Raw genomic sequence first — 57671 nt, 5'->3', positions numbered from 1 at the left:
AGCAGCCTTGGCCGAAGACCTGGCCAAACTGCTTCCCGCCTGCCAGAAGCCTCTGCGCGAACAGCTGGAAGCTTCACTTCCCAACATCATTGCCGGATAAATACTGGGCAGCCACTGGCAAAAGCCAGCCACCCTCTGTATAATTTTGCAACTTTATATTTTCCCATTTCGCGGACACATCGCCAGCCCAGTGTCCGCCGAGATGGTTATCGCTAACCGACCCTGTATAGCTGGCATACAGGCTGGAAAGCTGCCACACACCTAACCGGCAGCGACAATATAGGATACTTTCATGAGCGAAAGCTTTGCTGATCTGTTTGAAGAATCCCTGCAAGACATTGCCATGACCCCCGGCACCCTCGTTATGGGTGAAGTTGTCGACATCGACAGCGACTGGGTTACAGTCAACGCTGGTCTGAAATCCGAAGCCGTTATCCCCCGTTCACAGTTCCTGAACGACAACAACGAGCTGGAAATTCAGGTTGGTGATTCCGTCAAGGTTGCACTGGAAGCGGTTGAAGACGGCTTCGGTGAAACCCGTCTGTCCCGTGAAAAAGCCAAGCGTGCTGAAGCCTGGGAAGTTCTGCAGAAGAAATTCGACGCAGAAGAGACTGTTAAAGGCTACATCTCAGGCAAGGTCAAGGGCGGCTTCACTGTCAGCATCAACAACATTCAGGGCTTCCTGCCGGGCTCCCTGGTTGATGTTCGCCCGGTGCGTGATGTTGACCACCTGGAAGGCAAAGAGCTTGACTTCAAACTGATCAAGCTGGATCCGAAGCGCAACAACATCGTTGTTTCTCGTCGTGCTGTTCTGCAGGAAGCCAACAGCGCTCAGCGCGAAGAGCTTCTGGCCACCCTGGAAGAGGGTCAGATCGCCAAGGGTTACGTCAAGAACCTCACCAACTACGGTGCGTTCATCGATCTGGGTGGTGTTGACGGCCTGCTGCACATCACTGACATGGCGTGGAAGCGCATCTCTCACCCGAGCGAAATGCTGAACCCGGGCGATGAGATCTCTGTCAAGATCATCAAGTTCGACAAGGAAACCAACCGTATCTCCCTCGGCCTGAAACAGCTGAGCGAAGATCCGTGGGATGACATCAAGGATCGTTACCCGGCCGGAACCAAGGTTGCTGCACGCGTCACCAACCTGACCGACTACGGCTGCTTCGCCTCCATCGAAGATGGTGTTGAAGGCCTGGTACACGTATCTGAAATGTCCTGGACCAACAAAAACATCCACCCGTCCAAGATCGTTAACATCGGCGACGAAGTGGAAGTGATGATCCTGGACGTTGACGAAGAGCGTCGTCGTATCTCCCTGGGTATCAAGCAGTGCACCATCAACCCGTGGATCTCCTTCTCCGAGCAGCACGCTGCCGGCGACAAGGTCAGCGGCACCATTAAGACCATCACTGACTTCGGTATCTTCGTAGGTCTGGATAACGATCTTGACGGTCTGGTTCACATGTCCGACATCTCTTGGGAAGCCGATCCTGAAACTGCACTGCGTCAGTTCAAGAAAGGTGACGAAGTTGAAGCCGTCATCCTGTCTATCGACGCCGAGAAAGAGCGCATCTCTCTGGGCATCAAGCAGCTGGAAAGCGATCCGTTCGCTGAATACCTGGCCGCTAACGACAAGGGAACCATCGTAACCGGTACCGTGAAGAGCGTTGAGCCGAAAGCTGCTGTTATCGAGCTGGCTGAAGGCATCGAAGGCACTCTGAAAGTATCCGAGATCGCTGCTGAGCGCATCGACGATGCCACTACGGCACTCAAGGTAGGCGAAACTGTTGAAGCCAAGATCACAGCTGTTGACCGTCGCAACCGCGTCATCAACCTGTCGATCCGCGCCAAAGATCAGGCTGAAGAGAAAGCAGCCATCAGTGCAGTTCGCAACCAGGAAGTTGAAGTTCCGGGGCCGACCACTATCGGTGATCTGATCAAGCAGCAGATGGCCAACCAGAACAACTGATTTTCCTCTTCAGTTGCAACACTAAGGGGCGCCCATGGCGCCCCTTTTTTTGTCTGTACCTTTCAGATCAAACAGCTCGGGTCACTGCCCTGAGCCACAAGCCCCGCGGCTCAGTAATCCTCATCCAGTACAAAGTCGATCAGCTGATCATCACTGATCTCGTTATCACGCACTTCATACACGCTCAATACCGATGAGTTGGCATGAATCACTGACTTGCGCTCACCCGTCAGCAACGGGTGCCAGTCCGGCAACTCCTGGCCTTCATGAATCAGCCGATAACTGCAACTGGGTGGCAGCCAGTCAAAACTCTCCACATCCTCGGGCTTGAGCTTGATGCAGCTGGGCACTAACTGACAGCGCTTTTCATACTCTGTGCAATGGCAGTCGTTCAGATCCAACAGATGACATACGACGGTGGTGTAAAAGACCTCCCGAGTATCCTCATCCTCCACCTTATGCAGACAGCACAACGCACACCCATCACAAAGGGACTCCCACTCTTGAGGGGTCATCTCCTTCAGGCCCTTGCGGCGCCAGAACACTTCCTGCGCCATACTCAGCGCACCCCGGTCTCGGGCCGGTTCTTGAACAGATCCAGCATATACTCCTCCTTCTGAGGCGGCATCTGCAGGTAGTACCCTCGACTGTCCAGATCATCCAGAAGCTTTGCCGTACTTTCGACCCGAGCCAGCTTGCGGTTTGGCGTCATCGGCATATCCATGACGTGCACAGGCTGACCAAACATCTCCAGCAAAGCTTCGGGGACACGCTCCAGCTGCTCGCGCTTGTCAACGTAAAGATACATCTCATCCTTGCGCGGACTCTTGAAGATACTCAAAATTATCATCATCAACTCGTTTCAAACTGTTCGATTCGATTCAACAGGGCATCGCCCACCAGTGGCTTGCGCCAGCCGGAAAGACTGGGTGGCAGGTGATAATGCCCCTCGGCATCACGTGAGCGTATGAGCGCATCAAGGTCTCGCTTGCGCAACAGTATTTCAGGCAAGAGATCATTCGCGTCTGCCGCCTGACGGCCAATTGACCGTAATTGCTTGAGCCGTTTGTTCCAGACATAGTGCAACGGGCGATCGATCTCGGCCGGCGGGTTTTGGCGGGCCGATTCAGGAGCGGCCGCGATTATTGCCATAATCGCCTGTCCGTACTCACGCATGATACGACCACGCTTGATAATGGCATCCAGATGCTGCTCGTTCTGAGGCATCCGTTCAGCGATTTCCAGCAGCATTTCGTTACGCAGCAGACGATTGCGAGACATATCGCGCTCACGGCAGGTTTGTTCCCGCCATGCACTGAGATCACGCAGCAAGGCACGTCGCACATCATCCAGATGCCATACCTGACTGAAGCGCTGAAAGTATGCTTGCGGGTCTGCTTCATCAGCCGCCATTACACTTGCACCAATGCTTTCGCACTCTTCCATTACCCAGCTCAGACGCCCTCGCGCCTCAAGCTGCTCGTGCTGCATCAGAGCCAGAACTGGCAAATAGGCCACATCCAGTGCCGCATAATGTTCCTGTTCAGCCGTAAGTGGACGCTGCAGCCAATCGGAGGTGGTCTCGCCCTTGCCCAGTTCAACCTCAAGCGCATACGCTACCAAGCGCTGCAGGCCCATACTGAACCCCCAGCCCGCAAAGGCGGCGCCCACCTGAGTATCATAGAGCGGCTGCGGCAGTACGCCGTAGCTATGGCGAAACAGCTCCATATCCTCATTACCGGCATGCAGAACCTTGAGCACATCTGGCGCACGCAGCACTTCTGCCAGCGGTGACATGTCCTCAACCTGAAGCGGGTCAATCAGATAACAGCCCTGGTCATCCGCTATCTGGATCAGGCCCGGTATGGGATAGAAGGTTTCGGTACGCATGAATTCGGTATCAAGCGCGATCAACGGCAACTGCAGCCACTGCTGGCAGTAATGCATCAGTGTTGCGGTATCGTTGATCCAGATCGGGCTGGCCGCAGCCTGTTGCAGCCGATGCCAGTCATAACGCTGCATCAATTCAGTCATCCTGACTCCGTTTCAGGGAGCGCCGCCCGGCGAAAGCATGGGCCAGCGTACCGCCGTCGACGAACTCAAGCTCGCCCCCGACCGGGACGCCATGGGCGATGCGGGTGATATTCACATTCAAGTCCTGCAGCTGTTCAGCAATGTAGTGAGCCGTTGCCTCCCCTTCTACCGTGGGGTTGGTTGCCAGTATCAGCTCACGCACCTCTCCGCTTTCTACCCGTTCAAACAGCTGATCAAGCCCCAGATCTTCCGGGCCAACCCCGTCAATGGGGGACAGATGCCCCTTAAGGACAAAATACACTCCGTTGAACCCACCCGTTTGCTCTACAGCGATCAGGTCCACCGGTGACTCCAGTACGCAAATCAGCTGATGGTCACGGCTGTCATCCTCGCAGACAGGGCATAGCGTCTCTTCGGACAGGTTGCGACAACGTTGACATTCACCAACCTTTTCAGCCGCCTGCAGAAGGGATTCAGATAAGGTTCGCGCACCCTCCCGATCACGCTCAAGCAGATGCAGTGCCATGCGCTGTGCCGATTTTGGCCCAACACCGGGCAGTGCGCGCAGTGACGTTATCAGATTTTGCAGTAAGGGACTGAAGCTCATGATCAGAACGGCATTTTGAAGCCCGGTGGCATACCCATGCCACTGGTGATTTTGGACATCTTGTCCTGAGTATTCTGTTCAACCTTGCGTACGGCGTCATTAACGGCCGCGGCGATCAGGTCTTCAAGAATCTCTTTCTCTTCTTCCATCAGACTCTCATCAATCTGGACCGCCTTCACATCATGGCGACCGTTCATGGTGATGCGGACCAGACCGGCACCGGACTCACCCTGAACCTCAGCGCGTGCAATTTCTTCCTGCGCCTTCTGCATGTCTTCTTGCATTTTCTGGGCCTGTTTCATCAGGTTTCCCATGCCACCTTTCATCATGTTCAGACTCCTCTTTTAATATCAGTGTTCCGGGTCCAACGGGCGGACCGATTCGGTTTCGATCCGCGCGCCAAATTGTTCGATCAATGTTTGTACCAACGGGTCGGCTTCAATTGCCTGCACCGCTTCTGCCTGACGTTCGGCACGCAGGCGCTCGATACGCTGAGCCGGGGTTTCGACTGTTTGCACCGCCTGCGTAAACTCAATCTGAACCTGTTCGCCCCGAACCGCTCTGATCGCGGTTCGGATACGCTCTCGGCGATCCTCGTTAAGCAGTGCATCCTGCTCGGGCGTGTAGTGGAACAACATGCGACTGGCGTCGCCCAACTCCAGCGACAGATTACGCGCCAGGCTTTCCACCATGCCACTAAGTCCCAGCTGCGGCAGCAGATCACACCAGTCACCATTGCCTGCTACGGGACCAGAGGCAGCCAGCACGGGCAAGGCCTCAGGCATCGGAGTCGGTGGTTCTGGAGTTGGAGTCCGCACCGGAGCCATCGGTTCCGCTTGTGCGGTACTTATCGAGGCAGGCTCCGGCCGGGCATCCACCTCAGCCGGGTCAGACTTTTTTGGCGAATTCTCGGCCAGATCCGGCGGCAAGTCATCCCAAGGAGGAATGTCCTCTGGCATCGGTGCAGACGGCGGCTCAGCGGGTGCCTGCGCGTTTGGCTGCTGGCTAGGCTCAGCAGCGGCCTTCGGCGCAACATGTTCGGTGACTGCAGGCGCAGCTGCCACGGCAGCGGCAGATTCCGACACAGGATCAGTCCCCTTCGCCTCAGTCGGGCTCAGCCCCTGCAGCGGCTCGCTGCCGGCCGGTCGGAACGCCAGCATACGCAGCAGCGTCATTTCGAGCCCTTCTCGTGGCTCAGGTACCAAAGGCATATCCTTGCGCCCCATCAGAGCAACCTGATAATACAGCTGAACCTCTTCCGGGCGCAGCAGGCGTGCCAGCTCCAGTACCTGCTCACGATCACCCAGGCTATTATCCACCGCGGCCGGCATCACCTGCGCCAGTGCAATGCGATGCAGCAGGCTGACCATATCCCCCAGCACCGTCAGGTAATCAGGCGAAAATTCTGACAGTTCACGCACTGCCTCCAGCACCTGTGCCGGCTGCTGCCGCGCAATCTGCTCAAGCATCCGGTACACCAGACGTTGGTCAATGGTGCCCAGCATGGTGCGCACATCTGCTTCGCGTACGCTGCCGGCACCAAAGGCAATCGCCTGATCTGTCAGGCTGAGCGCATCACGCATGGAACCATCAGCCGAACGTGCCAGCAGCCAGAGCGCTGCACTTTCAGACTCAATGCCCTCTTCTCCCAGCACAAAACCAAGGTGGTTTTGAATACGCTCGGCAGTGAGGTTTTTAAGATTGAACTGGAGGCAACGCGACAGCACCGTCATCGGCAGCTTTTGTGGATCAGTAGTCGCCAGCAGAAACTTCACATGCGGCGGCGGCTCTTCCAGCGTTTTCAACAGCGCATTGAACGAGCTGTTGGACAGCATGTGCACCTCGTCGATCAAGTACACCTTGAACCGACCATGTGTTGGTGAGTACTGCACGTTTTCGAGCAGTTCGCGCGTATCTTCAACTTTGGTGCGCGAGGCCGCGTCCACCTCAATCAGATCAACGAACCGACCCTCGGCAATCTCGACACAAGCACTGCATACGCCGCAAGGCTCGGAGGAGATGCCCTGTTCGCAGTTGAGCGATTTGGCAAACAGGCGCGCGATGGAGGTTTTGCCCACCCCACGAGTACCGGTAAACAGGTAGGCGTGGTGTAGCCGGTCATCATCCAGCGCATTGACCAGCGCTTTCAGAACATGTTCCTGGCCAACCATTTCCTTGAAACGTCTGGGGCGCCATTTTCGTGCCAGAACCTGATAGCTCATGCTGCCTCATTCATCCGGTCGGTTCATTCATGTATGGCTGCCGATATTACCACGCTTTACTGTTCAACGCCCCACTGCCAATGTGGCTTGGCTGGGGGTAGATGACAGCCATTTATACGTTGCACCATGCTTGAATCAGGTTAAAACTATACTCATTAATCAATTTACAGATGGAATCACCAGGCAATGGCACAACAACAGAAGGTCAAGAAGATTGACCGAATCGACCGCAATATCCTGACGATACTGCAGCAAGAGGGGCGCATTTCATACACCGAGCTTGCGGATCGGGTTGGACTGTCCACAACGCCCTGCATGGAACGTGTCAAACGGCTCGAGCGGGACGGTTTCATTACGGGTTACCACGCCAGCGTCAATCCACAAATGCTGAACTACAATCTGCTGGTATTTGTCGAGATTGCCCTTTCCTACCAGTCACCTGATGCATTTGAGCGCTTCAACCGGGCGGTCAGTACGTTGCCCTATATCCTGGAGTGTCACCTGGTATCCGGCGATGCCGATTATCTGCTCAAGGCACGTCTGCATGACATGTCACAGTACCGCGAATTGTTGGGTGACATGCTGTTGACCCTGCCCGGCGTAAAAAACTCCAAATCCTATATCGTGATGGAGGAAGTGAAAGAGCAGACACAGCTTCCGGTTGATATAAGCAGTTAATTACTCTGTCATCAGCGGGTAATACAGAACAAAAAACCTTGTTGAGCCTAAAAAAGGCTCTAATATATCCCATGAAACGCATCCAACAATAACAATACCATCGGAGCGCAACATGACCCGACTCTATCGGCTTGATGCCGGCCCTCACCCTCCATGTCTGAATGACCATTCATATCGTCATCGCCTGAACCTTTACAGTGCACTGGGCACAACTGTAGCGCACACATTGTTGCTGCAGCCGAGATGTGAATGGACAACCTCCTTCTGAATCAGAAAGTATTTCTGTTTTAGTAACAGAAAACAGGTTTTTCTCACAAAACAATACGAAAAATGCCTGACTTGACCCAGCCTTCACTTTAAGTGGCATGGGATCTGCTATAGCTTTGGGTACTTTCATGGCCCGAAACAATGCAATATGGCTCGGCAGTGAATTCAGGACTCAAACCTTGAAGTCGGTACCGACCACTTCAGGTTTACAACACGGAGACATCTTACGATGGCTGCAATCGAATCGTTTATTTCGGCAATTAACGGGGTCGTCTGGGGCCCCATGATGCTGGTGCTTATCCTCGGGGTAGGCCTGTTTCTTTCAATCGGCTTGAAACTGATGCCTATCCTCAGGATCGGCACCGGTTTCCGGCTGCTCTGGGGCGGGCGGACGGCCAGCGCCGGTGACGAAAAGGAAGGCGAAATTCCACCCTTTCAGGCACTGATGACCGCCATGTCCGCCACAGTGGGCACTGGTAATATCGCCGGGGTTGCCACGGCAATCTTTCTGGGCGGACCAGGCGCCCTGTTTTGGATGTGGATAACAGCCCTGATCGGCATGGCAACCAAGTATTCCGAGGCAGTTCTGGCGGTCAAGTACCGTGAAACCGATGAAAAGGGCCAGCATGTCGGCGGCCCCATGTATTACATCAAGAATGGTCTGGGCAAAAAATGGGCATGGATGGGCGTAGCCTTTGCCATTTTTGGCGCCGCGGCCGGTTTCGGTATCGGCAATACCGTGCAGTCCAACTCGGTCGCCGATGTACTGCATGCCAACTTCAGCATTCCCACCTGGATCAGCGGACTGGTGATGATGATTCTGGTGGGTGCCGTCATATTGGGTGGTATCAAGCGTATCGGCCATGTAGCCGGAGCACTGGTACCTTTCATGGCGCTCTCCTATCTGATCGCCGGACTGATCGTACTGGCAATCAATGCCCACCTTCTACCACAGGCACTGGATCTGATCTTCACCCACGCCTTTTCCCCTGTTGCCGCGCAGGGCGGTTTTGCCGGGGCAGCCGTATGGGCCGCCATCCGCTTTGGTGTCGCCCGAGGCGTGTTCTCCAATGAAGCAGGCCTGGGCTCAGCCCCCATCGCACACGCAGCTGCCCAGACCAACGACCCGGTGCGCCAGGGCATGATCGCCATGTTGGGCACCTTCCTCGACACGCTGGTGATCTGCACCATCACCGGTCTGGTGATCGTCAGCTCCGGCGCCTGGACCGGCGGCGAATCCGGGGCAGCCCTGACCAGCCAGGCATTTGCAACAGCCCTGCCCGGCATGGGTAACTACCTGGTCGCCATTGCGTTGGCCATCTTCGCCTTTACCACCATTATCGGCTGGTCATTCTACGGTGAGCGCTGCGTAGAGTTTCTGTTCGGCATCAAGGCGATCACCCCCTACCGCATCCTCTGGATTCTGGCGATTCCACTGGGCGCAACACTGAGCCTGGACTTCGTCTGGCTGGTTGCCGATACCCTTAACGCCATGATGGCGATCCCCAACCTGGTTGCACTGGCTCTTCTGAGCCCGGTGGTGTTCAAGTTGACACGAGAGTACTTCAACCGCAACTGATCCAGCTCTGAACGAAAACGGGAGCCATTGCGGCTCCTTTTTTTGTTCAGTTTCAGCCCGCAGCAACAGGATTTCTGTCAACTCGCAGAAATGATGTCAGGATCTAACCGGAAATGGAGTTTTTCATCCACACTTCAGCTGAGGAATGACAGAATAATCCGATACTTCAAACGGAGCCATGCATGAGCATACCGAACAAACTGGGTGGCCTGATCCGACAAAGCGGTCTGACTGACTGGCCCGAACAGCTGAAGATGAGCGTCGAGCGCGGCATGGAACAACGTGTCCGCCTGGCCGTCACGGGATTGAGCCGCAGCGGCAAAACCGTCTTCATAAGCGCCCTGGCTCGCCACCTGCTGCAAAGTGAGCAGGGGCGCTCACTGCCGTTTTTTGCTGCGGCTTCCGAAGGCAGAATTGTCGCTACCCGTGACTTGAGCACGGAATCCCCCAGCCCATTTCCGCTGCAACAATGCTTGGCGGGGCTTCAGGCCTCTCCACCGCACTGGCCGAATTCGACCGAAGCACTGTCGGAGATCCGGCTGGCATTGCGTTATCGCCGCAAACCGGGGCTGGGGCGCGCATTGGGCGAGCACTCCACACTGTATCTGGACTTGATCGATTACCCCGGCGAATGGCTGCTCGATCTGCCTATGCTGACACTCAGTTTCGAGCAGTGGTGCAAACAGCAGCAGGCCCTGTTTGCCTCTCTCCCACGCACAGAAGTGGCTGCTGACTGGATCGCTCAGCAGAGCGGGATCGACTGGCTGGCTCCCGCTCCGGAGGGCCTGCGGCAACGACTGACTGAACGTTACCGATCCCTGTTGCAGCAACTGCGTGAGCCCCCATACAACCTGAGCCTGCTGCAGCCCGGGCGTCTGCTCATGCCGGCTGAACTGGCAGGCAGTCCATTGCTTGACCTGTTTCCGATTATCCAGAACTGGCCCGAAGCACCCGAAAACGCGGATACAAACAGCCTGTTTACACAACTGCAACAGGCCTACAACGATTATTGTGAACAGGTCGTCCGTCCTTTCTACCGGAACCACTTTCGACACTTTGATCGTCAGATCGTACTGGTGGACTGCCTGAAAACACTCAACAGCGGCGAATCCTGTTTCAATGACATGCAGCTGGCCCTAACCACCCTGCTGCACAGTTTTCAGTATGGCCGCAACAGCCTGTTTCGACGCCTGTTTCGCCCGCGCATCAACCGCGTCCTGTTCGCCGCCACCAAGGCCGACCATGTTACGGCTAATCAGCACCACAACCTGGACCAGTTCCTGCGCCTGATGATTGAAGCCGCTCAGCGCGAGATCCGGTTTGAACAGGTCGACACGCGATGCCTTGCCCTGTCATCCCTGCGTGCCACTGAAGCTGCGCAGGCACGACTTGATGGCCAACACCTCTCATGTCTGCGCGGTCACCGAAAAGACACGGGCGAAGAAATTGCCCTTTTCCCCGGCGAAGTGCCCACTGAGCTGCCTCGCGCCAAAGACTGGAACAGTGACCGCTTCCGCTTTGTCGACTTTGCACCACGTCCATTACCTGCAGGCACTTTGAGGCCCGAGCACCATATCCGCCTTGACCAGGCGATCGAATACCTGTTGGGAGACCTGTTCTGATGCGTGATACACCTAAATGGCAACGCCCTATCGAGCTACCGCCCGAGGCGATGGCAGCCGATCCAGCCGAACATCCCCTGCACCAGCCAGCCCGAGATATCCCGCTGGACAAGGCCCAGACTGTTGAAGATGACACCTCTTTGGAGCTACCTCCCTCGCCGCCTCAGAGCAATGTACGCAGTAGAGGTTGGTTAGTGCCCCTGTTGGGAACGTTGGTCGTTTTGGCCATCAGTGCCGAGTTGTACCGACTGATCAGCTGGAGCATATCCATTCACCCCCTGCTGGGCGGTGCCTTCAGCCTACTGACGCTGCTACTGATGCTTGTGGTCGGTATCGAAATCAGGCGAGGCCTCAGTGGCAGCCGCCAATTGCGACAGGTACAAGGTCTGCAGCAACAGGCTGAAGCCCTGTTGCAACAGACCAGTCATGGCGACAGCACAGCACTGCTGCATCAACTGGAGCAGCGCTACCACCACACAGCACTGAAGAACGAGTTACAAAGTGCCATCACACAGCTCGACAGCAGCTACAACGACCGGGAGATTATTCAGTACCTGAGCCGACACGCCCTGAATCAAGCCGACCGCACCGCCCAGCGCTGCGTTCAACGCTACAGTGTGGAATCGGGTGTCATGGTCGCACTGAGCCCCTGGGCCAGTTTCGATATGCTGCTGGTCGCCTGGCGCAACCTGCGCATGATTCGTGAAATCGCCACGGTGTATGGCATCGCGCCGGGGCTACTGACCCAAGGCAAATTACTGAAGCAGGTTCTGCAAAACCTGGCATTTGCCGGCGCCAGTGAAGTGGCAATGGATGCAGGCTCTGCGCTGTTGGGCAGCTCATTGACATCAAGCCTGTCAGCAAGGGCCGGTCAGGGCATCGGCGCGGGCCTTTTCACGGCCCGCACGGGGCTAACGGCCATCAAACTGTGCCGCCCCCTGCCCGAGCAGGATCAACCCAAAGGGCTGTTGCAACAAATATCCAAGGGAATTGTGCATAAACTGAGTGGTCGAACGAACTGAATGCAAGCTTAATTTCATTAATATGTCCGTACCATCTCCTGTGTAAACACGCTAAAGTATGGCGTAAAACGCTTGAGCACACGGATAAGTCAATGGCATTAATCACATTTTCTTCAAACGATTACGCCGAACATGAGCGCCTTGAAGTCTCAAAAGATGTCTATGCCGCGATGGCAAATATCGATGTTGATGTTGCAAAGGACCAAATACCTTCAATTGAAACCCGTATCCGGTTACTGCCGGGTGTGACCATCGCGCTGGTAAAAACATCTTCCCTGATTGTGCACCGGCGCAAGCAAGAGCTACAGGATGGAAACGACGACTTTTCTCTGTTGATCAACCCGGCGAACCATTCTCACTGGATATCCGATCTACCCCGTGTGGGCGAGTTAAAAGGTGGCCCCGGTACAGGTTGCTTTGCATTCAATGACCGACCGGGGAAAATCATTTTCCCTTCCACAACGACACATATGCTCAACCTCAGCTTTTCCCGATCATTGCTGGGCCAGCTGGTATTCGACCTGGAAAGCGCCAAAAACCCTTCCCATCTTATCCAAGAACCCTTAATGCACTTGGTCAGACGCGCACTCGAACTCACGCGAAGCGATGTTACCCTGGCGGACAATCCCGTTATTGAAACCAATCACCTGCTTGATCTCGCCACCCTCGCAACCGGTGCACGGGGTGATTGCGCCATACAAGCGAGCCAAAGAGGCCTTGCTCTTGCACGCCTGAGAGCGATCAAAGCCGATATACGGGCGCACGCATGGCGTGGTGACCTCAACCTTGGCTGGATAGCCAGGCGCCATGGCATATCGCCCAGTTATGTGCGTGCCATGTTTGAACGCAACGGACAAAGTTTTTCGGACTATCTGCTTGAACAACGGCTGCAACGCGTATTTGCCCGATTGAACAACCCCGCCTACTACAGCTGTAGCATCGCCAACATTGCCTACGATGCAGGCTTCAACAACCTGTCCTGGTTTTACCGCGCATTCAAACGATTTTATGAACACAATCCGTCTGATATCAGAGCCAGTGAGATCTGATACAGCAGCCAAGACCCCGTAAATGCTGCCGTTGTGGCCGCCATATTCGAGTGTTGTAACGCTCAGTGGACGCTGATTGCCCCCACTTTTTGTTAGTTTTCGCCCAGAACAAAGCGGAGACAACAACATGCCAGCACCCGAGTACAGAACCCTGACGACCCAAAGCCGACTTTTCAGCCACAAAGCTCTCTCACTGGCGCGTTGGCTTACCCTGCTGGGCACCTGCACCGCTCCACTGCTGGCACAGGCGCAGAACTGCCCCACGGGCGTTAACACGGACGATCAATACATTCTGGGCGATGCCGATGGCGTCGCCAGCGCCATGCACTGGCCCACCGGGCTGGTGTGGAAGCGCTGCCTCGAGGGCCAGACGTTCGAGAGCGGCCAATGTACCGGCAGCAGGCCGGCGAAAACCTGGAACACCTTGGCAGAAACGGACCGGCGTCTGCCCAAATCCTTCACGAATCAAACCAGCTGGGGCATCGGGGCTGGTTTCAGCCAGAACCTGCTGGAGAGCGGCGGTTGGCGCATGGCGTACAAAAATGAATTGGTGAAGATCACCGAGGGGTGTGGTAACAACCCCAAGGTCAACCGCACAGTGTTTCCCATTACGTCGTTTGCGTATGTCTGGTCGGGTTCTGTCGCGGGTTCGTACAACGCGTTGAACCTGCGCATCTCCGATGGCACCGTCGTAACTATCACGAGTTCCAGCGTAGGAACCGACGTTCATCTTGTACGCGGCGGACAGCCTTTCGATTCTTTGACCGCTCCCGCCGCGCAGGATGCTGCGCCCGGCAACACCACAACCTTCCCGACCTTCCCCCTCTCGGCCAGCCTGCCTTCCGGCCAGGCCTGGGGCGGTGCGCGCATCAGTGGCGATGGCAACCCCGAATTCCAGCTCAATGGCACCGGCGACTGGGTACAGGAAGCCATCGTTAAAAGCGGCGATCAAATCACTGTGCGCCTCACGGCCCCAGTCACGGTGGGCGACAGCCATACGGCCACCTTCACCCTGCGCAGCGGCCAGACCACCGGTACCAACGACAATGCCAGCAATGGCGGCAATGAAGCCACGACCATGCAGGAAACCAGCGCCAGTTTTACCGCGCTTGCCCGGCGCACCGATCTATCGCTGCAACTGCCCGCAGGCCCGCACAGCGGCGAAGCGCTGGATCTGGCCGTTGCAGGCAGCGAATGGCACCTGGACTCAGCGCAGAGCCTGACAGCGGCCAGTCTCGGAGCTGCCTTGCCGGCTGGCGTGACCCTGCCGCACGGAGCACTGAGCCTGCGTCTGACCGATGGCACGCCGGGCAGCAATGCCACGGTTGTGCTGACCTACCCGGAAAACCTGCCCGCCGGCACGCGCTACTACAAATACGGCCCAACGGCAGACAACCCAACTGACCACTGGTATGCCTACCCCGGCGCGGTGATCAGCGGCAACACCATCACCCTGACCCTGACCGATGGCGGCGCAGGCGACAGCGATCTGAGTGTCAACGGCATCATTGATGATCCGGGTGGCCCGGCATGGATAAGCGCACCCGGCAATGTCACAGCCATACCCACACTGCCACAGTGGGCCATGCTGTTGTTGGCCGGGATTATGGGCATGCTGGCCCTGAGCAAAGTACAGCGAGTGCGCAGTACCTGAGGGTCATTGCCGTTTACCCCAAATCAGTCCGCGAGCGCTGCACTTTTGAACATGTGTAGCGCTCAGTGGACGCTTGTTTTTACGGCTTTTGTTAATTTTCGCCCAGAACAAAGCGGAGACAACAACATGCCAGCACCCGAGTACAGAACCCTGACGATGCAAAGCCGACTTTTCAGCCACAAAGCTCTCTCACTTGCGCGTTGGCTTACCCTGCTGGGCACCTGCACCGCTCCCCTGCTGGCACAGGCGGAGAGCTGCCCCTCGGGCGATAACACGGACGATCAATACATACTGGGCGAGGCCGATGGTGTCGCCAGCGCCATGCACTGGCCCACCGGGCTGGTGTGGAAGCGCTGCCTCGAGGGGCAGACGTGGAACACGGGCACGCAGACCTGCGAGGGCACGGCGGAAACGCGGCGTTGGAACGAGTGGATGGATGAATACATGCCACGTTCGTTTGCAGGGCAGGATGCGTGGTGGGAGACGGTCGAGTCTTATACGCCCAATCCGTCCGCTGGTCCGCAGAATGTAGATCGGGTGCGTGACGGCCACTGGCGCATGGCGTACAGGTACGAGTTGGGGAAGATCACCGAGGGGTGTGATAACAACCCCAAGGTCAACCGCATGGTGTTTCCCGATACCCCGTCTTCGCATTTCTGGTCGGGTTCGCCCCTCGCCGGTAATTCGGGCAGCGTGTGGATCGTGAACTTCAACTTTGGCAGCACCTACCTCAGTTACCGCAGCGACGACCACCACGCTCGCCTTGTGCGCGGCGGACAGTCTTTTGCCGCTTTGACGTCCCCCAGCGCGCAGACCGTCAGCGCCGGTGACTCCGCCACCTTCCCCGCTTTCACCCTTGCGCCCAGCGTGCCCGCTGGCGAGGCCTGGGGCGGTGCGCGCATCAGCGGTGATGGCAACCCCGAATTCCAGCTCAACGGCACCGGCGGCTGGGTGCAGGAAGCCATTGTCAAAAGCGGCGACCAGATCGCCGTGCGTTTCAACGCCCCGGACTCCGGTAGCCGTACCGTTACCTTCACCCTGCGTAGCGGCCAGACCACCGGCACCAGCGACAATGCAAGCAATGTCGGCAATGAAACCACGACCATGCAGGAAACCAGTGCCAGCTTTACCGCGCTTGCCCGGCGCACCGATCTATCGCTGCAACTGCCCGCAGGCCCGCACAGCGGAGATACGCTTGATCTGACGGTAACAGGCAGCGAGTGGCACCTGGACTCAGCGCAGAGCCTGACTGCTGCCAGCCTGGCTACCGCATTGCCACCGAGGATGACCCTGCCGCACGGTGCCGTAAGTTTCCGTCTGACCGATGGCACGCCGGGCAGCAATACCACGGTTGTACTGACCTACCCGGAAGACCTGCCCGCCGGCACGCGCTATTACAAATACGGCCCAACGGCAGACAACCCAACTGACCACTGGTATGCCTACCCCGGCGCGGTAATCAGTGGCAACACCATCACCCTGACCCTGACCGATGGCGGCGCAGGCGACAGCGACCTGAGCGTCAACGGCATCATCGATGATCCGGGCGGCCCGGCATGGATAACACAGGACGTCGCTCCAATCCCCACACTGCCACAGTGGGCCATGATGTTGCTGGCCGGGATTATGGGCATGCTGGCATTAAATAGAGTGCGGGTGCGCAATACCTGAGGGTCATTGCCGCTTCATCCCCAGTCACTCCGTGAGCGCTGCACTTTTGAACATGTGTAGCGCTCAGTGGACGCTTGGTTTTACGGCTTTTGTTACCTTGCTGCCATTGCGTGAGATGGAATCTAAAATGAAAAATATCTTCCCTTCTTTTTCTATGCATCAGATCAGCGAGCGGCTGTTGCATATTATGGGGCTCAGTATTGGATACTGCAGCCTGCTACTGTTGCTGGTAATCAATACGGCCAATGCAGCGCCCTTCGCCTATCTGAAAGCAGGGAGCTATGTTTCTGTGGTTGATGTGGAAACCATGACCGAGATTCAACGGATCGATGTTGGTCGAAGTTTAGGTCACATAGATATTCGCCCAGGGGGGAATTATGTATATGGCGTCATCGGGGCCAAGGGTAGCAATAGCCGCGAGATTACCGTCATCGATACCCATGACTATTCAGTCAAACCGGCGATTACAGTACCAGTACACGACTCGGTGGATGCTTTTTTGCTGCAGGTAACATCCAGCCCGGATGGCACAAGAGTTTATGCCGTTGATAATGAAAATTACCTCTATTTTATCGATGCACAGACTCATGACATACTTCATACCGTACAAGTAGAGGAGCCTGAGTACTTACTGGGTGATATTTCTGAAATTGACGTTCTGGCTGACAACAGTGCCGTTATGGTGTCGCTCCAAGACGGCTTTAGTTTTTATGACACTCAAAGTTACACCAGCATCGGCGGTGGAAACTTTCCCTTTCATAGTCCGGCCAGTGTCAAGAGCATTCGCGCCAACCCAATGCCCAGCAAAGATATAACCGGAAGACTGATCACGCATCAGTACCTCTCATGCGGTGTAGATACTATTTCTGGTGATTCCACTTGTGTTGTGAGCTCAGATGAACGGTCTGAAGACGGCAGATACGATGTTCATACTGTCCTCATGCCCCACGCTGAATTGCCTTCGGGTGTATTTAACAATTCATATGCAAAAATCGCCAATTCTTACGATGGAAGAAATACCTTTGTAAACGCACGGCTGGGCAATAGCGGTAATTATTCTGCCGCCATTCATGTCGTTCAAAGCGGCCACCCTGTGTACCGCGGGACCATTGAATTTCCAACCAACGATGCAATCTCTGTAGGTCTTGACGCACACCCGAGCAAGGACCAATTGTTTGTTTATACAAATAATTGGGACCTGTATAAAGTATCCTACCAATGGGCTGAAGGTTGGCCCTCCACGCAAGAAAGCATGCATATCAGCAATGGGGGCTACGCCTCAGGTCATTTTATCGGTGGCCCCATGCCATTGATTGCCTCGATAAAACCCGGGAATACAACACTTCCCCATTTGCCAGTCAATACTGTTAGTCAAAAGGTATTTAGCTTCCACAACCATCTGAACCTCAAGCCCGTCAGCTTGCAGTGCACACTTGATAATGGGCAGGCGTTTTCCCTCAGCGGTGGTGATGTCAATTTCAGCCTGCAACCGGATGAAACGATCGAAGTTACAGTGAATTTCTCTGCCGCTGTAGCTGGGCAATACACCGATACATTACGCTGCAGCGACAGCAATAACGGTGAGTTCATTTATTCCCTGGAGGGCAATTATGTCGCCCCCGTCACCGCGACACCTGCCAGCGGATCAACCGTTGTGCTGCCAACCCAGTGGCCTGCGACTGGTGCCACTTATCAGACCATCAACTTCCAGAACCCGAATCTGACGCCGGCCAATGTGTCTTGCAGCATCAGCGGCAGTACCGGCGTGTTTTCCGCTGCCGACAGCCTGACCGTACCCGCCAGCGGCAATGCCAACCTGAGGGTAAACCTTGATTCAGCCAATGCCGGCACCTTTAATGGCACCCTGAGCTGCTCCAGCGATGTTGGCGGCGCATTTGTCTATGACCTCTCGGGCGAGACCATCACGCCCCTGGTGGCTCAGCCCATTGTGCCGGGCCCTGTCAATGGGGCTCTTGCCATGGGTTACATCTATCCGCTGCAATCCGAGTTGCACAGGACCCTGTCATTCGAGAATGCAAACGCCAGCCCACTAGAATTCAGTTGCCAACTGACATCAGACGACAGTGGTTTTATGCTTGGGCCTGTTCCAGGCCAGGTTGCAGCCGGTGGCATGGTCGATGTCACGCTCACCTATCGCTCCGACGCGCCGACCCTCGACTCCCTTGCTCGGCTGGACTGTGAGGACGAGACAGGGCAGCAGTGGTCCCATAACTTTCGCGCCAATGCGCTGATGCCGATCAACGTCACACCGGCAAAGAACAGCGACGTCATACTGCCACTACAGCGCGTGGGTACTGCACCAACGTCAGCCACGTTTACGCTCAGCAATTCCGAAAATGTGGTCGATGGATTTTATTTTGCCTGCACAACCCACTTGTTAACCCCGCCTTTTGTCGGCTATACACAAACATTGGAAATGCTGCCTCTTGGGGCTGAGAAAAGCTTCGATGTCGAGTTTGACAGCGCCACTGCGGGGGACTACACCACCACTCTCGAGTGTTGGATACTGCACGAAGGCATCGGCTATGAGAGAACCGAAATAATTGAATACACCCTCAAGGCTTCGGCGTTCTACGCACTAACGTCATCGCCCCGCAGCGGCAGCACAATCAACCTGCCGGATGTCAGTATCGACCCAGAGGCCACTTCTGCCGCGGCCGGTGAAGAGTTGACGCGGGCAACAAACGCCACCATCAGCTTCCAGAATCACGTACCGGCTGATGAATCACTGAGCTGCAGTTTGAATGATGGCAGTGTCTTTTCGATCAATGCCATGCCAATGACAATCCCTGCCAACAGCAGTGCCACGCTGACCGTAACCTTCAACCCGGTCACGCCAGGCGAATATACCGACACGCTCAGCTGTTCCGGTGCAAGTGGCGACCTGTTCACCTTCACACTCAAGGCTAAGGGCATAGAGGCACCTCCGCGACGCACCGAGATGCAGCTGCCACTGTCCGAGGGACCACACAGCGGCAAAATGCTGAACCTGTCTGTCACAGACAGCGAATGGAACCTGGATGCAGCGCAGAGCCTGACAGCTGCCAGCGTGGGAGCCGCCTTGCCGCAGGGTGTAATCCTGCCCCACGGCGCCGTAAGCCTGCGCCTGACCAATGGCACTGCTGGCAACAGCTCCACGATAGTACTGAGCTACCCATTCGAGCTACCTGCCGGCACACGCTACTACAAATACGGCCCAACGGCAGACAACCCAACTGACCACTGGTATGCCTACCCCGGCGCCGTGATCAGTGGCAACACCATCACCCTGACCCTGACCGATGGCGGCGCAGGCGACAGCGACCTGAGTGTCAACGGCATCATCGATGATCCGGGCGGCCCGGCATGGATAAGCGCACCCGGCAATGTCACAGCCATCCCCACACTGCCGCAGTGGGCCATGATGCTGCTGGCCGGGATTATGGGAATGCTGGCCTTGAGCAGAATGCGGGTGCGCAGTACCTGAGGATCATTGCCGTTTACCCCAAAGCAGTCCGCGAGCGCTGCACTTTTGAACATGTGTAGCGCTCAGTGGAGGACAATGTTCTCCGCCTTTGCTAGGGTTTTGCCCAGATCAAAGCGGAGACAACACCATGCCAGCCCCCGAGCACCGAACCCTGACGACCCAAAGCCAACTTTTTAGCGACAGGGCTCTCTCGCTCGCGCGTTGGCTTACCCTGCTGAGCACCTGCACCGCGCCACTGCTGGCACAGGCGCAGAACTGCCCCACAGGCGATAATACGGACGATCAATACATTCTGGGAGAGGCCGATAGCGTCGCCAGCGCCATGCACTGGCCCACCGGCCTGGTGTGGAAGCGCTGCATCGAAGGTCAGACGTTTGGTAGCGGTCAATGTTCTGGTTCGGCGTCCCTCAAAAACTGGAACAACTGGGCGACCGACTATCTGCCAAAGCCCTTTGCCAATCAGATCAACTGGGGTATCGATGCGGGGTATAGCCAGAGCCTGCTGGAAAGCGGCGCATGGCGCATGGCTTACAGGGACGAGTTGCGGAAGATCACCGAAAACTGCGGCGACAACCCCAAGGTCAACCGCACTGTATTTCCCAATGACCCGTCTTCGGGCGTTTGGTCGGGCTCTCCCAATGCCGGCAATTCGGGCATCGCGTGGGGCGTTACCTTCCACGTTGGCGGCATCATCAACGGCTTCCGCAGCACCATTGACGTCGTCCGCCTTGTGCGCGGCGGACAGTCTTTTGCAACTTTGATGTCCCCCAGTGCACTGACAGTCAGCGCCGGAGACTCCGTCACCTTCCCAGTTTTCACCCTTGCGTCCAGTGTACCCACTAGCGAGGCTTGGGGCGGTGCACGAATCAGTGGCGACGGCAATCCCGAATTCCAGCTCAACGGCACCGGCGGCTGGGTGCAGGAAGCCATTGTCAAAAGCGGCGACCAGATCGCCGTGCGTTTCAACGCCCCGGACTCCGGTAGCCGTACCGTTACCTTCACCCTGCGCAGCGGCCAGACCACCGGCACCAGCGACAATGCAAGCAATGGCGGCAATGAAGACACCGCCCTGCAGGAAACCAGCGCCAGCTTTACCGCGAACGTCCCCGCGGCGGGTGTTTGCGGCACGGCGGATGAGGTGGCTACAGTGCCCGCACCCAGCGTCAATCTGTGCAGCGCTGGTACAGCCAGCGCGGTGGATGGCAGCGCAACCGACTTCACCTGGACTTGCCTGGGTCAGTACGGCGGTGCCGATTCCGGGCAATGCAGTGCCCCGCGCCAATATGAGGTGACGCCGTCAGCCGGAGCCAATGGCAGCATCGCACCTTCCAGCGTGCAGTTGGTCACTGCGGGGCAAACGGCAAGTTTCACGGTCACGCCAGCAGCCAACTACAGCCCCGCCATCAGCGGTACCTGCCCGGCAGGTAGCTGGAGTGGCAGCAGTTACACCACAGGCAGCATCATGGCGTCCTGCACGGTGGCAGCAGGCTTTGAAGCACGTACGACAATGACGTTGCCCCTGACCGAAGGCCCGCATACCGGAGATACGTTGGACATAACTTCATCCGGCAGCGAATGGCACATTGATGCAGCACAAAGCCTGACTGCTGCCAGCCTGGCTACCGCCTTGCCATCAAGCGTGACACTGCCACACGGCGCAGTAAGCCTGCGTCTGACCGATGGCGCACCGGGCAGTACCGCCACCGTGACCCTGACCTATCCCGAAGCGCTGCCTGCAGGTACCCGCTACTACAAATACGGCCCAACGGCAGACAACCCAACTGACCACTGGTATGCCTACCCCGGCGCGGTGATCAATGGCAACACCATCACACTGACCCTGACCGATGGCGGCGCAGGCGACAGCGACCTGAGTGTCAACGGCATCATCGATGATCCGGGCGGCCCGGCATTGATAAGCGGAGGTTGCGGCATTGCGGACGGGGTGGCTACAGTGCCCGCACCCAGCGCCAACCTCTGTAGCACCGGTACGGCCAGCGCCGTGGATGGCAGCACAACCGCCTTCACCTGGATCTGCCTGGGTCATGGTGGTGCCGATTCCGGGCAATGCAGTGCCCCGCGCCAATATGAGGTGACGCCATCGGCCGGAGCCAATGGCAGCATCGCACCGTCCAGCGTGCAGTTGGTCACTGCTGGGCAGACGGCAAATTTCGCGGTCACGCCAGCAGCCAACTACAGCTCCGCCATCAGCGGTACCTGCCCGGCCGGAAGCTGGAGTGGCAACAGTTACACTACCGGCAGCATCATGGCGTCCTGCACGGTCACAGCAAACTTTGCCGCACGTACGGCAATGGCCTTACCCCTTGCCGAAGGCCCGCATAGCGGAGATACGCTGGATCTGGCTGTTGCAGGCAGCGAGTGGCACCTGGACTCAGCGCAGAGCCTGACAGCGGCCAGCCTCGGAGCTGCCTTGCCGGCTGGCGTGACCCTGCCGCACGGAACACTGAGCCTGCGTCTGACCGATGGCACGCCGGGCAGCAATGCCACGGTTGTGCTGACCTACCCGGAAAACCTGCCCGCCGGCACGCGCTACTACAAATACGGCCCAACGGCAGACAACCCAACTGACCACTGGTATGCCTACCCCGGCGCCATGATCAGTGGCAACACCATCACCCTGACCCTGACCGATGGCGGCGCAGGCGACAGCGACCTGAGTGTCAACGGCATCATCGATGATCCGGGCGGCCCGGCATGGATAAGCGCACCCGGCAATGTCACAGCCATCCCCACACTGCCGCAGTGGGCCATGATGTTGCTGGCGGGGATCATGGGCATGCTGGCATTGAACAGAATGCGGGTGCGCAATACCTGAGGAGCACTACCGTTTACCCCAAATCAGTCCGTGAGCGCTGCACTTTTGAACATGTGTAGCGCTCAGTGGACGCTGATTGCCCCCACTTTTTGTTAGTTTTCGCCCAGAACAAAGCGGAGACAACAACATGCCAGCCCCCGAGTACAGAACCCTGACGACCAAGAGCCGATTTTTTCGCCACAGGACTCTCTCACTGGCGCGTTGGCTGACCCTGCTGGGCACCTGCACCGCTCCACTGCTGGCACAGGCGCAGAACTGCCCCACAGGCGTTAACACGGACGATCAATACATTCTGGGTGAAGCCGATGGCACCGCCAGTGCCATGCACTGGGCCACCGGCCTGGTGTGGAAGCGCTGCATCGAAGGACAAGCATTCAGCAATTCGCAGTGCTCAAGCGCAGATACAGGCAGGACCTGGAATCGTTGGGCTGACGATTATTTACCTACTCCGTTTTTCAATCAAACCACCTGGGGCATTAATGCAGCGTATAGCCAAAACCTGCTGGAAAACGGCGGCTGGCGTATGGCGTACAAAAATGAACTACTTGATATCACAGAAAATTGCGTTGACAGCCCGAAAATAAACCAAACTGTGTTTCCTGGTACGCCACCATCATACTATTGGTCAGGTTCCCCTTATGCTGAGAAGCCGAGCGATGCCTGGACCGTGCACTACGGCACTAGTGATGCTGATTATTTTAGTCGCAATTTGGGTAGTCGAATTAGGCTGGTGCGCGGCGGACAGCCTTTCAATCCTTTGTCCAGCCCTGCCATACAGGATGTCACGCCAAGCAACATCGTAACCTTCCCGTCATTCCAACTTTCGGCTAGCCTGCCCGCCGGCCAGGCCTGGGGCGGTGCACGCATCAGTGGTGATGGCAACCCCGAATTCCAACTCAACGGCACCGGCGGCTGGGTGCAGGAAGCCATTGTCAAAAGCGGCGACCAGATCACCGTGCGTTTCAACGCCCCGGACTCCGGTAGCCGTACCGTTACCTTCACCCTGCGCAGCGGCCAGACCACCGGCACCAGCGACAATGCAAGCAATGCCGGCGATGAAGCCACAGCCCTGCAGGAAACCAGTGCCAGCTTTAGCGTGAACGTCGCCCCCGTAGCGGGTGTTTGCGGCACGGCGGATGGGGTGGCCACACTGGCTGCACCCAGTGCCAATCTGTGTAGCACCGGTACGGCCAGCGCCGTGGATGGCAGCACAACCGCCTTCACCTGGATCTGCCTGGGGCATGGTGGTGCCGATTCCGGGCAATGCAGCGCCCCGCGTCAATATGAGGTGACGCCATCAGCCGGGGCCAATGGCAGCATCGCACCGTCCAGCGTGCAGTTGGTTACTACAGGGCAGACGGCAAGTTTTACGGTCACACCAGCAGCCAACTACAGCTCTGCCATCAGCAGTACCTGCCCAGCCGGAAGCTGGAGTGGCAGCAGTTACACTACCGGCACCATCATGGCGTCCTGCACGGTCACAGCAAACTTTGCCGCACGTACGGCAATGGCCTTACCCCTTGCCGAAGGCCCGCATAGCGGAGATACGCTGGACCTGGCTGTTACAGGCAGCGAATGGCACATTGATGCAGCGCAGAGCCTGACAGCTACCAGCCTGGCTACCGCCTTGCCACCGGGGGTGACCCTGCCGCACGGTGCCGTAAGCCTGCGTCTGACCGATGGCACGCCGGGCAGCAATGCCACGGTTGTGCTGACCTACCCGGTAGACCTGCCCGCCGGGACGCGCTACTACAAATACGGCCCAACGGCGGATAACCCAACTGATCACTGGTATGCCTACCCCGGCGCGGTAATCAGTGGCAACACCATCACCCTGACCCTGACCGATGGCGGCGCAGGCGACAGCGACCTGAGTGTCAACGGCATCATTGATGATCCGGGCGGCCCGGCATGGATAACGCAGGACGTCGCGCCAATCCCCACACTGCCGCAGTGGGCCATGATGTTGCTGGCGGGGATTATGGGCATGCTGGCATTGAACAGAGTACGGGTGCGCAATACCTGAGGATCATTGCCGCTTCATCCCCAGTCACTCCACTGGCGCTGTACTTTTGAACATGTGTAGCGCTCAGTGGAGGACAATGTTCTCCCCCTTTGCTAGGGTTTTGCCCAGATCAAAGCGGAGACAACAACATGCCAGCCCCCGAGTACAGAACCCTGACGACCAAAAGCCGACTTTTTAGCCACAGAACTCTCTCATTGGCGCGTTGGCTCACAGTGTTGGGCGCCTGCGCCGCCCCCCTGCTGGCACAGGCGCAGAACTGCACCGGCGATAACACGGACGATCAATACATTCTGGGCGAGGTCGATGGCACAGCCAGCGCCATGCACTGGCCCACCGGCCTGGTGTGGAAGCGCTGCAGCGAAGGTCAGACGCTCGAGAACGGCCAATGTACTGGCACTGCACAGACGAAAGACTGGAACAGCTGGGCCGAAGCGGACCGCCTGCTGCCCACATCCTTCAACAGTCAAACCAACTGGGGCATTGGGGCCGGCCTCAGCCAGAACCTGCTGGAGAGCGGCGGCTGGCGCATGGCGTACATGAACGAGTTGCAGAAGATTACCGAAAACTGCGGCACCAACCCCAGAGTCAACCGCAGGGTATTTCCCGATACCCCTTCTTCGTATGTCTGGTCTGGGTCTCCCAGTGCCATCAATTCGAACAGCGCGTGGGATGTGTCCTTCGGCGGTTTTGGCATCGGCACCTCCAACCGAAGCAACAACCAGCGCGTTCGTCTCGTGCGCGGCGGACAGTCTTTTGCCGCTCTGACGTCCCCCAGCGCGCATACCGTCAGCGCCGGAGACTCCGCCACCTTCCCAACTTTCACCCTTGCACCCAGTGTGCCCGCTGGTGAGGCTTGGGGCGGTGCACGCATCAGTGGCGACGGCAACCCCGAATTCCAAATAAACGGCACCGGCGGCTGGGTGCAGGAAGCCATCGTCAAAAGCGGCGACCAGATTGCTGTGCGTCTCAACGCCCCGGACTCCGGTAGCCGTACCGTTACCTTCACCCTGCGCAGCGGCCAGACCAACGGCACCAGCGACAATGCAAGCAATGTCGGCAATGAAGCCACCGTTCTGCAGGAAACCAGCGCTAGTTTTTCCACCACTGCGGCCCGGCGCACCGGTCTATCACTGCAACTGCCCGCAGGCCCACACAGCGGCGAAGCGCTGGATCTGGCCGTTGCAGGCAGCGAATGGCACCTGGATGCAGCGCAGAGCCTGACTGCTGCCAGCCTGGCTACTTTGCCACCAAGAGTCACCCTGCCGCACGGGGCCGTAAGCCTGCGTCTGACCAATGGCACGCCGGGCAGCAATGCGACGGTTGTGCTGACCTACCCGGAAGAGCTGCCCGCCGGGACCCGCTACTACAAATACGGCGCAACAGCAGACAACCCCTCTGACCACTGGTATGCCTACCCCGGCGCGGTGATCAGTGGCAACACCATCACCCTGACCCTGACCGATGGCGGCGCGGGCGACAGTGACCTGAGTGTCAACGGCATCATCGCCGATCCGGGCGGCCCGGCATGGATAACACAGGACGTCGCTCCAATCCCCACACTGCCACAGTGGGCCATGATGTTGCTGGCGGGAATCATGGGCATGCTGGCCCTGAGCAAAGTACAGCGAGTAGAAAAATCTGACTGAGGCCCTACCCCCTCACCAAGAACGATTCGCCGTAAAAGCATCGCCGTTCTTGGTGAGGGTATTGTGCTAACAGACCGTATAAACGAAAACAGTCGCACTCTGTGTATCACTTCAGTTACTGTATATTTTCCTGTTTCCACGTGGGAAGAACAGCTTTCAAAGCGACTCGTACTATGTTAGAAGTATGCTTTATACTTTACAATCAGACATTATAGTACCCACTATGAAATCAAAAAAATCATGCTTATTTCTATGTCTTATATTATTTTCAACACTTTCTTATGCAAATGAAACAAAAAACAAGCAAACGATGTATATACCAGCATATTCAAACATTTATTTTGGAAACCAAAAAACGCCCATATCTCTTACAATAACGTTAATGATAAGGAATACTGACCCCCTGAATTCAATACGCATAAAAACAGTTAATTACTATGATAGTAAAGGAAAAATGATCAATTCATTCTTGGATTCCGATCTACTCTTGAGGCCATTATCATCTACCGAATATGTTATTCCTCATAAGGATAAAGAGGGAGGAAGTGGAGCGAGCTTCATCGTTAAATGGGATTCAGAAAAAGAAGTTAACACCCCCATTATTGAATCAATAATGACAGGCAACCAAGGTGTATCTTTCACTGCCAGAGGGAAAGAAATTTATAATTGATTTTATATTTTTTAAAATACTTCTTTCATATGTTCGTGGCATTAGATAGGAGTTATAGTGAATTATCTTGAGGTATACATCTGTGCTACAAAGCAGAGAAAGATTAAAAATCTAATCAATATCAGGGAGAATATGACATATTGGGTGGCAGTTCCACCAGCCACATCCCGGCACACGAGTCGACCGCTGTGGCTGCTCCCTTCCGGGCCTGACCAGGTTCACGGTGTATCGTTGCGAGAGGACCGGCAGAACCGCCATAACGAGGCGTTGCGCCCTGTCTCAACAGACAGGCGCGCAGTATAAGCATCCGTGACCAGGATTGCAAACGCCCCCGCCCCCGATCAAGGCACCACAACGCGCACGGCCAGACCGATCAGCACCACACCGGTCAACTGCTCTACCCGCTTAAGGTGGCGCCGCAGCCAGGCCAGCAGGTGCGACTGGGAAAACAGCAAAGCCACCAGCGAATACCAGAGGCCATCTACAACGGTTGCCGTTGCCACCATCAGCAACTGGTCACTAAGCGTCTGATCTGCAGTAACGAACTGAGAGAACAGCGCAGTAAAGAACACAGCCAGCTTGGGGTTCAGCAGCGAAATCAGTGCTCCCGACCGGGCCGCCTGCCACAGGCTGTCGCGTGCGCCCTGCTCGGCCTGTAGCCCCGGCGCCGATGCATGACGCAGGGCATTGAACCCCAACCAAACCAGATAGGCAGCCCCCAGCCAAGTCAGAATCTGATAGAGGGTTTCATGACGGCTTACAAGCAGCCCGAGCCCCCACACCGTTGCCATCGCCCACAGCCCAACCCCCAGCGCATGGGCACACCCGGCAGCTATGCCATGACCCCGACCGTTACTGACGGTTTGACGCAGCACCACCGCAAGGCTGGGGCCCGGCGACATCGCCCCCAGCACACAGATCAACAGCAACGAAAACCACAACATCAATGACATTACTCTCTCCTTAAAACTCCCTGATGACCCGTTCAGACCACTGTCGATCATGCCCGCCAAGGCAGACTATGCTATAGTCCTGCGCCGTTATCACCATGAATCAGGTATCCGAGGGTTCACCATGGCAGGCTCACTTCAGGACCAGCTACTCAACGCAGGCCTGGCAAACAAAAAACAGGCCAAACAAGCCAAGGATCTTAAACGCAAACAGTCGAAACAGAAACGGGGCGGACAGGCCAGCGTCGATGAAGAACACCAGCGGCGCGAAGCCGTTGAGGCGGCACGGCTGGAAAAGATTGAGCGCGACCGTGAACTGAACCGTCAACGTCAACAAGAGCAGGCACAAAAAGCGGCCCAGGCCGAAGTCCGCCAGCTGATCGAGACTCATCGACTGCCTTTGTCGCCCAAGGCTGAGTTGCACTACAACTTTGTACACGGCACCACCATCCGCCATCTCTATCTTGAGCAGAAGCAGATCGACCAGCTTGCCCGCGGCCAGTTGCGTATTGCCGTACTCGACAATGGCTACCACCTGATCCCGGCCGAAGTCGTTGAGCGTATCGAAGCACGCCTGCAGGATGTTGTTCTGCCACGCCCTGTGGACGACACCCCTGAGCCGGATGATCCCTATGCCGATTATCAGATTCCCGACGATCTGATGTGGTAATCACTGCGGGCCTGACGCCGATCAGGCCTTGCCTCTGTCCTCATCCTGCAACAACTGATACGCTCAGTCCAAAAATCCCCACCAATGGCAGGACAATGCGGATGAGTACCCTGGGTGTCAGTGAACTGAACATACTGCTGGTCGAGCCTTCCGCCATGCAGCGCAAAATCATGATTCAGCAGCTGCAGGATGAGCAGGTCATGGCGATCGATACCGCCGCCAACCTGCATGAGGCGCTGGAGAAGATCATGAAGGTAAAACCCGACCTGGTGATCAGTGCTTTGCACTATGACGATGGCAGCGCAGTTGAGCTGCTGGGTGCCATTCGTCGCTTACCGGAGCTGGCCGACCTGCCGTTCATGCTTGTATCGAGCGAGACCCGCAAGCCACAGCTGGAAGTGTTCAAGCAGTCTGGCGTGGTCGCCATACTGCCCAAGCCTTTTACCCGTCAACATCTTGGGTCCGCCTTAAATGCTACCCTGGATCTGCTGGGCAAGGATGAGCTGGAGCTGGAGTTCTATGACGTGGAAAGCCTGCGGGTGCTGATCGTGGACGACAGCCGCATGGCACGCAAGCTGATCCATCGTGTGCTGCACAACCTGGGCATCGTACACCTGCTGGAAGCGGCGGACGGGCGCGAAGCGATCGAGCTGCTGCAGCGTGAAACGGTCGACCTGGTGGTCACCGACTACAACATGCCGGAAGTGAATGGACTGGAACTGGCTGAATTCATTCGCAGCTCTGAACTTCACTCTCACTTGCCGATTCTGATGGTGACCTCGGAGGCCAATGAAACCCACCTGAGTCATGTCGAGCATGCGGGGGTAAACGCGCTCACCGACAAGCCGTTTGAACCCGAAACAGTCAAACGGCTTCTGGTGCGCCTGCTGGATCAGTCAGAGTAAACGCGCGGTACACGTGGGGTCAGGCAGGTCAGCAACGTGTAGGGGATGGTATCGCACCACTGCGCCACCTCAGACACCGGCAACCGCGGCCCCCAAAGCTCTACCCGGCTGCCGATATCTGCCTGCGGGATATCGGTCAGGTCAACTGTCAGCATATCCATCGATACCCGGCCTGCCAGTGAGGTTCTGACGCCTTCGACCAGCACGGGTGTACCATTACGGGCATGACGCGGGTAACCGTCGCCGTAGCCCATGGCCACGGTACCGATACGGCGCGGACGATCACAACTGAACGTCGCACCATAGCCCACCGTCTCACCCGCTGGCACTTCTCGCACCGCGATGATTTCGGAGCTGAGCGTCATACCGGCCCGCAGCTGATCCGCCACCGGGTTCGACTCACCAAAAGGCGTTGCTCCATAGAGCATGATGCCGGGGCGCAGCCACTGTCTGTGTGCCTCAGGCCATGCCATCACGGCAGCGGAATTCGACAGGCTTGCCCCCAGACCAAGTTGCGCCGCAACTCGATCAAAACAGCCCAGCTGGTCGCGCGTCATCGGCAATGACGGCTCATCGGAGCGGGCAAAGTGGGTCATCAGCAATACCTCACTAACCACTTCACATTGACGCAGACGCGCCACCAGCGCCTCAACCTGATCGGGTGCCACACCCAGGCGGTGCATGCCGGTATCCAGCTTGAGCCACACGGGGAAGCGCGCCGTGCTGCTGAACTGCTCCAGCCAGCGCACCTGATGCTCACTGTGCAATGCAGGCCAGAAACCGTGCTCGGCGATCAATGGCAATTCATCCGCGTCAAAGAAACCTTCCAGCAGAATGATCGGCTGGCGCAGCCCGGCTTCACGCAGCTCCATTGCCTCTTCAATGCAGGCAACGCCAAAAGCATCAGCATCATTGGCCAATGCACGCGCCACCGGCACTGCACCGTGGCCATAGGCGTTCGCCTTGACGATGGCAGCCGCCATCGCCGTTGGCGCCTGTGCCTTGGCCAAACGGTAATTGTGAACGATCGCATCCAGATGGATATCCGCGCGCACTTTACGGCTCATGCCCTGCCCTCCACCGGCTGACTGTCAGCCCTTCAACACCATGATCGCTTCCACCTCGATATCGGCATCCTTGGGAAGCGCCTTGACGGCGTAGGCCGCACGGGCCGGATAGGGCTCGCTGAAGTAACGCGCCATCACTTCATTTACCTGTGCAAAATACTCAAGATCAGACAACAGGATCGTCACCTTGGCGAAGTCACCCAGTGAACCACCAGCGGCTTCTGCAACGGCTTTCAGGTTTTCAAATACACGCACCGCCTGAGCCTCGAACGAGTCGGTCACCATTTCCATGGTCGCCGGATCGAGCGGAATCTGACCTGAAAGATACACGGTATTGCCGACACGAACCGCCTGAGAGTAGGTTCCGATGGCGGCCGGAGCGTTTTCAGTGCTGATGATGCTGCGATTGGACATGTTATTTTCCTGTGCTTGATGATAAATGGAATCGGCAGACTATAGCGCAAATTGCCTCTACTGCCAGAGAATGCTGTGTTTCAACCAGCGTAACGGTCAAGGCTCAGCCCCTCCGTTTCAATTGCCGGCGTCTGACCACAGATTATATCGGTGATATAGCGGGCAGAGCCAAGTGACATGGTCCACCCCAGCGTACCGTGGCCGGTATTCAGAAACAGCTCGGGATACCCCGTTGGGCCCAGAATCGGGGTGCCATCGGGCGTCATCGGTCGCAGCCCTGTCCACAGCTCGACCTGCGACGGGTCCCCACTGCCACCGAAAAGGTCGTTGACCACAAATTCCACATTGGCGCGCCGACTCTCGGGCGTAGACAGATCATAACCTGTCAGCTCTGCCGTTCCCCCTACACGAATGCGATCACCCAACCGGCTGACCGCAACCTTGTAGGTCTCATCCATTACCGTTGATTCCGGTGCTCTCGATGCATCCGTAATCGGGATGGTGAGCGAAAATCCCTTGACCGGGTAGATTGGCAAACGCATCCCCAAAGGCTTAAGCAATTGGGGACTGTAGCTGCCAAGCGCCACCAGATAACGATCACCCCGTACGTCACCGCCCGAAGTCTTAACGCCTTTGACTCTCCCCTGCTCGGCCTCAATAGAGTCGATGGTTGTATCAAACCTGAACTCTACCCCCAACGCTTCACAGCGTTTTGCCAGTGCCTGAGTGAACAGAAAGCAGTCACCGGTTTCGTCACCGGGCAAACGCAAACCGCCAACCAGTTTGTCACGCACATGTGCGAGGGCTGGCTCATGTTGCAGTATTCCCTCTCGGTTCAGCGATTCATAGGCAACGCCGCAGGATTCCAGGATATGGATATCCTCAAGCGAGGCATCAAGCTGCTTTTGGCTTCGAAACAGTTGAATCAGCCCCTGAGCCCGGTTGTCATACTCGATACCGGTTTCCCGGCGCAGCTCGATAAAACAGTCTCGGCTATATTCTGCGATACGCAGCATGCGCGACTTGTTACGGGCATAGGCTGACCGGGTACAGTTTGAGAGCATACTGACCAGCCAGCGCAACATGGCAGGATCCAGACGTGGTGCCACACGCAGGGGCGCCAGATCCTGCAACATCCATTTGATCGCCTTCAGCGGCACTCCGGGGGCCGCCCAAGGGGCCGAATATCCCGGTGATATCTGGCCAGCATTGGCATGACTGGTTTCCAGTGCCGACTCCGGCTGGCGATCAATCACCACCACCTCATGGCCGGCCTGGGCCAGATACCAGGCACTGGTCACGCCGATAACGCCACTGCCAAGAATAATCACACGCATAGCAACACCTTCATGTTCATCGTTATGCAACAGAAGTCACTATTCTGGATCAAAAATGACGTATTTATTTTCCGTATTTATATATATTTATAGAAAAATACTCTTATAAAAATTCAAAAGAAGATTTTTCAACTGCCATAAAGCACACAAGGCAGTGAATACCGCCAGCCACACTCAGAGACGAGCACACAGGCACTGAAGTTCGCCAACAAACGTGTCAGCTGAGCATAGACTCAAAGATGAAGTTCCGGACAGAACGAGAACGAAGGTAAAAAAGGAAGGGGGTGGTCCTATTCAGCTGTATCGGATTGGCCCCCACCTAACCGACACAGCCTTTCAGACCATAACGCGAAAACCGACTCCGGCTTCCGTTTTTTCCGATTCTAAAGCGAAAGAAAGTGAATTTCAAATCTGATCAGACATTCCCAGCAAAATCTGTTCAACCTTTTCACGCAAGCGCGCAAATGGGATAGGTTTGGGTAACACCTCTATACCCCTGCTGATCGCGTCGATACGATCCTGTACCTGTCTCATCCCCAATGCAGTAACCACAATCAGCTGCATCTGCTGCAGCAGCTCCTGACGCACCAGCGCCTCGATAACACTGAAGCCATCAACATTCGGCAGGTTAAGATCCAGTATCAGCAAATCGGGCTCAAAGCGCCCCAACTCCAACAGCCCCTGGTAGCCGTCCACTGACTGGCGCAACTCCACCGGAAGCCCCCAGCTGCGAATAGTCAGGGCATAGAGCCGCTGCAGCGCGGGCTCATCCTCAATCACCTGCAGCCTCACCGGACGGGTTGGCTCGGGGCGCACCACATCCGCTGCAGCTGTGACAGCCTCACCACTGCGAATCTTTTCGGCCAAACGCTCAATCGCGCCGAGACTGAAGCGTCGATGTCCGCCTGGTGTCTTCCAGCCATGCAAAATGCCGGCGTCCGCCCACAGCTGTATGGTCCGAGGGGTTACTCCCAGCAATTCAGCGGCTTTACGACTGGTACACAGGTCTTGGCTTGACACCGAAATTCTCTATCCAGATCAATGAGTAGAACGGCATCATGTTAATCCTTTGCCGGCCGTTTGCAAAATGAAAGCGGCCGGGGCCCTGAATACGAACACAATAAAAGTCGCGCACAAGACACCACGGATCCTAGCCCTCAGGCACATACACCATAGAGCCGTCCTGCAGCCGATAGGTGATGCCGGCCTTTACGCCTTCACCTTCGCCCACTTCGCCTGAGGAAGTGTAGTGCTTGAGCGTTTCACCCTCTTTGACGATCATTTCCATGTTGTCCTGTCCCGGGTTCTTGACCACGACCACCGAATCGCTGGTCAGAGGATTGAGCGGGTTCTGGATGATGACGATCAGCAGCACGGCGATGATCACCAGAAACACATCGATCAGGTTGACCACGCTGGTGATCGGATCTTCCTCGTCGTCACGCAGGATCGACAGGGGTCGGCGCTGTGTCGTCATGCAGCCTCCTTGAGTGGCACCGATGCCGCCTCTTGCTGGCTCAGCAGCTGGTGCAACTCCTCCAGCAGCCAGCGCTTGCGTACCGACAGAATCCAGTAGCTGACCGACGCCGCCAACAGCGCGATGATCACCGCCGAGAAGGCCACCACCAGATTGTCAGCCATGCTCAGGGTGTTGCCGGCCGCCACCGCCATCAGCGCAGGCCCCATCGGGATCATGGTGGCGATCAACCCCAGCATGGGCGCGATGCGGTTGATCAGCCGCGGCCACTCGGTCTGCTTTAGCAGCGCTAGCTCCAGCTGTTCCTGATCAATCCGGCCATGATGCCGGGCTACCCGTTCCAGTGGCCCGGTGCGCTCGGGTCGAGTACGCCGTTGCACATACTCCATCAAAAACTGCCCAAGCATGAACAGGGCATAAACAAACATCAGTATCAGCACCAGCAACACCGGGGTCAGAAAAATGCCGGTGATGCTGTACAGCCATTGTTCCAGTTGGTTCATCTCATTTGATTCCTTTGATCAGATTCACTTCAGGCTCACATCAGGCACGGGCGCGGCGCCCTTGGTGCCAGAATCCCGCCGCAATCGGCAGCAACAGCATAAACAGCCAGTAGTCCAGTGGACTGTCCTGCACCTCCTGACTTACCTCTTCCAGTTTCTGGCCGCTAACCTGCTCGCCCTGGGACTGAGGCTCATTGACACCTTCCGGCGGTGGCGTGGCGGCACTGCTGGCCTGATCCGGCGCCGGGGCGGCACTGATGCCATAGCCAGCCGCCTTGTCTGCCACGAACTGGGCAAAGGTGCGGTTTTCGGTGTACACATCATGTTTGGCCGCAATCTCGGTATACACCTCGACCAGCTCACGCAGGGTTTCATCACTGGCCTCCCAGTAGCCCTTGCGAATCGCTTCGATCATGCGTTCGCTGATCTGCGCCAGCGCCGTGGGGTTGGACTGTTCGAACCACTCGCGCAGCCCCAGTTCGTACTTGTCCTTGACGTACACCTCGTGGAAGGCCTGCCACTGGTCGTCCCTGACCACATTGCGATCCATCACCTGCCAGCCCCAGAAGTTGTTGATCGTCTTCAGCATGTTCAGGGTGCCGGCATAGTCCTCCTGCATCATCTCCTTAACCCAGTTCGGATGCTGGTAAACCGACCTCAGCTCCATCGCCATGAAATTGGCCGCATCCTGCAACCGTGCCTTGCGCGGGTCGCGCATGTTGGAGATGTACAGCTGGGGTGCCTCGCCATCCAGATACTTCACCGCCATGGAGATGCCGCCCAGATACTCGAACGGATGATCGGTATCCAGCAGTCCGCGCAGGTTGGAAGAGCGCGAGAAGACCGCCGCGTCAGTACCCTTCAGATGCTGAGCATAGGTGTTGACCACCTTGCCTTCGGCGTCGGTCAGCTTGCGGCTCCACTGGCTGGCATCGGGGCCGTAGGCCCAGGACATGCGCGACAGATAGAGTTCCTCCAGCTTGCCGTCGCCCTCCTCCCACTGGTCCGATCCCAGCGTGGCCTCGGGCAGCTTGGTGCCGTAGTCGCCGCTTTCGGTGCCAAACACCCGTGTCAGCGCATGATTTTCCGCCTGCTCGGCAGGAATGCCCTGTGCCACCAGCTCTGCACGAATACGCTCGGTGTTGGCACGGACGAAGTTGAGTTCTTTCGGCTCCTTCAACGCCGCCACCAGGGTGACCGCTTCATTGAAACGCTCCATCACCACCGGAAACTGGTCACGGTAGAGCCCGGTCAGGGAAATCACGGCGTCGATGCGCGGACGCCCCAGTTCCTGCTGCGGAATCGCTTCAATGCCGGTCACTCGGCCACCGCGATCCCACACCGGCTTCACGCCCAGTGCCCAGAAGATTTGCGCCTCCAGCATGCCCAGATGACGCATGGTCTCGGTACTCCAGAGCGTGAAGGTCAGTTTCTGCGGATAACGGCCGTGCTGCGCCTTGTAGTTGTCGATCAGCTCCTGCATCGCCTTCACCCCGGCATCATAGGCGGCCTTGGTGGGCACCCGGTTGGGATCGAAGCCGTAGATGTTGCGCCCGGTCGGCAGCGCATCGGGGTTGCGGATCGGATCGCCACCATAGCTCGGATCGATGAATCCGCTGGACAGACCAGTGATCAGCGCCCGGGTTTCCGCTTCGGCGGCATAGTTGTCCGCCAGCTGACGTGCCTCCCTGACCAGCTGCTGCTGCGTCGGCGGCAGGGCGTCCGTTACGGCCTGCTGCACCACATACCTGAGTACGAAGCGGTAGGGCTCGGTTTGCTTGATCTGCTCATAGTCCGCCACGAACAGAGCATCCGGGTTGTCGATCCCCAGCTCGGCGGCCAGTGGCTTGAGCAGAATCAGCATCAGGTTCATCGCCCGATACTCGTCCGTCATGGTGTCGCCGAAGGTGTGCAGTCCCAGGGGCTGCAGGGCTCCGGCCAGCAGCTCGATATGGTCCTCGACCCGGCGCAAGTGAGTTTCGAAGTTCTGCCGCCAGACCTGTTCTTCCAGCCCCACGTCCTTGTGCAGGTTCTGCTCGATCACTGCTTCGATGATGTTGGCTTTGGCCGTTTCCTTGACCATGCCCTCATCCACGCCGTGATATTCCCGCAGCAGGTCATTCAGCGCCGTCAGCTCCGGCGCCAGTCCGGCCGGGGAAAAGGCCGGCGTCTGGTGCGAGATAATCACACCGCGACCACGGCGCTTGACGTGGATCGCTTCGCCGATGTTGTCGACGATATAGGGATAGAGCACCGGCGTATTGCCCACCAGCAGGTTGGGATAATCATAGGCCCAGAGTCCGCGCTCCTTGCCCGGCGTCCACTCCTGGGAGCCGTGGGTACCGAAGTGGATGATGGCATCGCTGCCAAAGCCTTCCCGCAACCACAGATAGGTGGCCAGATAGCCATGGTGCAGCGGCACCTTGGTGTCGTGGAACAGGTCCTTTTCGCGCTCGTCGCCGGGCCGGTCGCTGCGCTTGGGCTGCGGCAGGATCACCAGATTGCCGGCCTCAATACGCGGGATGGCAAAGCCCTTTTCCCCGTCCTTCTCCACCAGCCAGCCACTGCTGCCCGCATCGCCCCAGAACCCGGTGATCTCGCTGCGCACGCTGGCCGGCAGCGCCTCAAACCAGCGCTGATAGTCCGCCAGCGGCATAAAGGCCCAGTGTTCGGTCGCCGTCAGTTCCTGTAACGCTTCTTTACGGTAGAAAGGCCGCAACAGCGTACCGAAGCTGTCGATCAGCGCCTGTTCGTCACGGCTCTCCAGCCGGTAGCCCTCGGCCTTGAGGTCTTCAATCAATTTAGCGACCGAGCGCGGCACGTTCATGTTGGACGCACTGATATTCTGCTCCCCGGCCGGGGTGTTCCAGAACACCAGCGCCAGCCGCTTGTCGGCATTGGCCTTGCGTTTCAACTGTGCCAGCTTGACCGCCTTGCCCAACAGCAGATCGAGCTGCTCCGGCATCGGCACCATCTCGCCACCCTCATTGGTCGACAACACTACCGGGTCCTGAATGCCGATGTACTCGGCCACCGAGAGCTGGAACGGGATATAAAAGGTGCTGATACCGGCCAGATCGGCCTGGTATTCCTCGCGGTTGCCGTTGCGGTAGTTGATCACGTTCAGTACCGGCATATTCTGCGCCCGGTAGCGCGCCAGCCGCTGGTCCGGTCCGACACCGAGAAAGGTGTTGACGGTCATCACATCGACGACCCGTTCGTCACCCAGCGTAATCAGAGGTTCATCCAACTGATGCGGTGCCAGTTCCATTGGATTGGGGAAATCGCCCGGATTGCGTTCGATCACCGGCTCACCCTGCTCCGCCGCTGCAATTGGCTGGCCAGCTCCCGGTCGACTACCTTCCGGACGCCCACCGCCGGAACGACCTTCACGGCTGGGCGGCGTCAGGTTGCGCGCATCGCGGTAGTACACAACAGGGACAGCATTACGAGCCTCCGCGCCCAGAATGAATTCATCGAGCATGCGGTTCTGCGCATCGGCGATATAGCTTGAGCTGGTTTCCATGCCGACCACCGGCAGGCCTTTCCAGTCCTTGCTCATACGCTGCTGCCACCATTCCAGATAATCAGCCAGATCGGTAAACAGCTCGCCCGGCGCATCCGGGTGGTAGATGGCGCCATCTGGCATCGGCACGGCATCGGGCACCTGCGTCCAGTCTTCGCCCTTGAGCCAGAGCGCCAGGAACTGAGCCAGGTAGGCCCTGTTCTGCTCACGCCCACCCAGATAATAGGCGTAGAGGCGCTCTGCAAAGTCTGACTCGATCCGTTCGGCCCTCAGCCGGCTCATCCAGTTCATCCGGTTGATATGCACCACCGGCCTGGCAAAACGACGCCAGTAATCGCCTGCCTGACTGTCCACCTCGGCGATATCTTCCTGCCGAGGGGCATCGACAATGATCAGCCGGGCCGCCTTGACAGCAGCTTCCAGTGCAACGTCATCGGTGCGGCTGACATCATGCCAGTTCAGATCCACACCTTCGCTCCTGGCTGCCTGCGCAACCTGATCCAGCTTCTTCCCCAGTACAAAGTCGGTGGTCAGCAGCACCACATCGGCCGCACTGGCCGCCGTTGCCCACAGACACAGCACCAGGCCGGTCAATACTCTCGACAACATGCTCAGGCTCCTCAGAAGCGATAGCGTACACCGGCCTGCCAGCGGCGACCGGTGGACGGAATGATGGACAGGTCTTCAGCGTTGTAGACGCCGTCATATTCCATGCCGGTGGCCGGACTGCCATTGCTGTCGTTGACACCGCGGGCGATGACCCAGTACTCCTTGTCGAACAGGTTGTCGATACGCATGAATAGCTGAATGTTGTCTTGCTCACCGCTGCCAACCCTAAGGTTGTACTCGGCCATCAGGTTCACCAGCGTGCGTCCGGCCCACTTCTCCTGATTGATCTCATCGGCCCAGGCGGTGGAGCGGTAATCAACTTCAGTGGTCAGTTTCAGGTTGTCGATGCCGAACCAGTGCAGCCGCGCATTGATCTGGTGAGGAGATACCCGCGGCACCCGGTTGCCCGTGTTGTCGTGGTGCACCAGGGTGTAGCTGTTCACCGGGTCATTGAAACTGGCCGGATCGACATAGCCGAAGCGCCCGTAGGGGTTGCCCAACGCCTGATAGAAATCGTCGTAGCGGGTAAAGACTGAGTGCAGCCAGGTATAGGACAGGTCGAACGCAAAATCCTGATGCGGCTCGGTGGTTAACTGGAGCTCAAAACCGCGCGTTCGCGTACCACCTATATTGTCGTAAATAGCCGCTTCACCCGTCACATCATGACTGGCGCTGTTCGGGCTGTACTGACCACTGGTGTCAAGAATGAAATCATCACGTTCGACCTGGAAAACAGACGCACTTAGAGCACTGGGCCAGCCACCGAGATTGAAAGCCTGACGAAGTCCCAGTTCGTAGGTCAACGATTCTTCGGGTTCCAGATTCGGATTGTTGGCCACCGCCTGGTCGCCGCTGAGATCGGTGCGGTACAGCTGCGACAACGTCGGCGTTCTGAAACCGGTGGAGGCACTGGCAAACAGTGTAGAGCCCGGGGTCAGGTCGTGGGTCAGCCCCAGACGCCAGGAGTTGACGTTGAAGGCCTTGTCAGCGTCGGCGTCACTCAGATGGTCTCGGTACTCAACCTCAATTCGGTCATGGCGGGCATTGGCGGTCAGAGTGGTGTCCTGCGCCAGTTGATACTTGAACTCCACGAACAGCGCCTGGGTGTCGGTTTGACCTTCATCCTCGCTGAGCAGTGTGCCCGCAGCCGTGGTCGCGCCCCGAGAAAAGGTGCGATAGTCCCTCAGCGCGCGTACTGCATTGTCCGTGCTGTCCCGGCGCAGATCCAGCCCCAGCAGTGTCCCCAGGCGGTCGCCGCTGTGGTTGAGCTCCAGCTTCAGGCCACGCTGGGTCTGGGAATAATCGGTATCGTACTTGTAATCATCCGCCGCAATGGTACGCGCACCCGTGCCATCATAACTCATCGGGCCGGACCAGAAGCTGGTGTCGTCCGTGTACTGATAGACCAGGCCACGCAGGCTCAGGCTATCGTTCAGCTCACGTGAATACGCCAGATTGAGGCGTTCAAGATCCACATCGAAGTTACGGGTATAGTCACGTGACGCGGTATTGCCCTCGGGGTCGGTCGCGGCCTGGGTCGCTCCCTTGACCGAACCGCTGCGATCCCGATAACGGTCCGACTTTTCGAAGCCGAAACTCAGATCGCTAACTTCATCCGGATACCAGGTAATGTTGCCCGACAGGGTTTCTGCCCAGCTGTTACCCAACGCATAGAAACCATCGCTGCTGCGGTCGGCGTACTGAACATGCGCCTGCAAGTTGTCGGTCCCGCCGCCAGCTCTCAGTACGGAGCGCTCATAGCCGAAGCTGCCTCGCTCATGCTCCAGCGAAACGCCTTGTTGCGCATAACCACGCTTGGTCTTGATGATGACAGCACCAGCCAGCGCGTCTTCACCGAACAGATAGGAGGCTCCGCCCTTGACCACATCGATGGACTCGATGTTATCCAGATCGATATTGACCTTGCCGGTGCGCTCAAACACCGGCACGCCGTCAATCACGATCACCACGCCCGGCGGCTCACCCATGTAGCGCTGATTCTCGACCCCCCGGATCTTGATCTTGATATCCTCACCGCCGGACTGATCCGTGGTGATGCCGGGGATCGCCTGCAATACCTGCTGAAGATTCTGCGCATGCTGCTGCTCGATCTCTTCCCGCGAAAGCGACACAGTGGAACTGGGTTGAGTTCTGTCCTCACCGAAACGGTCCTCGATAGTCGAGGAGTACACCCGAATCACCTGCTCCTGTGCCTGTACAGCGGCAATCGGCAAACCCGCCAACAACATGGCGGCACAGAGTTTTTTATATCCTTTCATGGTTAGATCCTGTCCTGAAGCGAATAGATCATGCGAACCTGCACACTGACTGGCGCCTGCCCCGGATCGGGCGGATAGGGCAAGGCTCGGCGCACCGCCTGCAGCGTCGAAGTGCGAAACGCGGTATGCCCTTCCAACCAATGAAATGCCTGCATCTCTCCTGTGTCATTAACACTGACGCTGAAAAGCACTTCATCGGACAGCCCCCTCTCTCGGGCGCGGCGTGGGTAGGTTTTATATTGCTCGATGCGCTGAGTAAGACGCTGGGCATAACTGGGTTTAAGCGGTTTGGGCGCAGTATTCACTGGTGGCGCAGGAACTGCCGACTCAGCGGATGGTGGCGGTGTTACAGCAGTAAGGCTTGCTGTCTGGTCAACAGACGCCGTGACATCTTCCTTCATGTGAGAAACCGTGGTCGGCCTCCGGGAAGGTGCAGACTCGGCAGGTACGTGCGGCTTTTCCTGAACAATACTGTCTTGCCTGACGCTTGGTTTTGGCTGCTCAGTGGCTACCGCTACAGCTGCTGATGAGGTACTTGGCGGAGCCAGAACGGGAGGTGGCGGAGCTTGAACGGGAGGTGACGGAGCCTGAAGGGGAGGTGCCTTCGATTGATAAACGGCCACCAATATGGGCTCAGCTGTATAGTCCGGTGAGTGCGTCACTCCTCTGAACCAGTCCAGGTCCAAAAAAAACCAGGTCAACATCACATGCATCAGGCAGGAGAGCAGCACGCCCTTGAAGATCATGCTCAGCTACCTCACCGGCTCTTCAACGGCAAAACCGATAGTTGATACTCCCTGCTGTCTCGCCCTGTCCATCAACGCCATAACCGGCTCAAATGGAGCACGCTCATCAACCCTCAGTACCAGTGATTGTTGCTTTTCAACCATCTGCAAGAGCAACGCATCCAACTGTTCATCAGACAGTAACCGGTCAGCCTGATATAAATGACCCATCAAACTTATATTGATGAACACAGGCTCATCGATATTTCCTTCATCCCCGCTTTTGGCATCGGGCAAGCTGACTTCGAATCGTTTTTCATTGATAAAATGAGATGTCAGCATGAAAAACACCAGAAGAATGAAAACAATATCAATCAATGGCGTTATATTAATACTCTGATTGGATAACCGCTTTCGAGGATAATACTGCATGGCATTTTCCTATAATCAGATCCCTTGACTTTCAACAGGCTCATGAATTACCTCAGAAACAGCTACATATAGCTGCCAATGATGCTTTTCAATCAATGACTCCAATGCATGCAGGAAGAACAATAAAGGCAAGGCAACCGCCAAACCTACACCTGTTGTAAGCATGGCCTCCCAGATACCGCCCGCGAGCATCTGCGCATTGACGCCCGCACCTTCTGACTCAATGACACGAAATGCCGATATCATGCCAATAATGGTGCCTAAAAGCCCCATCAAGGGAGCCGTATTGGCGAGTACGCTCAGAGTTTTTAGCCCGGTTTCAAAATACCGTATGTGCGTGGTTATCAAACGCTGAGCAAGAACACGAAGAGACTCCTGATCCAGGCCTGATTGTTGTGCAACCGTGAGGCGCTGAAATATCTCTTTGTATTCACCGGTAGAATTATCAGGCACCAGAGGATCTGAGTAAGCCCCCCGGTCTTTTAAGAGGCGCAAATAGGCCGATATAACTATGGAAAATCCCACGACCGAGTAGGCAACAAGTATCCAGGTTATTACACCACCTTTTACTAATATATCCATGGCGCCCCCTTATTTTTCATGGCGCCATTTTAGGTATAAAAACATATAATCCAATGCGACATAGTGTCACAGGAGCAATCACTGTCTGTAGTGAGCACAATCCAGATCAGGCACCCTATCGCATAGGGTTTCGGTATAATGACCCAATTTAACTCAGGATCATCGCCATGCAACGACTGGATCTGCTGTTGGTGGAACGCGGCATTGCCGAGACACGCACCCGTGCCCAGCGCCTGATCAAAGAGGGTCGCGTCGAGGCTGAGCTGGGGCAGTGGCAGCGATTGGACAAACCCTCTTTCAAGCTGCCGGTTGACACTCCCGTGCGTGTGGAGAGCAGTGACGAAGACCGGTTTGTTTCACGCGGTGCCCTCAAGCTGCAGCATGCACTGGCGTCACTCAACCCTGGTGTTGAAGGCATCACCGCACTGGATGTGGGTCAGTCCACCGGCGGCTTCACCGACTGCCTGCTGCAACACGGTGCTGCCAAAGTCGTTGGCATTGAAGTTGGTCACGATCAGCTGCACCCGCGCCTGCGCCAGGATCCGCGGGTCATTTGTCTGGAAGGCTATAACGCCCGCGCACTGGAACCGTCACTGCGTGAGCACACTCCCGAAGCACTCGGGTTCGAGCTGGCAGTCATGGATGTTTCATTCATTTCACAAACCCTGATCCTGCCATCACTCGCTCCTCTGCTGCGACCCGAGGGTCTGCTGATTACGCTGGTCAAGCCACAGTTTGAAGCCGGCCCTGAACATATCGGCAAGGGTGGTCTGGTACGTGACTCCGCCATCTATGAACGGATACGTCAGAAAATTGAAGCCTGTTGCCGCGACAATAACCTTTTACCCTGTTGGTGGAACGAAAGCCCGATTACCGGTGGTGATGGCAATCGCGAGTTCCTGCTCGCCGCTCGTCGGCAAGGCTGACTTGCGCCCATTCCCGCCCTGCCGCACACTGCAAGCGAATTCCGCTAAAGAGGACCGATCATGCGCATCGAAGACATGCACCTTGTCATCCGCAATCTGGAACATGAGGACTATCCCCGCCTGAAAGTGCTGATGGACCGTGTCTATGATGATATTGGCGGGTCCTGGCCCGAACACACCATTAACAAGCTGATCGATGAATTTCCTGAAGGCCAGATCTGTGTATTTGACGGTGATGAACTGGCCGGCATCGCGCTGTCGGCACAGGTGCGTTATGACCGCTTCAGCAACCCTCACTCCTATGAAGATCTGATCGGGAAGCGGATGACCATCCTCAATGACCCCGACGGTGATGCCCTGTACGGTCTGGATGTGCTGATCCACCCGGAGTACCGCGGCTTTCGCCTGGGTCGCCGCCTGTATGAGGCACGCAAGGAGCTGTGTCGTCAGTACAACCTGCGCTCGATCCTGGCAGGGGGACGCATTCCCAATTACTACAAACACGCCAGCGAGATGACCGCCAGTGAGTACATTGGCAAGGTGCGACAGCGCGAGCTATACGACCCGATCCTGACCTTCCAGCTGTCGAACAATTTTCAGGTCAAGCGCCTGCTGGGCAGTTACCTGCCGGAAGACACCAAGTCTCAGGGCTATGCCACCTTGCTGGAATGGAACAATATTCTGTTCGAGCCCGAAGACAACGTGATCAGCAGCCGTCCAACCCAGGTTCGAATCGGCGCCATCCAGTGGCAGATGCGTGAAGTGGAGTCGGTGGAAGAGCTGCTCAAACAGGTCGAGTATTTCGTCGACACACTGTCTGAATATCAGAGTGACTTTGCGCTGTTCCCGGAGTTTTTCAACGCACCGTTGATGGGCCTGACCGATCAAACCAGCCAGACCAGCGCCATTCGCTTTCTGGCAGGGTTCACCGAGCGGTTCCGTAATGAGATGTCCCACTTTGCGGTCAGCTACAACATCAATATCATCACCGGCTCGATGCCGCTGCTGGAAGGTGACCACCTCTACAACGTCAGCTACCTCTGCCGCCGTGACGGTACGGTGGAAGAGCAGCGCAAGCTCCACATTACCCCGCATGAGCGACGTGACTGGGTCATTCGTGGCGGTGACCAGCTGCGTGTATTCGAAACCGATGCCGGGCGTGTAGGCATCTTGATCTGCTACGATGTGGAGTTTCCCGAACTGGGCCGCCTGCTGGCGGATCAGGATATGGATATTCTGTTTGTGCCTTTCTGGACCGACACCAAGAACGGCTACCTGAGGGTGCGCAACTGCGCTCAGGCACGGGCCATCGAGAACGAGTGCTACACCGTCATCTGCGGCAGTGTGGGCAACTTGCCTTCGGTTGAAAGTCTGGACGTGCAATATGCGCAGTCATCCGTCTTCTCGCCTTCTGACTTTGCCTTCCCGCATGATGCCGTGATGGCCGAAACCACTCCCAACACCGAGATGATCATGTTCTCAGATCTGGATCTGGACCAGATCCGTGTGATCCGCAACGAAGGTTCGGTCACCAACCTGAAAGATCGCAGGCGCGATCTGTACAACCTCAAGTGGCGTCACGAGATGTGATCAGACCCACTGCTCTGGCCCCGTGCGGACCAGAGCAGTACACTGGACACAACAGGTACCCGGCTACAAGGAGTTAAACGTGCGCCACCTGCTTCCTTCTGTTGTCATACTCGCCCTGCTGGCCACTGCCGGCATCTACCTGTTCAACCCACTGAGTGACGAACACGCATTGCCGCCAGGACTAACCGCCGCCAACGGTCGTATCGAAGCAGCGGAGATCGATATTGCAACCAAGGTAGCCGGCCGGATCGTTGAAGTTATGGTGCATGAAGGGGACCTGGTCAAACAGGGACAACCCCTGGCGCGACTGGATAGCCGTCAGCTGGAGGCCCAGTTGGCGGCCGCCGAATCCGCAGTACGCCAAGCCGAGCAGCAGCACCTGTACACCCTTGCTGTTGTTCAGCAACGCGAGAGTGGTCATACACTCGTTCAAAAGGAGTTGGCCCGAGTGCGTAGCATGGTCGATAAGAAACTGGCTTCCCAGGACAAAATGGACCAAGCACTCAACGCCAGCCAAAGCGCAGCGGCCGCCTTGCTCGCGGCGCAGCGCCAAGCTCAGTTGGCACTGGACCAAATCACGGCCGCCGAGGCGAACGCGGAGCAGATTCGCAGCCTGCTGGATGACACCCTGCTAACCGCACCAGTCGCAGGACGGGTACTCTACCGCCTGAATGAACCGGGCGAAGTACTCGCCGCCGGGGGCAAAGTGATAACCCTGCTTGATATCGGCCAGGTTTACATGCCGGTCTATCTGCCGACCGCCGAAATCGGTCGCCTGAACTTGGGTGACGAGGCGCGCATCCTGGTTGATGCCCTGCCGGAGGTTGCCATCCCGGCCCGCATCACCTTCATTTCTCCGCAATCCCAGTTCACCCCCAAAGAGGTGGAAACCCGCAGCGAGCGCGACAAGCTGATGTTTCGCGTCAAGGTCAGTATCGATCCTGCCGTACTGGAACAGCACCGTGACAAGGTCAAGACAGGCCTGCCTGGCATCAGCTATCTGCGCCTGGATCCTCAGGTCCACTGGCCGGAATGGCTGACACCGCCTGCCGGCCTGACCACTGCCGACGCACTTTGAGGAGATGACCATGTCGGACACTGTGGCCCACCTGGTTAGTGTCGGCCACCGCTATGGCGACGTGACCGCGCTGGAACCCACCACCCTGGCACTGCCTGCCGGCTGCATGATCGGCCTGATCGGGCCGGACGGCGTCGGCAAGTCCACCCTGCTCAGCCTGCTGGCCGGTGTGCGCAAGATCCAGACGGGCACTATCCGCCTGTTCGAGGGCGACCTGAGCCAGCCGAGCTTTCGCCGCCAGGTGTGCCCTCGTATCGCCTACATGCCCCAGGGGCTGGGGCGCAACCTTTACATGACCCTGACGGTGGCGGAGAACATCGACTTTTTCGCCCGCCTGTTTGATCAGGACCGACGCGTTCGCGCGGCACGCATTGACGACCTGCTGCACAGCACCGGCTTGGCTCCCTTTCGCGATCGACCGGCTGGCAAGCTGTCCGGTGGCATGAAGCAGAAACTTGGGCTCTGCTGTGCCCTGATCCATGACCCCGACCTGCTGATTCTGGATGAACCGACCACCGGTGTGGACCCGCTGTCCCGTCGCCAGTTCTGGCAACTGATCGAGCGCATCCGCCGTCAGCGGCCCGGCATGAGTGTACTGGTCGCCACCGCCTATATGGACGAAGCCATGGGGTTCGACTGGCTGGTAGCGATGAACGCCGGCCAGGTGCTGGCGACCGGCAGCCCGCAGCAGCTGCTTGCCCGCACGGGCGCTCTGGAACTGGATACCGCCTTTGTCCGCCTGCTCCCCGAGTCCGAAGGGAAGACCCACCAGCCCTTGCAGATTCCGCCCCTTGAGCTGGATGACCAAAGCATCGCCATCGAAGCCAAGGGGCTGACTCGCCGTTTCGGCCGTTTCACCGCCGTCGACAATGTCAGCTTCAAAATCCGGCGCGGCGAGATCTTCGGCTTCCTCGGCTCCAACGGCTGCGGCAAAACCACGACCATGAAGATGCTGACCGGCCTGCTCGAACCCAGTGAAGGCGAGGCGCTACTGTTTGGGCAGCCCTTGAATGCTCGCGATCTGGCGACCCGCGCCCGCGTCGGCTTCATGTCGCAGGCATTCTCCCTGTATGAAGAGCTGAGCGTGATCCAGAACCTGCTGCTGCATGCGCGCCTGTTTCAGCTGCCGCCGGCGCACAGGGAATCCCGCGTCGCCCAGCTGCTGGATCAGTTTAGCCTGACCGAGTATCGCGACCAGCTGGCCACCGCTCTGCCACTTGGTATCCGTCAGCGCCTTTCTCTGGCAGTGGCGATCATTCACGAACCCGACATCCTGATATTGGACGAACCCACCTCCGGCGTTGATCCACGGGCGCGTGACGACTTCTGGCGCGAACTGGTTCGCCTGTCTCGCGAGCAAGGGGTCACCATCTTTATCTCAACCCACTTTATGAACGAGGGCGCCCGCTGTGACCGCATCTCGTTGATGCATGCCGGTCAGGTCCTCGCCTGCGACACACCCGACGCACTGATCCGACGACAGGGTCGGGAGACGCTGGAAGAAGCGTTCATCGATTACCTTCAGGCTGAGACACAGGATACTGACACCCCCCCGGACACAAAGCCGGAAGCCGATACCCGGCCCGAACCGGCAACCACAGCCCCCAATCGTCTGTTCAGCCCGCGCCGCCTGCTGGCCTACTCTCGCCGCGAAACGCTGGAGATCCTTCGCGACCCCATACGCACGGCTTTCGCACTGCTAGGTTCGGTAATTCTGATGCTGGTGCTCGGCTACGGGCTATCGTTCGATGTGGAAGACCTGACATTTGCCGTGCTGGATCATGACCGTACCCCGGAAAGCCGGGCCTACATCGACAACATTGCCGGCTCACGCTACTTCAACCGGCAAGCGGATGCCGTTTCGGAAGCCGAGCTGGAACAACGCATGCGCAGCGGCAAACTCGCCGTCGCACTGATTCTTCCGGCCGGATATGGCCGTGCGCTGAAGCTGGGACAATCTCCAGAGGCCGGTGTATGGATCGACGGCGCCATGCCCTTTCGTGGCGAGACCATTCACGGCTATCTGCAGGGCATGCACCTGCAATACCTGCTACAAATGGCTTCCCAGATGCGGATGGACATTTCGGCACTGCAACCAGCCGGATTCCAAACCCGCTACCGCTACAACCAGGACTTTCGCAGCCTCAACGCCATGGTTCCGGCGATGATTCCGATTCTGCTGATCTTCATCCCATCGATCCTGATGGCATTGGGCGTCGTGCGCGAGAAAGAGCTGGGCTCAATCACCAACCTCTACGCCTCTCCGGTAACACGGCTGGAGTTCCTGCTTGGCAAGCAGTTGCCCTATATCCTGCTTAGCATGATCAGTTTTATCGGTCTTGTACTGATTTCGGTCATCCTGTTCCAGGTACCGCTAAAAGGCAGCTTTCTGCTGCTAACACTGGCGACACTGCTCTATGTGACAGCAACCACGGGACTGGGACTGTGCATTTCGGCCTTCACCAAAACACAGGTAGCAGCACTGGCCGGCACCGCCATCATAACGCTGCTGCCGGCGATCAACTTCTCCGGACTGACCCAGCCCGTCACATCACTGGAAGGGGTCGCTGCCCTGGTCGGCAACGGTTATCCAACCACCTGGTTCCTGACCATCAGCCGCGGTATTTTCACCAAATCACTGGGGCTGGCCGAACTCTGGCCACACCTGCTGATGCTGGCCGCCTTTATCCCGGTATTGACGCTGTTGAGTCTGGTCCTGCTCAAGCAGCAGGAGCGCTGACATGAAGGTATCCAATATCGCCCAGCTGGGCATCAAGGAACTGCGCAGCCTCTGGCATGACCGGGTGTTACTGTTGCTGATTATCTGGGCCTTCAGTGGCGGCATTTACGCGATGGCCAAAAGCAGTTCGGTGGCGGTCCATAACGCCCCCATTGCCATCGTCGACCAGGATCGATCGCCACTGTCGACACGACTCCAGACACTGTTTACCCCTCCCTGGTTCAAGGCGCCAGACCTGCTTGAAGAGCAGCAGGTAGATCTCGCGCTGGACCGGGGCAACTACACCTTCGTACTGTTTATTCCCCATCGTTTTGAAGCGGACCTGCGGGCAGGCCAGCAGCCCGAGCTGCAGCTGATCATCGATGCCACCCGAATGACCCAGGCTTTCCTCGGCAGCCGTTACATACAGCAGATCGTTCAGCAGGAACTGCTGCAGACACTCAACGACCGCCCGGACAACAGCGAACTGCCGATTCGCCTGGAAACCCGTGTCTGGTTCAACCCCAATCTTGAAAGCAGCTGGTTCGGCAGCGTCATGGAGATCATCAACAACATTACGCTGCTGTCGATCATCCTGACCGGAGCCGCTCTGATTCGTGAACGTGAACACGGCACCCTCGAGCACCTGATGGTGATGCCGCTTACCCCCGCCGAGATCATGCTGGCCAAATTGACCGCTAACGCCTGCGTCGTCCTCCTGGCCGCCAGCCTGTCGCTGTATCTGGTGGTGCAGTGGGCGCTGGGCGTCCCGGTCAGCGGCTCGGTCCCCCTGTTCCTGGCCGGAGCCGCCATCCATCTATTTGCCGCTGGCAGTATTGGAATTTTCCTTGGTACTTTGGCTCGCTCAATGCCTCAGTTCGGCCTGCTGCTGATTCTAACCATTCTGCCCCTGCAGCTGCTCAGTGGCGGCATTACCCCCCGCGAAAGCATGCCCGAAACGGTCCAGCAGTTGATGCTGCTGGCACCCACCACGCACTTTGTCAGCTTTGCCCAGGCGATTCTCTACCGAGGCGCCGGCCTTGCCGTGGTCTGGCCCTCTTTCCTGGCTACAGCAGGTATAGGGCTAGTGTTTTTCCTGCTGACACTGGGACTGTTCAGGCGCAGTCTTGCGCGAGAGCACTGAGTTTTATCCCTGCCAGACAGCTAACAAAAAAACCCGCCGGGCCTTGAGGCCGGGCGGGAATTCAGGAGGGGACCCGAGCACTGCCCGGGGGTGATCACTTAATCAATCAGCCTGACGGCGCAGAAACGCCGGGATATCCAGGAAATCCATATCGTCAGTGCCGGTCTTTTTCATCGGCACTGAATCCATCTGCGTTTCAGCCAGCTCATTCTGCACCGGACGTGCTTTCTCTTCACTCTGGCGGTTGCGCAATACTGTCGGTAGCTCCAGCTGGTTGAAGTCAGCCGTCTTTACCGTACGGGAAGACTGAGCACGCGGAGCGCTGGTATCGCCGTTCACAACACGAGACTCGGCAGCCTGAGCACGCTCCAGACCCGTGGCGACAACAGTGACCTTGAGCTCGTCAGACAGTTCAGGATCGATGACGGTCCCTACCACAATAGTGGCATTTTCAGAGGCATATTCTTCGACCAGATCACCGACCTCGGAGAATTCACCCAGGCTAAGATCCAGGCCGGCGGTAATGTTAACCAGAATACCGCTGGCGCCTTTCAGGTCGATATCTTCCAGCAGCGGGCTGTTAATTGCCGCTTCGGCCGCTTCACGAGCACGATTTTCACCGCGGGCGACACCGGTACCCATCATCGCCATGCCCATTTCAGACATAACGGTACGCACGTCGGCAAAGTCCACGTTGATCATGCCAGGGCGGATGATCAGATCCGCGATCCCCTGCACTGCGCCCTTGAGCACATCATTGGCCGTACCGAAGGCACTGACCAGAGTACAGTTCTTGCCCAGTACCGGCAGCAGTTTTTCGTTCGGGATGATGATCAGTGAATCAACATGTTCCTGCAGTTCACGGATCCCCTCTTCGGCTATCTTCTTGCGACGACGACCTTCAAACGGAAATGGCTTGGTCACGACCGCCACGGTCAGAATGCCCATTTCACGAGCCACTTCTGCCACAATCGGAGCGGCACCGGTACCGGTACCGCCACCCATGCCAGCCGTAATGAAGACCATATCAGCACCGGACAGGGTTGCCGCGATACGCTCACGGTCTTCCAGTGCAGCCTGACGGCCCACCTCAGGGTTGGCACCGGCGCCCAACCCCTTGGTCAGTTCGCCACCGATATGCAGTGCCGTTTTGGCCGCCATGCTGTTCAGTGCCTGCGCATCGGTATTGGCACAGATGAAATCCACACCCTCCAGTTCGGTGGTTACCATGTGGTTGACGGCATTACCACCGCCGCCACCAACACCGACCACCTTGATTACCGCACTCTGAGGTACACTATCCACCAGCTCAAACATATTTATCCCCTCCAGATACGCGGGAATTCAGATAATAAGTGCGACACTCATGGTTGAACGGCGAGAGGTGGCCAACTGCCGAAGGTGGTACGCTTCAGCTCGCCAAAGTCAAAGTAAGTATCACCATGAGTTATCAGCAGTTGACCGAGGGGAAACGATACCAGATATCGGCTCTCCTTACGCAGGGATATTCGCCGGCAGCGATCGCTACTGTAGTTGAAGTTCATCGCTCCACAGTCTACCGGGAGATGAAGCGTAACAGTCATGACGGGGTGTATGAGCCCGAGGAAGCGCATGCCAGAAGCCATGCACGTCGAGTCATGGCACGCAAATACAGAGTGCCGGAGCAGACCGTCATGTATGTGGAACTGACATTGTCCTGGCACTGGAGTCCGGAACAGATCAGCGGTATCGGCAAGCTCATTGGTCTGCCGGTGAGCCATGAGTGGATATACCGTCATGTCGCTGCCGATAAGGCCCGTGGCGGCAAGCTCTACAAGACATTGCGCCAAGGACACAAACGGTACCGCAAGGGCAGCAACAGCAAGCGTGCGGTCATCCCGGAGCCGATTTCGATCGACGATCGTCCGGCCATCGTGGACACGCGAGAGCGTTTTGGTGACTGGGAGGTCGATACCGTTCTGGGCAAGCATGGTAGCGGTGCGTTGGTCACGCTGGCGGAGCGCAAGAGTCGCCTGTATCTGGTCCGCAGGGTCGACGCCAAGCGGGCTACGGACGTGCGGGATGCGATCATCGATATGCTCATGCCCTATGCGGACCATGTGCATACAATCACGGCGGACAACGGCAGCGAGTTCGTCGAACACAAGGCCGTAGCGGAAGCGCTGGGGGCGGAGTTCTACTTTGCACACCCGTACTCCTCATGGGAGCGTGGACTGAACGAGAACTTCAACGGGCTGCTGCGGCAGTTCATCCCGAAGGGTACGGATCTGAGGCTGATTACGGATGAAGATGTGCGGTGGGCAGAGAAGAGGTTAAACCTGAGGCCGCGTAAATGCCTCGGATTCAGGCAGCCAGAAATGGTGTTCCAAGAATACCTTCAGGCTGCATAGGCGAGTGTCGCACTTCGGAGTTGAATTCGCGCGGCCCCGTTCTGTCGCCGGGTACCGCTGTTTGCCCAAACTTAAAAATTGCCCTGCAGCCAGTTCTTCATACGCGAGATCAAGCTGCCTTCAGCCCTGCGTTGTGGCCGCAGGCTGTCTTCATATTCTTCAATTTCCGGCACCGGGCTGACCGGTCCGTGATCCTGGCGTGCGTAGTGCAGCAAGCCGATAACAGTGGCATAAATGGGGTTGCTCAATTGAGCCTCCAGACCACGGATACCCTGCGGTTTAGCCAGCCGTACCGGCATATGGAAAATCTCTTCCGCCAACTCTACGGCGCCTTCCATCTTGGCGGTTCCACCGGTAAGCACGATCCCGGCTGCCACCAAATCCTCAAACCCGCTGCGGCGCAACTCCGACTGCACCAGCGTGAACAACTCTTCATAACGCGGCTCGACCACCTCAGCCAGTGCCTGACGTGACAGGTCGCGTGGTGCGCGGTCGCCGACACTGGGCACCTTGATCATCTCATCCGATCTGGCCAGCTGCGCCAGTGCACAGGCGTATTTTATCTTGATCTGCTCGGCATGCTGAGTCGGGGTGCGCAGCGCCATGGCAATATCGCTGGTGACCTGATCGCCGGCGATTGGGATGACGGCTGTATGACGAATAGCCCCGCCGGTAAATACGGCAATGTCAGTGGTGCCACCGCCAATATCAACAATACAGACACCCAGATCCTTTTCGTCATCCGTCAGTACGGAGTAACTGGATGCCAGCTGCTGCAGCACCACCGCATCCACTTCAAGACCGCAGCGGCGGACACATTTTTCGACGTTCTGAATCGCGTTAATTGCGCCGGTAATCAGATGAACCTTGGCTTCAAGTCGGACGCCAGACATTCCCAGCGGCTCCTTGATCCCTTCCTGATTATCGATCAGGTATTCCTGCGGCAGAATATGGATGATTTTCTGGTCTGCCGGAATGGCCACGGCACGTGCCGCATCAATCACTCGCTCAAGATCGTAGTCGGATACTTCTCGATCGCGCACGGCAACGATGCCATGAGAGTTCAGGCTATTAATATGGCTGCCGGCAATGCCCACGGTCACGCCGTGAACCTTACAGCCAGCCATCAGTTCTGCTTCTTCAACCGCGCGCTGGATCGAACTGACCGTCGATTCGATGTTGACCACGACACCGCGTTTCAACCCCCGCGAAGGCTGAGCACCAACACCGATAATTTCGATGGTGCCCTGAAGGGTCAACTCGCCCACCAGACACACCACCTTTGAGGTGCCGATATCGAGTGCAACGATCATGTTATGTGCAGTCACCATATTGTGTGCTCTGAACCCAGCTGGACAGGCGGAAGGGGATAACCCTGATTTCATCTCTGTTGCCATATTACACGCAAAATCCGGGCCAGTTCTTCAAACAGCTACCGAATTAAGCTGCGAGTAAGTATCGCCGGTACATGGTCAAAAAATCAACAACCAGCACGTTATTTTATATCGGCAAGTTTTTGCCGTTGTTTAGCGTTTTTTCGTTATTTTTCAGCAACCTGTTTTGCCCAAGGGTGAATGGAGTTGCCGCTGGTTAAAATAAAATCAATTTATTTTCATGATACCATCATCAATATTTAATTTTGAATAACATATGATTATTCAAAACTTTATTTTGACGAAACGCAAAATAATCAATATTTGATTTTGATTTTTATAGCCTTAAGTTTTGGGATTTTGACGAAAAAAAAGCGGCAACCCGATGTCGGTATGCCGCCTTCAGATGACCCTGTGAGCGTCAGTCGCGGGTCGCGTTGAGCAGGTGATCAGGTGTGAAGGCAACGCAGAAGCTGCCCCAGCGACGCCCATTTACGAACAGGGGAACCGACAAGGAGTTAAGAATTTCGCCGGTATCACGGATGAAGGTCTGAAGCAGGAACGGGGAGTCGTGGGAAGCACGACGGATTTCGGCGCGCGTTCCGGCAAAAATGCGGCGGTGACGGCTTTGAGCGTTATCCACTTCAAAATCACCCGTAAGCGGCTTGGATACGCGCGTATTGTTCGCCGGGCAGTAACCATTCAAATCAAACCCAGCAGCCACCAGGAAGGCATCGTTTTCGGTAATACAGCGGTCAAACAGTGGCCGTAGCCTGGCTTCGTAGGCATCCGTGTAGCGAGTATCATACTTCTCCGGCAACTGGTCCTTGTTGGTACGAACATAATTGGTATCGAACAGGTCCAGCCCCTGAGCCGCCAGGTTTTCCAGCTCGGCCTCCACCATGCGCGCCCATTCCCGGGTTGTGGTGATGATCTGCTCAAAACCGCCATAACCGATCGTGAAACGCGACAGCAGCTCCTGCATCTCTTCGGTTGCACCATCCAGCTCCTGCGAGTGCTGGCTCGACACTTCCATTTCCTGCCGAATGCTGTCAGCCAACCGGGTTATATCGGACACCTGTTCATGACTGTGTCGGTTGGTGTAGGAGAGCTCTTCAATGGCGGCACTGATCTCGCCCAACTGGCTGTTCAGTGCTTCAAAATCACTCACCATGGTGCTGAAGCGACGACTGGTCTGAGAGATGAAGCCATCTGTATCCGAGACGTTCTGCATAATCACTTCAGCCCCGCTGCGGGTACTTTCCACCAGCGACACCATTGCGTTGATCTTGCTGTCGATTTCGCCGGTGGCGGTGTTCACTTTCTGGGACAGCGTACGCACTTCATCCGCGACCACGGCAAACCCCCGCCCAGCTTCACCGGCACGCGCCGCTTCAATGGACGCATTCAGTGCCAGCAGGTTGGTCTGCTCAGAGAACCCTTGCACCAGAGAAAGGATACTGATGATACTGGCGGAATTTTCCGCCAGCTGCCCCACCACCTGTTGAAACTCCTTTACCTGAGTTTCGATGGTTGCTACCTGCTCACTGACCCGCATGAGCTCTGCACTGGAATCCTTCACCTCAGCCAGGTTATGGCTGTTGCGCTCCGAAATGCTTTGAGTATGTGCAGCGATTCCCTCGATCGCCGTGGTGGACTCCTGACTGGCCTGAAACACGGCCTGCGCCTTCGACACCTGCTCTTCGGCCGACCCCTTTGCCGCCAGCACCACCTTTTGCAGCTGACTGGCACTGAGCGACACTCGCACACTGCGCTGACGGGTATCGGCAATCATCTGCTTCAGGCTGGCCGAGAAATCATTGTAGCTTTCCGCCATGCGTGCGATCTCATCCTGAGTCTGTACCGGCAAAGTTGCCGAGATATCACCATCCTTGTCTTTCACCGCCCGCAGGACCCGCGTCATGCTGTGAATCGGTCGCAGAAAAAGATGACGCATGAAAAACAGGGCGAAAGCGGCTATCACCAGAGTGAACACCAACATGGCACCCGCGATCATACCGGTGGTGTGCGCCAGCTGCGCCACCTGTTCTCCTGCCGCGGGTGTATCGGCCAACACCACCTGCAGATCCCGCAGGGATAAATGCAGCCAATAGCCAAGGCCGATCAGAATCAGGCTGGGGAACACAAGGAAAAGCACATTGCCGCAGATTTTACGGGTCAGGCTGTGGAAGAAGGTTTTTTCAATACTCTGGTAGAGACTCATCGGGGCACACTCATTATTGTTATGTTGCTACTTTGGTAGGAGTCGCATGCAGCAGACGAAAAGGGTAATGCTGATTACCCTTTCAGGCAACCATACGTGATACATGTGGTGTAAAAACCTGTAACAATTTGTAACGAGTTGATTAATGGTGCTTTACCCTTGCCCCGTATGACGCCAAACTGATGCCCCAACCCTTTCCCCGCCGTATTGACCCTGTGGAGTGGTGCAGATGAACAGTAACAAGTTGGCAACCCCCATTAGCCTGCGACAGGCCCTTACCCTTATCGAGGAAGGTCGCTGTACCGCACTGGAACTGCTGGAGGCTTGCCTCGCCCAAATCGAGGCACGCGAGCCTGAGGTCGGTGCCTGGCAGCACCGCCTTGACGCCAAAACCTGCCTGGAACATTACCGCAATAACCAGTCGTTTTATGAAACCAGCCTGCTGAAAGGACTGCCCATCGGTATCAAGGACATCATCGACACCGCCAATATGCCGACCGAGATGGGGTCCCCCATCCACAAGGGTCGCCAGCCGGTTGACGATGCCAGCTGTGTTGCACTTCTGCGCCAGGCCGGCGGCATTATTATTGGCAAGACGGTCACAACCGAATTTGCCTATTTCAAACCCGGCAAAACCGCCAACCCACGCGATCTGAAACGGACCCCAGGCGGCTCGTCCAGTGGCTCGGCGGCGGCTGTCGCCGATGGAATGGTGCCGGCGGCACTGGGCTCACAGACTGCTGCATCCGTCATCCGGCCCGCCGCCTACTGCGGTACCGTGGGGTATGCGGGGACTCGCGGAGAGTTTTCTCTGCGTGGCATCCAGCCACTGGGACAATCACTGGACTCGCTCGGGCTGTTCAGCCGCCAGGTTGAAGATATCGAACTGCTGCGCGCCATTCTGCTGCGCCAGCCAGAGCCGATGACCACATCCGACGCACTACAGCCAAAACGCATCCTTCTGTGTCGGGGCGATGCCGCCGGTGAGGTCGAGCCGGACATGGCAGCCGCCATCGAGCGGGCCGCTACCACTTTGCGCACTCAAGGGGTGGACGTAATAGAGCCCGACAACAGTGACTGGCTGGGTGAGCTGGTACAACATCATGGTTTGATCATGGCGTATGAAGCAGCTCGCAACCTGGCACTTGAATCAGGTAAACCGGACCTTCTGAGCCCGGCGCTGCAGGATCTGATCTCAACGGGCCTGGCGACCCCTCGCGCCGATTATCTGGCATCCCTGCAAGCGGTGGCGGGTATCCGTGACACGCTGGCTCAACGCTATCCGGATGTAGATGCCATCCTCGCACCGGCCGCACCGGGCGTGGCGCCCGAAGGACACGAACGCACCGGCGCGCCTCACATGAGCCGCCCATGGCAAGCGATGGGGCTGCCGGTGGTAACACTGCCGGGGCTGACGGATGCCGACAACCTGCCGCTGGGGATTCAACTGATCGGGCAACCGCACAGCGATGACGACCTGCTGCGCATCGCACGCTGGCTGGAACCGCTGCTGAGCTGATCAGCGGTAGCTGTACTCAACCACCTCGGCCGGAATCAGGCCGGGGTTATCCGCCAGATACTGGCGCACGGAGCGTCCGTCAGCGGTGAAACTGGTATCAAGAAAATTCTGCAGCACCGACTCGCCCTGAGTGGCCGCAGACTGCAGGCAGAAAGCCAGATAGCGCGGGTTGGGCAGAATATCGCGT

45 protein-coding genes and 1 other RNA gene (2 of these 46 only partly in view) are annotated in these 57671 nt (G+C 57.2%); 23 read left to right on the top strand and 23 right to left on the bottom strand.

The annotated features are described in order from the left end of the window. Nucleotides 1–100 carry the 3' end of a hypothetical protein gene (locus ACAM29_RS01385; RefSeq protein WP_091824996.1) on the top strand. Its footprint begins 692 nt before the window's first position, so the window shows 100 of its 792 coding nt (coding positions 693–792); the start codon falls outside the window, past its left edge; the stop codon is at nucleotides 98–100. Between the two features lie 192 nt (nucleotides 101–292). Continuing rightward, nucleotides 293–1975, top strand: a complete 1683-nt coding sequence (gene rpsA, locus ACAM29_RS01380; RefSeq protein ID WP_206835201.1) for a 30S ribosomal protein S1 — start codon at nucleotides 293–295, stop codon at nucleotides 1973–1975. A 110-nt stretch (nucleotides 1976–2085) separates the two neighbouring features. Here the strand turns inward: rpsA and ACAM29_RS01375 are convergent, their stop codons facing one another. Genes ACAM29_RS01375 through dnaX form a run of 6 tightly spaced genes read right to left on the bottom strand, consistent with a single transcriptional unit; the run spans nucleotide 2086 to nucleotide 6838 of the window. Continuing rightward, a complete protein-coding gene (locus tag ACAM29_RS01375; protein WP_091824990.1) occupies nucleotides 2086–2532 on the bottom strand; it encodes a YcgN family cysteine cluster protein in 447 nt (148 codons plus the stop codon). Nucleotides 2533–2534: 2 nt separating this feature from the next. Further along, nucleotides 2535–2825, bottom strand: coding sequence for a YcgL domain-containing protein (locus ACAM29_RS01370; protein ID WP_091824987.1), 291 nt, complete (start codon nucleotides 2823–2825; stop codon nucleotides 2535–2537). A gap of 2 nt (nucleotides 2826–2827) precedes the next feature. Next, the gene (rnd, locus tag ACAM29_RS01365; protein ID WP_369622948.1) at nucleotides 2828–4009 is read right to left on the bottom strand and encodes a ribonuclease D; all 1182 of its coding nucleotides are present in this window, start codon (nucleotides 4007–4009) and stop codon (nucleotides 2828–2830) included. After that, complete coding sequence (gene recR / locus ACAM29_RS01360) at nucleotides 4002–4616, bottom strand: recombination mediator RecR (protein WP_091824982.1); 615 nt, start codon at nucleotides 4614–4616, stop codon at nucleotides 4002–4004. Before recR ends, rnd begins: the two co-directional genes overlap by 8 nt. 2 nt (nucleotides 4617–4618) lie before the next feature. Further along, entirely contained in the window at nucleotides 4619–4945 is a 327-nt protein-coding gene (locus tag ACAM29_RS01355) for a YbaB/EbfC family nucleoid-associated protein (RefSeq protein ID WP_091824979.1), read from the bottom strand. Between the two features lie 21 nt (nucleotides 4946–4966). Further along, nucleotides 4967–6838 carry a DNA polymerase III subunit gamma/tau gene (gene dnaX, locus ACAM29_RS01350; protein ID WP_369622947.1) on the bottom strand — a complete coding sequence of 624 codons (1872 nt, stop codon included), beginning with the start codon at nucleotides 6836–6838 and terminating at the stop codon, nucleotides 4967–4969. Nucleotides 6839–7024: 186 nt separating this feature from the next. Here dnaX and ACAM29_RS01345 point away from each other — a divergent pair, with 186 nt between their 5' ends. From ACAM29_RS01345 to ACAM29_RS01290, 12 genes are all read left to right on the top strand, one after another. Further along, on the top strand, nucleotides 7025–7516 hold the full coding sequence (locus tag ACAM29_RS01345; protein ID WP_369622946.1) for an Lrp/AsnC ligand binding domain-containing protein: 492 nt from the start codon (nucleotides 7025–7027) through the stop codon (nucleotides 7514–7516). Between the two features lie 496 nt (nucleotides 7517–8012). Continuing rightward, on the top strand, nucleotides 8013–9362 hold the full coding sequence (locus ACAM29_RS01340; protein ID WP_369622945.1) for an alanine/glycine:cation symporter family protein: 1350 nt from the start codon (nucleotides 8013–8015) through the stop codon (nucleotides 9360–9362). A gap of 182 nt (nucleotides 9363–9544) precedes the next feature. Beyond that, nucleotides 9545–10984, top strand: coding sequence for a YcjX family protein (locus ACAM29_RS01335; RefSeq protein ID WP_369622944.1), 1440 nt, complete (start codon nucleotides 9545–9547; stop codon nucleotides 10982–10984). Continuing rightward, nucleotides 10984–12006: a TIGR01620 family protein gene (locus ACAM29_RS01330; RefSeq protein ID WP_369622943.1), complete on the top strand. Its 1023-nt coding sequence runs from the start codon at nucleotides 10984–10986 to the stop codon at nucleotides 12004–12006. The genes ACAM29_RS01335 and ACAM29_RS01330 overlap by 1 nt, the downstream gene beginning before the upstream one ends. A 92-nt stretch (nucleotides 12007–12098) precedes the next feature. Further along, complete coding sequence (locus ACAM29_RS01325; RefSeq protein WP_369622942.1) at nucleotides 12099–13055, top strand: helix-turn-helix transcriptional regulator; 957 nt, start codon at nucleotides 12099–12101, stop codon at nucleotides 13053–13055. A gap of 127 nt (nucleotides 13056–13182) precedes the next feature. Next, a complete protein-coding gene (locus ACAM29_RS01320) occupies nucleotides 13183–14709 on the top strand; it encodes an IPTL-CTERM sorting domain-containing protein (RefSeq protein ID WP_369622941.1) in 1527 nt (508 codons plus the stop codon). Between the two features lie 126 nt (nucleotides 14710–14835). Continuing rightward, nucleotides 14836–16380 carry an IPTL-CTERM sorting domain-containing protein gene (locus ACAM29_RS01315; RefSeq protein ID WP_369622940.1) on the top strand — a complete coding sequence of 515 codons (1545 nt, stop codon included), beginning with the start codon at nucleotides 14836–14838 and terminating at the stop codon, nucleotides 16378–16380. Nucleotides 16381–16507: 127 nt separating this feature from the next. Continuing rightward, the gene (locus ACAM29_RS01310) at nucleotides 16508–19867 is read left to right on the top strand and encodes an IPTL-CTERM sorting domain-containing protein (RefSeq protein ID WP_369622939.1); all 3360 of its coding nucleotides are present in this window, start codon (nucleotides 16508–16510) and stop codon (nucleotides 19865–19867) included. Between the two features lie 127 nt (nucleotides 19868–19994). After that, a complete protein-coding gene (locus ACAM29_RS01305) occupies nucleotides 19995–22703 on the top strand; it encodes an IPTL-CTERM sorting domain-containing protein (protein WP_369622938.1) in 2709 nt (902 codons plus the stop codon). A gap of 127 nt (nucleotides 22704–22830) precedes the next feature. Further along, nucleotides 22831–24729, top strand: coding sequence for an IPTL-CTERM sorting domain-containing protein (locus tag ACAM29_RS01300; RefSeq protein ID WP_369622937.1), 1899 nt, complete (start codon nucleotides 22831–22833; stop codon nucleotides 24727–24729). Nucleotides 24730–24857: 128 nt separating this feature from the next. Further along, complete coding sequence (locus ACAM29_RS01295) at nucleotides 24858–26375, top strand: IPTL-CTERM sorting domain-containing protein (protein WP_369622936.1); 1518 nt, start codon at nucleotides 24858–24860, stop codon at nucleotides 26373–26375. A 223-nt stretch (nucleotides 26376–26598) separates the two neighbouring features. Beyond that, complete coding sequence (locus ACAM29_RS01290) at nucleotides 26599–27045, top strand: DUF3124 domain-containing protein (RefSeq protein WP_369622935.1); 447 nt, start codon at nucleotides 26599–26601, stop codon at nucleotides 27043–27045. A 151-nt stretch (nucleotides 27046–27196) separates the two neighbouring features. Here ACAM29_RS01290 and ffs read toward each other — a convergent pair. Further along, nucleotides 27197–27293, bottom strand: an RNA gene (gene ffs / locus ACAM29_RS01285) — signal recognition particle sRNA small type. 93 nt (nucleotides 27294–27386) lie between these two features. Further along, complete coding sequence (locus ACAM29_RS01280; RefSeq protein WP_091824946.1) at nucleotides 27387–27998, bottom strand: LysE family translocator; 612 nt, start codon at nucleotides 27996–27998, stop codon at nucleotides 27387–27389. A gap of 121 nt (nucleotides 27999–28119) precedes the next feature. Between ACAM29_RS01280 and ACAM29_RS01275 the strand changes: the two genes are divergently transcribed. Next, nucleotides 28120–28665 (top strand): DUF2058 domain-containing protein, encoded by a 546-nt coding sequence (locus ACAM29_RS01275; RefSeq protein WP_369622934.1) that lies wholly within the window; start codon nucleotides 28120–28122, stop codon nucleotides 28663–28665. Nucleotides 28666–28766: 101 nt separating this feature from the next. Then, nucleotides 28767–29570: a response regulator gene (locus tag ACAM29_RS01270; RefSeq protein WP_091824943.1), complete on the top strand. Its 804-nt coding sequence runs from the start codon at nucleotides 28767–28769 to the stop codon at nucleotides 29568–29570. Here ACAM29_RS01270 and alr read toward each other — a convergent pair. The 11 genes from alr to ACAM29_RS01215 form a co-directional block, all read right to left on the bottom strand. Continuing rightward, entirely contained in the window at nucleotides 29558–30637 is a 1080-nt protein-coding gene (alr, locus tag ACAM29_RS01265) for an alanine racemase (protein WP_369622933.1), read from the bottom strand. The two genes, ACAM29_RS01270 and alr, sit on opposite strands and share 13 nt — an antisense overlap. A gap of 24 nt (nucleotides 30638–30661) precedes the next feature. Beyond that, on the bottom strand, nucleotides 30662–31051 hold the full coding sequence (locus ACAM29_RS01260; RefSeq protein ID WP_369622932.1) for a RidA family protein: 390 nt from the start codon (nucleotides 31049–31051) through the stop codon (nucleotides 30662–30664). An 80-nt stretch (nucleotides 31052–31131) separates the two neighbouring features. After that, the gene (locus ACAM29_RS01255; RefSeq protein WP_369622931.1) at nucleotides 31132–32388 is read right to left on the bottom strand and encodes a D-amino acid dehydrogenase; all 1257 of its coding nucleotides are present in this window, start codon (nucleotides 32386–32388) and stop codon (nucleotides 31132–31134) included. 405 nt (nucleotides 32389–32793) lie between these two features. Beyond that, complete coding sequence (locus ACAM29_RS01250) at nucleotides 32794–33408, bottom strand: response regulator (RefSeq protein ID WP_369622930.1); 615 nt, start codon at nucleotides 33406–33408, stop codon at nucleotides 32794–32796. A 130-nt stretch (nucleotides 33409–33538) separates the two neighbouring features. Beyond that, complete coding sequence (locus tag ACAM29_RS01245) at nucleotides 33539–33865, bottom strand: DUF2149 domain-containing protein (protein WP_175527606.1); 327 nt, start codon at nucleotides 33863–33865, stop codon at nucleotides 33539–33541. Next, nucleotides 33862–34368, bottom strand: coding sequence for a MotA/TolQ/ExbB proton channel family protein (locus ACAM29_RS01240; protein WP_369622929.1), 507 nt, complete (start codon nucleotides 34366–34368; stop codon nucleotides 33862–33864). Before ACAM29_RS01240 ends, ACAM29_RS01245 begins: the two co-directional genes overlap by 4 nt. A gap of 40 nt (nucleotides 34369–34408) precedes the next feature. Then, a complete protein-coding gene (gene cobN, locus ACAM29_RS01235; RefSeq protein ID WP_369622928.1) occupies nucleotides 34409–38503 on the bottom strand; it encodes a cobaltochelatase subunit CobN in 4095 nt (1364 codons plus the stop codon). Between the two features lie 11 nt (nucleotides 38504–38514). Further along, nucleotides 38515–40782, bottom strand: coding sequence for a TonB-dependent receptor (locus ACAM29_RS01230; protein ID WP_369622927.1), 2268 nt, complete (start codon nucleotides 40780–40782; stop codon nucleotides 38515–38517). A gap of 2 nt (nucleotides 40783–40784) precedes the next feature. After that, a complete protein-coding gene (locus ACAM29_RS01225; RefSeq protein WP_175527605.1) occupies nucleotides 40785–41183 on the bottom strand; it encodes a TonB family protein in 399 nt (132 codons plus the stop codon). 351 nt (nucleotides 41184–41534) lie between these two features. Then, on the bottom strand, nucleotides 41535–41939 hold the full coding sequence (locus tag ACAM29_RS01220) for a biopolymer transporter ExbD (RefSeq protein WP_091824917.1): 405 nt from the start codon (nucleotides 41937–41939) through the stop codon (nucleotides 41535–41537). 15 nt (nucleotides 41940–41954) lie between these two features. Next, a complete protein-coding gene (locus ACAM29_RS01215) occupies nucleotides 41955–42521 on the bottom strand; it encodes a MotA/TolQ/ExbB proton channel family protein (protein WP_369622926.1) in 567 nt (188 codons plus the stop codon). Nucleotides 42522–42688: 167 nt separating this feature from the next. Between ACAM29_RS01215 and ACAM29_RS01210 the strand changes: the two genes are divergently transcribed. From ACAM29_RS01210 to ACAM29_RS01190, 5 genes are all read left to right on the top strand, one after another. Further along, nucleotides 42689–43447: a TlyA family RNA methyltransferase gene (locus ACAM29_RS01210; protein WP_369622925.1), complete on the top strand. Its 759-nt coding sequence runs from the start codon at nucleotides 42689–42691 to the stop codon at nucleotides 43445–43447. 60 nt (nucleotides 43448–43507) lie between these two features. Next, complete coding sequence (locus ACAM29_RS01205; protein ID WP_369622924.1) at nucleotides 43508–45037, top strand: GNAT family N-acetyltransferase; 1530 nt, start codon at nucleotides 43508–43510, stop codon at nucleotides 45035–45037. A 79-nt stretch (nucleotides 45038–45116) separates the two neighbouring features. Continuing rightward, on the top strand, nucleotides 45117–46115 hold the full coding sequence (locus ACAM29_RS01200; protein ID WP_354407053.1) for an HlyD family efflux transporter periplasmic adaptor subunit: 999 nt from the start codon (nucleotides 45117–45119) through the stop codon (nucleotides 46113–46115). Between the two features lie 4 nt (nucleotides 46116–46119). Beyond that, the gene (gene rbbA / locus ACAM29_RS01195) at nucleotides 46120–48855 is read left to right on the top strand and encodes a ribosome-associated ATPase/putative transporter RbbA (RefSeq protein ID WP_369622923.1); all 2736 of its coding nucleotides are present in this window, start codon (nucleotides 46120–46122) and stop codon (nucleotides 48853–48855) included. 1 nt (nucleotide 48856) lies between these two features. Further along, nucleotides 48857–49978, top strand: a complete 1122-nt coding sequence (locus ACAM29_RS01190) for an ABC transporter permease (RefSeq protein WP_369622922.1) — start codon at nucleotides 48857–48859, stop codon at nucleotides 49976–49978. A 102-nt stretch (nucleotides 49979–50080) separates the two neighbouring features. Here the strand turns inward: ACAM29_RS01190 and ftsZ are convergent, their stop codons facing one another. Further along, nucleotides 50081–51295 (bottom strand): cell division protein FtsZ, encoded by a 1215-nt coding sequence (gene ftsZ / locus ACAM29_RS01185; RefSeq protein ID WP_354407047.1) that lies wholly within the window; start codon nucleotides 51293–51295, stop codon nucleotides 50081–50083. A gap of 125 nt (nucleotides 51296–51420) precedes the next feature. Here ftsZ and ACAM29_RS01180 point away from each other — a divergent pair, with 125 nt between their 5' ends. Continuing rightward, nucleotides 51421–52368 (top strand): IS30 family transposase, encoded by a 948-nt coding sequence (locus ACAM29_RS01180; protein WP_369622921.1) that lies wholly within the window; start codon nucleotides 51421–51423, stop codon nucleotides 52366–52368. Nucleotides 52369–52439: 71 nt separating this feature from the next. On the opposite strand, the gene ftsA is transcribed toward ACAM29_RS01180, so the two are convergent. Together ftsA and ACAM29_RS01170 are read right to left on the bottom strand one after the other, a co-directional pair. Next, entirely contained in the window at nucleotides 52440–53699 is a 1260-nt protein-coding gene (gene ftsA / locus ACAM29_RS01175) for a cell division protein FtsA (protein WP_369622920.1), read from the bottom strand. Nucleotides 53700–54162: 463 nt separating this feature from the next. After that, nucleotides 54163–55965, bottom strand: a complete 1803-nt coding sequence (locus ACAM29_RS01170) for a methyl-accepting chemotaxis protein (RefSeq protein ID WP_369622919.1) — start codon at nucleotides 55963–55965, stop codon at nucleotides 54163–54165. Between the two features lie 229 nt (nucleotides 55966–56194). Here ACAM29_RS01170 and ACAM29_RS01165 point away from each other — a divergent pair, with 229 nt between their 5' ends. Then, nucleotides 56195–57484, top strand: a complete 1290-nt coding sequence (locus tag ACAM29_RS01165) for an amidase (RefSeq protein ID WP_369622918.1) — start codon at nucleotides 56195–56197, stop codon at nucleotides 57482–57484. Here ACAM29_RS01165 and ACAM29_RS01160 read toward each other — a convergent pair whose 3' ends face one another. Beyond that, nucleotides 57485–57671: the 3' end of a gamma-glutamylcyclotransferase gene (locus tag ACAM29_RS01160; RefSeq protein ID WP_369622917.1), read on the bottom strand. 440 nt of this gene lie beyond the right edge of the window; the window shows 187 of its 627 coding nt (coding positions 441–627); its start codon lies off the right edge, out of view — the gene reads right to left on this strand; the stop codon is at nucleotides 57485–57487.

The organism is Marinobacterium sp. BA1, from assembly GCF_041155135.1.
In the GTDB taxonomy this organism is placed as follows: Bacteria; Pseudomonadota; Gammaproteobacteria; order Pseudomonadales; family Balneatricaceae; genus Marinobacterium; species Marinobacterium iners.
This window is presented reverse-complemented; position numbering and strand designations above follow the sequence as displayed.

Bases quoted from the DNA above. Each gene is read 5' to 3' on its own strand.
- ACAM29_RS01230 (WP_369622927.1), bottom strand. From the start codon at position 40,782: ATGAAAGGATATAAAAAACTCTGTGCCGCCATGTTGTTGGCGGGTTTG.
- ACAM29_RS01375 (WP_091824990.1), bottom strand. From the start codon at position 2,532: ATGGCGCAGGAAGTGTTCTGGCGCCGCAAGGGCCTGAAGGAGATGACC.
- alr (WP_369622933.1), bottom strand. From the start codon at position 30,637: ATGAGCCGTAAAGTGCGCGCGGATATCCATCTGGATGCGATCGTTCAC.
- ACAM29_RS01240 (WP_369622929.1), bottom strand. From the start codon at position 34,368: ATGAACCAACTGGAACAATGGCTGTACAGCATCACCGGCATTTTTCTG.
- ACAM29_RS01330 (WP_369622943.1), top strand. From the start codon at position 10,984: ATGCGTGATACACCTAAATGGCAACGCCCTATCGAGCTACCGCCCGAG.
- ACAM29_RS01210 (WP_369622925.1), top strand. From the start codon at position 42,689: ATGCAACGACTGGATCTGCTGTTGGTGGAACGCGGCATTGCCGAGACA.
- rpsA (WP_206835201.1), top strand. From the start codon at position 293: ATGAGCGAAAGCTTTGCTGATCTGTTTGAAGAATCCCTGCAAGACATT.
- ACAM29_RS01300 (WP_369622937.1), top strand. From the start codon at position 22,831: ATGCCAGCCCCCGAGTACAGAACCCTGACGACCAAGAGCCGATTTTTT.
- ACAM29_RS01225 (WP_175527605.1), bottom strand. From the start codon at position 41,183: ATGAAGGAAGATGTCACGGCGTCTGTTGACCAGACAGCAAGCCTTACT.
- ACAM29_RS01305 (WP_369622938.1), top strand. From the start codon at position 19,995: ATGCCAGCCCCCGAGCACCGAACCCTGACGACCCAAAGCCAACTTTTT.
- ACAM29_RS01295 (WP_369622936.1), top strand. From the start codon at position 24,858: ATGCCAGCCCCCGAGTACAGAACCCTGACGACCAAAAGCCGACTTTTT.
- ACAM29_RS01165 (WP_369622918.1), top strand. From the start codon at position 56,195: ATGAACAGTAACAAGTTGGCAACCCCCATTAGCCTGCGACAGGCCCTT.
- ACAM29_RS01190 (WP_369622922.1), top strand. From the start codon at position 48,857: ATGAAGGTATCCAATATCGCCCAGCTGGGCATCAAGGAACTGCGCAGC.
- ACAM29_RS01245 (WP_175527606.1), bottom strand. From the start codon at position 33,865: ATGACGACACAGCGCCGACCCCTGTCGATCCTGCGTGACGACGAGGAA.
- rbbA (WP_369622923.1), top strand. From the start codon at position 46,120: ATGACCATGTCGGACACTGTGGCCCACCTGGTTAGTGTCGGCCACCGC.
- ACAM29_RS01340 (WP_369622945.1), top strand. From the start codon at position 8,013: ATGGCTGCAATCGAATCGTTTATTTCGGCAATTAACGGGGTCGTCTGG.
- ACAM29_RS01315 (WP_369622940.1), top strand. From the start codon at position 14,836: ATGCCAGCACCCGAGTACAGAACCCTGACGATGCAAAGCCGACTTTTC.
- ACAM29_RS01290 (WP_369622935.1), top strand. From the start codon at position 26,599: ATGAAATCAAAAAAATCATGCTTATTTCTATGTCTTATATTATTTTCA.
- dnaX (WP_369622947.1), bottom strand. From the start codon at position 6,838: ATGAGCTATCAGGTTCTGGCACGAAAATGGCGCCCCAGACGTTTCAAG.
- ACAM29_RS01255 (WP_369622931.1), bottom strand. From the start codon at position 32,388: ATGCGTGTGATTATTCTTGGCAGTGGCGTTATCGGCGTGACCAGTGCC.
- ACAM29_RS01325 (WP_369622942.1), top strand. From the start codon at position 12,099: ATGGCATTAATCACATTTTCTTCAAACGATTACGCCGAACATGAGCGC.
- rnd (WP_369622948.1), bottom strand. From the start codon at position 4,009: ATGACTGAATTGATGCAGCGTTATGACTGGCATCGGCTGCAACAGGCT.
- ACAM29_RS01275 (WP_369622934.1), top strand. From the start codon at position 28,120: ATGGCAGGCTCACTTCAGGACCAGCTACTCAACGCAGGCCTGGCAAAC.
- ACAM29_RS01320 (WP_369622941.1), top strand. From the start codon at position 13,183: ATGCCAGCACCCGAGTACAGAACCCTGACGACCCAAAGCCGACTTTTC.
- ACAM29_RS01205 (WP_369622924.1), top strand. From the start codon at position 43,508: ATGCGCATCGAAGACATGCACCTTGTCATCCGCAATCTGGAACATGAG.
- cobN (WP_369622928.1), bottom strand. From the start codon at position 38,503: ATGTTGTCGAGAGTATTGACCGGCCTGGTGCTGTGTCTGTGGGCAACG.
- ACAM29_RS01215 (WP_369622926.1), bottom strand. From the start codon at position 42,521: ATGGATATATTAGTAAAAGGTGGTGTAATAACCTGGATACTTGTTGCC.
- ACAM29_RS01220 (WP_091824917.1), bottom strand. From the start codon at position 41,939: ATGCAGTATTATCCTCGAAAGCGGTTATCCAATCAGAGTATTAATATA.
- ACAM29_RS01180 (WP_369622921.1), top strand. From the start codon at position 51,421: ATGAGTTATCAGCAGTTGACCGAGGGGAAACGATACCAGATATCGGCT.
- ACAM29_RS01270 (WP_091824943.1), top strand. From the start codon at position 28,767: ATGAGTACCCTGGGTGTCAGTGAACTGAACATACTGCTGGTCGAGCCT.
- ACAM29_RS01310 (WP_369622939.1), top strand. From the start codon at position 16,508: ATGAAAAATATCTTCCCTTCTTTTTCTATGCATCAGATCAGCGAGCGG.
- ACAM29_RS01280 (WP_091824946.1), bottom strand. From the start codon at position 27,998: ATGTCATTGATGTTGTGGTTTTCGTTGCTGTTGATCTGTGTGCTGGGG.
- ACAM29_RS01170 (WP_369622919.1), bottom strand. From the start codon at position 55,965: ATGAGTCTCTACCAGAGTATTGAAAAAACCTTCTTCCACAGCCTGACC.
- ACAM29_RS01345 (WP_369622946.1), top strand. From the start codon at position 7,025: ATGGCACAACAACAGAAGGTCAAGAAGATTGACCGAATCGACCGCAAT.
- recR (WP_091824982.1), bottom strand. From the start codon at position 4,616: ATGAGCTTCAGTCCCTTACTGCAAAATCTGATAACGTCACTGCGCGCA.
- ACAM29_RS01335 (WP_369622944.1), top strand. From the start codon at position 9,545: ATGAGCATACCGAACAAACTGGGTGGCCTGATCCGACAAAGCGGTCTG.
- ACAM29_RS01260 (WP_369622932.1), bottom strand. From the start codon at position 31,051: ATGTCCAATCGCAGCATCATCAGCACTGAAAACGCTCCGGCCGCCATC.
- ftsA (WP_369622920.1), bottom strand. From the start codon at position 53,699: ATGGTGACTGCACATAACATGATCGTTGCACTCGATATCGGCACCTCA.
- ACAM29_RS01355 (WP_091824979.1), bottom strand. From the start codon at position 4,945: ATGATGAAAGGTGGCATGGGAAACCTGATGAAACAGGCCCAGAAAATG.
- ACAM29_RS01370 (WP_091824987.1), bottom strand. From the start codon at position 2,825: ATGATAATTTTGAGTATCTTCAAGAGTCCGCGCAAGGATGAGATGTAT.
- ftsZ (WP_354407047.1), bottom strand. From the start codon at position 51,295: ATGTTTGAGCTGGTGGATAGTGTACCTCAGAGTGCGGTAATCAAGGTG.